Origin of the sequence: Massilia luteola (assembly GCF_034420155.1) — a bacterium.
GTDB classification, from domain to species: Bacteria; Pseudomonadota; Gammaproteobacteria; order Burkholderiales; family Burkholderiaceae_D; genus Telluria; species Telluria luteola.
The window spans coordinates 1-49,134 of sequence record NZ_JAXOFN010000043.1 but is presented as its reverse complement, the minus strand read 5'-3'; the positions used below and the strand labels follow the sequence as shown (position 1 = coordinate 49,134).

The 49,134-nt window shown below is 69.1% G+C and carries 40 protein-coding genes; 19 read left to right on the top strand and 21 right to left on the bottom strand.

Features of this window, described 5'->3' with window-relative positions; translation table 11 throughout:
* Together U9J41_RS26840 and U9J41_RS26835 are read right to left on the bottom strand one after the other, a co-directional pair.
* Positions 1-416 (bottom strand): transposase domain-containing protein (locus U9J41_RS26840; protein WP_322404742.1); only part of this gene is annotated, 416 nt, incomplete at its 3' end.
* A gap of 196 nt (positions 417-612) precedes the next feature.
* Positions 613-3,642, bottom strand: coding sequence for a TonB-dependent receptor (locus U9J41_RS26835; RefSeq protein ID WP_322405236.1), 3,030 nt, complete (start codon positions 3,640-3,642; stop codon positions 613-615).
* Between the two features lie 510 nt (positions 3,643-4,152).
* On the opposite strand from U9J41_RS26835, the gene U9J41_RS26830 reads away from it, so the two are divergent.
* Both U9J41_RS26830 and U9J41_RS26825 read left to right on the top strand, forming a co-directional pair.
* Positions 4,153-5,412 carry an ROK family transcriptional regulator gene (locus U9J41_RS26830; RefSeq protein WP_322405235.1) on the top strand — a complete coding sequence of 420 codons (1,260 nt, stop codon included), beginning with the start codon at positions 4,153-4,155 and terminating at the stop codon, positions 5,410-5,412.
* 30 nt (positions 5,413-5,442) lie between these two features.
* Complete coding sequence (locus tag U9J41_RS26825) at positions 5,443-6,507, top strand: oxidoreductase (RefSeq protein WP_322405234.1); 1,065 nt, start codon at positions 5,443-5,445, stop codon at positions 6,505-6,507.
* A gap of 29 nt (positions 6,508-6,536) precedes the next feature.
* On the opposite strand, the gene U9J41_RS26820 is transcribed toward U9J41_RS26825, so the two are convergent.
* Positions 6,537-6,926, bottom strand: coding sequence for a MarR family winged helix-turn-helix transcriptional regulator (locus U9J41_RS26820; RefSeq protein WP_322405233.1), 390 nt, complete (start codon positions 6,924-6,926; stop codon positions 6,537-6,539).
* 124 nt (positions 6,927-7,050) lie between these two features.
* Here U9J41_RS26820 and U9J41_RS26815 point away from each other — a divergent pair, with 124 nt between their 5' ends.
* Complete coding sequence (locus U9J41_RS26815) at positions 7,051-7,788, top strand: siderophore-interacting protein (RefSeq protein WP_322405232.1); 738 nt, start codon at positions 7,051-7,053, stop codon at positions 7,786-7,788.
* Positions 7,789-7,857: 69 nt separating this feature from the next.
* Here the strand turns inward: U9J41_RS26815 and U9J41_RS26810 are convergent, their stop codons facing one another.
* From U9J41_RS26810 to U9J41_RS26800, 3 genes are all read right to left on the bottom strand, one after another.
* Positions 7,858-8,415 (bottom strand): PEP-CTERM sorting domain-containing protein, encoded by a 558-nt coding sequence (locus U9J41_RS26810; RefSeq protein WP_322405231.1) that lies wholly within the window; start codon positions 8,413-8,415, stop codon positions 7,858-7,860.
* Between the two features lie 14 nt (positions 8,416-8,429).
* Positions 8,430-10,775 (bottom strand): family 43 glycosylhydrolase, encoded by a 2,346-nt coding sequence (locus tag U9J41_RS26805; protein WP_322405230.1) that lies wholly within the window; start codon positions 10,773-10,775, stop codon positions 8,430-8,432.
* A gap of 388 nt (positions 10,776-11,163) precedes the next feature.
* The gene (locus tag U9J41_RS26800; RefSeq protein WP_322405229.1) at positions 11,164-12,135 is read right to left on the bottom strand and encodes an MBL fold metallo-hydrolase; all 972 of its coding nucleotides are present in this window, start codon (positions 12,133-12,135) and stop codon (positions 11,164-11,166) included.
* Positions 12,136-12,264: 129 nt separating this feature from the next.
* Between U9J41_RS26800 and U9J41_RS26795 the strand changes: the two genes are divergently transcribed.
* From U9J41_RS26795 to U9J41_RS26785, 3 genes are all read left to right on the top strand, one after another.
* On the top strand, positions 12,265-13,377 hold the full coding sequence (locus tag U9J41_RS26795; RefSeq protein ID WP_322405228.1) for a sensor histidine kinase: 1,113 nt from the start codon (positions 12,265-12,267) through the stop codon (positions 13,375-13,377).
* Entirely contained in the window at positions 13,374-14,180 is an 807-nt protein-coding gene (locus tag U9J41_RS26790; RefSeq protein WP_322405227.1) for a LytR/AlgR family response regulator transcription factor, read from the top strand. Before U9J41_RS26795 ends, U9J41_RS26790 begins: the two co-directional genes overlap by 4 nt.
* A 76-nt stretch (positions 14,181-14,256) precedes the next feature.
* The gene (locus U9J41_RS26785; protein WP_322405226.1) at positions 14,257-16,806 is read left to right on the top strand and encodes a bifunctional diguanylate cyclase/phosphodiesterase; all 2,550 of its coding nucleotides are present in this window, start codon (positions 14,257-14,259) and stop codon (positions 16,804-16,806) included.
* On the opposite strand, the gene U9J41_RS26780 is transcribed toward U9J41_RS26785, so the two are convergent.
* A complete protein-coding gene (locus U9J41_RS26780; protein WP_322405225.1) occupies positions 16,795-17,685 on the bottom strand; it encodes an SDR family NAD(P)-dependent oxidoreductase in 891 nt (296 codons plus the stop codon). The two genes, U9J41_RS26785 and U9J41_RS26780, sit on opposite strands and share 12 nt — an antisense overlap.
* Before the next feature lie 107 nt (positions 17,686-17,792).
* The gene (locus U9J41_RS26775; protein WP_322405224.1) at positions 17,793-18,014 is read right to left on the bottom strand and encodes a hypothetical protein; all 222 of its coding nucleotides are present in this window, start codon (positions 18,012-18,014) and stop codon (positions 17,793-17,795) included.
* Positions 18,015-18,118: 104 nt separating this feature from the next.
* Between U9J41_RS26775 and U9J41_RS26770 the strand changes: the two genes are divergently transcribed.
* From U9J41_RS26770 to pepA, 3 genes are all read left to right on the top strand, one after another.
* A complete protein-coding gene (locus tag U9J41_RS26770; protein WP_322405223.1) occupies positions 18,119-19,324 on the top strand; it encodes an MFS transporter in 1,206 nt (401 codons plus the stop codon).
* A gap of 138 nt (positions 19,325-19,462) precedes the next feature.
* Positions 19,463-22,207 (top strand): beta-galactosidase GalB, encoded by a 2,745-nt coding sequence (gene galB / locus U9J41_RS26765; protein WP_322405222.1) that lies wholly within the window; start codon positions 19,463-19,465, stop codon positions 22,205-22,207.
* Positions 22,208-22,441: 234 nt separating this feature from the next.
* Positions 22,442-23,323: a flocculation-associated PEP-CTERM protein PepA gene (gene pepA, locus U9J41_RS26760; RefSeq protein WP_322405221.1), complete on the top strand. Its 882-nt coding sequence runs from the start codon at positions 22,442-22,444 to the stop codon at positions 23,321-23,323.
* Between the two features lie 300 nt (positions 23,324-23,623).
* Here the strand turns inward: pepA and U9J41_RS26755 are convergent, their stop codons facing one another.
* Positions 23,624-23,836 (bottom strand): hypothetical protein, encoded by a 213-nt coding sequence (locus tag U9J41_RS26755; RefSeq protein WP_322405220.1) that lies wholly within the window; start codon positions 23,834-23,836, stop codon positions 23,624-23,626.
* A gap of 94 nt (positions 23,837-23,930) precedes the next feature.
* Here U9J41_RS26755 and U9J41_RS26750 point away from each other — a divergent pair, with 94 nt between their 5' ends.
* From U9J41_RS26750 to U9J41_RS26715, 8 genes are read left to right on the top strand one after another with little or no spacing between them, the layout of a single operon-like run.
* Positions 23,931-24,935 carry an SDR family oxidoreductase gene (locus tag U9J41_RS26750; RefSeq protein ID WP_322405219.1) on the top strand — a complete coding sequence of 335 codons (1,005 nt, stop codon included), beginning with the start codon at positions 23,931-23,933 and terminating at the stop codon, positions 24,933-24,935.
* A 30-nt stretch (positions 24,936-24,965) separates the two neighbouring features.
* Entirely contained in the window at positions 24,966-26,753 is a 1,788-nt protein-coding gene (locus U9J41_RS26745) for a thiamine pyrophosphate-requiring protein (protein ID WP_322405218.1), read from the top strand.
* Complete coding sequence (locus U9J41_RS26740) at positions 26,750-27,946, top strand: hypothetical protein (RefSeq protein WP_425261180.1); 1,197 nt, start codon at positions 26,750-26,752, stop codon at positions 27,944-27,946. Before U9J41_RS26745 ends, U9J41_RS26740 begins: the two co-directional genes overlap by 4 nt.
* On the top strand, positions 27,943-28,554 hold the full coding sequence (locus tag U9J41_RS26735) for a gluconate 2-dehydrogenase subunit 3 family protein (protein WP_322405217.1): 612 nt from the start codon (positions 27,943-27,945) through the stop codon (positions 28,552-28,554). The genes U9J41_RS26740 and U9J41_RS26735 overlap by 4 nt, the downstream gene beginning before the upstream one ends.
* Positions 28,551-30,188 (top strand): GMC family oxidoreductase, encoded by a 1,638-nt coding sequence (locus U9J41_RS26730; RefSeq protein ID WP_322405216.1) that lies wholly within the window; start codon positions 28,551-28,553, stop codon positions 30,186-30,188. The genes U9J41_RS26735 and U9J41_RS26730 overlap by 4 nt, the downstream gene beginning before the upstream one ends.
* Before the next feature lie 13 nt (positions 30,189-30,201).
* Positions 30,202-31,359, top strand: a complete 1,158-nt coding sequence (locus U9J41_RS26725; RefSeq protein WP_322405215.1) for an alpha-hydroxy acid oxidase — start codon at positions 30,202-30,204, stop codon at positions 31,357-31,359.
* Entirely contained in the window at positions 31,359-32,534 is a 1,176-nt protein-coding gene (locus tag U9J41_RS26720; protein WP_322405214.1) for a family 1 glycosylhydrolase, read from the top strand. Before U9J41_RS26725 ends, U9J41_RS26720 begins: the two co-directional genes overlap by 1 nt.
* A gap of 56 nt (positions 32,535-32,590) precedes the next feature.
* Positions 32,591-33,391 (top strand): YdcF family protein, encoded by an 801-nt coding sequence (locus tag U9J41_RS26715; RefSeq protein WP_322405213.1) that lies wholly within the window; start codon positions 32,591-32,593, stop codon positions 33,389-33,391.
* Positions 33,392-33,443: 52 nt separating this feature from the next.
* Here U9J41_RS26715 and U9J41_RS26710 read toward each other — a convergent pair whose 3' ends face one another.
* From U9J41_RS26710 to U9J41_RS26655, 12 genes are read right to left on the bottom strand one after another with little or no spacing between them, the layout of a single operon-like run.
* The gene (locus U9J41_RS26710) at positions 33,444-33,770 is read right to left on the bottom strand and encodes a cytochrome C oxidase subunit IV family protein (protein WP_322405212.1); all 327 of its coding nucleotides are present in this window, start codon (positions 33,768-33,770) and stop codon (positions 33,444-33,446) included.
* 1 nt (position 33,771) lies between these two features.
* Complete coding sequence (locus U9J41_RS26705) at positions 33,772-34,455, bottom strand: cytochrome c oxidase subunit 3 (protein WP_322405211.1); 684 nt, start codon at positions 34,453-34,455, stop codon at positions 33,772-33,774.
* On the bottom strand, positions 34,452-36,098 hold the full coding sequence (gene ctaD, locus U9J41_RS26700) for a cytochrome c oxidase subunit I (protein ID WP_322405210.1): 1,647 nt from the start codon (positions 36,096-36,098) through the stop codon (positions 34,452-34,454). Before ctaD ends, U9J41_RS26705 begins: the two co-directional genes overlap by 4 nt.
* Positions 36,073-37,023 carry a cytochrome c oxidase subunit II gene (gene coxB / locus U9J41_RS26695; RefSeq protein ID WP_322405209.1) on the bottom strand — a complete coding sequence of 317 codons (951 nt, stop codon included), beginning with the start codon at positions 37,021-37,023 and terminating at the stop codon, positions 36,073-36,075. The genes ctaD and coxB overlap by 26 nt, the downstream gene beginning before the upstream one ends.
* Positions 37,020-37,796, bottom strand: coding sequence for an SCO family protein (locus U9J41_RS26690; RefSeq protein WP_322405208.1), 777 nt, complete (start codon positions 37,794-37,796; stop codon positions 37,020-37,022). The genes coxB and U9J41_RS26690 overlap by 4 nt, the downstream gene beginning before the upstream one ends.
* Positions 37,793-38,203, bottom strand: coding sequence for a hypothetical protein (locus tag U9J41_RS26685; protein WP_322405207.1), 411 nt, complete (start codon positions 38,201-38,203; stop codon positions 37,793-37,795). The genes U9J41_RS26690 and U9J41_RS26685 overlap by 4 nt, the downstream gene beginning before the upstream one ends.
* Complete coding sequence (locus tag U9J41_RS26680) at positions 38,196-39,233, bottom strand: hypothetical protein (RefSeq protein WP_322405206.1); 1,038 nt, start codon at positions 39,231-39,233, stop codon at positions 38,196-38,198. Before U9J41_RS26680 ends, U9J41_RS26685 begins: the two co-directional genes overlap by 8 nt.
* Positions 39,230-39,826, bottom strand: a complete 597-nt coding sequence (locus U9J41_RS26675) for a c-type cytochrome (protein WP_322405205.1) — start codon at positions 39,824-39,826, stop codon at positions 39,230-39,232. The genes U9J41_RS26680 and U9J41_RS26675 overlap by 4 nt, the downstream gene beginning before the upstream one ends.
* Positions 39,823-40,359, bottom strand: a complete 537-nt coding sequence (locus U9J41_RS26670) for a DUF3341 domain-containing protein (RefSeq protein WP_322405204.1) — start codon at positions 40,357-40,359, stop codon at positions 39,823-39,825. The genes U9J41_RS26675 and U9J41_RS26670 overlap by 4 nt, the downstream gene beginning before the upstream one ends.
* Positions 40,356-41,753, bottom strand: a complete 1,398-nt coding sequence (gene nrfD / locus U9J41_RS26665; protein WP_322405203.1) for an NrfD/PsrC family molybdoenzyme membrane anchor subunit — start codon at positions 41,751-41,753, stop codon at positions 40,356-40,358. Before nrfD ends, U9J41_RS26670 begins: the two co-directional genes overlap by 4 nt.
* Entirely contained in the window at positions 41,750-44,575 is a 2,826-nt protein-coding gene (locus U9J41_RS26660; RefSeq protein WP_322405202.1) for a 4Fe-4S dicluster domain-containing protein, read from the bottom strand. The genes nrfD and U9J41_RS26660 overlap by 4 nt, the downstream gene beginning before the upstream one ends.
* Positions 44,576-44,585: 10 nt before the next feature.
* A complete protein-coding gene (locus tag U9J41_RS26655) occupies positions 44,586-45,236 on the bottom strand; it encodes a cytochrome c3 family protein (protein WP_322405201.1) in 651 nt (216 codons plus the stop codon).
* Positions 45,237-45,462: 226 nt separating this feature from the next.
* On the opposite strand from U9J41_RS26655, the gene U9J41_RS26650 reads away from it, so the two are divergent.
* Together U9J41_RS26650 and U9J41_RS26645 are read left to right on the top strand one after the other, a co-directional pair.
* Positions 45,463-47,064 carry a methyl-accepting chemotaxis protein gene (locus U9J41_RS26650; protein WP_322405200.1) on the top strand — a complete coding sequence of 534 codons (1,602 nt, stop codon included), beginning with the start codon at positions 45,463-45,465 and terminating at the stop codon, positions 47,062-47,064.
* Between the two features lie 427 nt (positions 47,065-47,491).
* Positions 47,492-49,134, top strand: a 1,643-nt coding sequence (locus U9J41_RS26645) for a sodium:solute symporter family transporter (protein WP_322405199.1), incomplete at its 3' end; no start/stop codon positions are given.

The following is a 49,134-nucleotide window of genomic DNA, read 5'->3' as shown; positions in this document are numbered from 1 at the left end:
AGCTTGAGTGTGGTCCCGTCCATGGCAAGAAGTTGCAGGCCCTTGAACTGATACCGCTGCTCATCCTGCTGGTGCCAGCGCCGGGCCGAGGCGGCGAACAACCAGGCCAGCGGCTCCTCGCCAAGCCGCTGCCGCGCCTGGGTTGCGGCGCTATCGGTCACACAGCGGTCCTCCAGGTCCGGTAAAGCCAAGTCCAGTTCCGCCAACACTTGACGTACTGACCGGTGTCGGTACAAGGCCAGCGCAATCACCAGCCATACTACCTGCTGCGCGGGCAAACGCCGCTGGCGGATGCTGGCCTTGCCAGAATAGTTCAGTGCCGCCTCGATCCACTCGGCGGGAAGATGCTCGCCCAGCCGCCTCCAGTCAGGGGCTGCCAAGTCGACAGTAACAAGTGGTAGGGATTCAGATAACATGAAGGCCGCAGGTTAACAGCCCGCGGCCTCGTTTACAAGCGATCGTTGCTGAACTTGCCGCTTAACTTAACGGTATTAGGGTCAGAGCCCGGTTTTTGGAAATTGCCCAAAAACGGGCTCTGACCCCGAAAAAAAGGGCCGCCCCGCAGGACGGCCCGTCGTTACGCGCGGCGCACGCGGCGCCGCCCGTCATCTATCAGAACTTGTAGCGCGCGCCCAGCATGTAGCGCGGGCCGCCGGTCGTGACCTGCAGCACCTGCTGGTCGGTACGGCCGTGCGTGCGCTGGGTCGAGTCGGTCAGGTTGATCGCCTCGAGCGACACGCTCAGGTTCTTGTTGACGTTGTAGCCGATCGACAGGTCGGTCTGGCCGTACGGCTCGACGTACTGCGGGTTCGGCTTGCCGTTGTCGGCCACGCTCGCGAGGAACTCGCCGCGCCAGTTGTAGGCCAGGCGGATCGACCATTTCTGGTCTTCGTAGATACCGACCAGGTTGGCGGAATTCGACAGGCCGACCAGCGCGAACTGGTTACCCAGCCCCATGTTGTCGTACTTGAGGCTCGACTTCACGTACGTGTAGTTGGCCTGGAAACCGAGGCCGTTGTTGAACATGTGCTGCCAGTTCACCTCCGCGCCCTTCAGCGACGCCTTGTCCTGGTTGATGAACGTCGTCACCTGGTACGGCAGGGCCGGATCGCCCGCGATGCCGCTGATGGTGCCGGTCAGGTTGCCCGCCGCGTTGGTGCCGGTCGCCGTCACGCCAGGCTGGCCGGCGAAGTGCGACAGGATGTAGTTACGCATGCAGTTGGTGTCGGTCGCCACGCAGCCCGCGGCGATGGCCGCGTTCCAGTAGCCGCCGCCCACCGGCGTCGTCGCCGTCGTCGACGGCTCGTTGACGACGGTCTGGCCGGCGTAGTCGGACAGGTCCTTGTAGAACAGGCCCAGCGACACCATGCTCTGCTTCGTGTAATACCACTCGGCCGACAGGTCCAGGTTCTTCGACTTCACCGGCGACAGGCCCGGGTTGCCGCGGTTCGCCGTGGTGCCGGTCACGCCCGCCGTGGCGCTGTACGTGGTGCCGCCCTCGATCTGGTCGTAGCGCGGACGGCCGATCGATACGCCATAGCTGGCGCGTACCTTCAGGTCGTCACGCACGTCCATGTCCCAGTCCACCGTCGGCAGGAAGTTGCTGTAGCTGCCGGTCTGGGTCTGGAAGGTCTGCGAGCCGAACACGATCGGCAGTTCGTTCTGCGAGATCCAGTTGACCTGGGTCGGCTGCTTCAGCAGGCCGGTCGAGGCGACGTCGGTCTTCTCGTAGCGGAAGCCCACGCCGGTGTGCATCGGCATCGCCGTGTCCCAGTCCGTGTTGAACTGCATGAACAGCGCCTTCGTCTTCTCGATCGTGGTGCGGTTGAAGCTCGGGTTGTCCAGGCTCGGGGTATAGCCGGCCTGGTCGCCCGTGACCTTGATCGCGTTGTCGCGCACGTCGGCGAAGTTGAACAGGTTGTAGCGGTTGTACATGCGCGGATCGTTCGAGCCGCCCAGCTTGCTGAAGTACTGGCTGATGCCGTCGGCGAACCACAGGTTCTGGTTATAGGCGGTGCCCGGGGTCGTCGACGTGCCGCCCCACGAGTCGCGCTGCACCTGCTGGAACACGGAGTGGTTGTTGACCTTCGAGTGCGACAGGCCGAAGTTCAGGTTCGACGACTCGAACAGTTTCAGGCTGCCGCCGGCCTGGATCTGGTCGATCTTCATCTTGTTCAGGCCATCCTGGAACCACGAGCCGGACACCTGGTTCGGCGCGGCCGTGTAGTCCGCGCCGCCCGGGATGACGAGGATCGGCATCTCCTGGCTGAAGTCGACGCCCGTGGTGCCGCGCGAGAAGCTGACGGTCGCCAGGTCGTTGTTCGAGCCGTACGGGCTGTCCGATTTCGACTCCGCCACCGAGTGGTGCATGTCGAGCGACAGGCGCAGGGCCGGCGAGACGCGCCACTGGGTGTTGAAGCCGATCGAGTCCAGGGTCGACTTGGTGGCGAAATCGCCGCCGTTCATCGCCATGTCCTGGTTCGTCACCTGCTCTTCATAGTACAGCGGCGAGGCGATCGGACCGTTGGTCCACTTGCTCGTCTGGGCGTTCAGCGGGTGGTTGAACCAGACCGACAGCTCGTGGTACTTGGTCTGGATCTTGTTGTCCGCGTACGTGTAGTCCAGCGTGGTCGTGATGTCCTTCACGGGGCGGAACTGGAACGTCAGCTGGCCGTTGGTGCGCTGGCGCTGCGAACCGCGCACGAAGTACGACAGGTTCTGCGGGGTCAGGTAGATGTCGCTGGCCTTCGGCGGGTTCGTCACGCCGACGCCCGACACCGGGACCGGACCCGGGTCCTGGCTGACGGTGTCGCCATGGAACGGGCCGAGCCAGCCGTTGGTGACGGCGGCCTGGTTCACGCCCAGGTTGCGCGACTGGTAGCTGCCGGTGACCGCGAAGCCGAACATGCCGTCATGCCACTTCGTGCTGTACAGGCCCGAGACTTCCGGCGTGATCTTCTTGCCTGCGTCGATGTCCGGCAGGTTGTTGTTGGACTTGTCGTACACGCCTTTCACGCCGAACGTGGCGCGGTCGCCCATGTCCAGCGGACGGCCGGTCATGATGTTCAGGGTGGCGCCGATGCCGCCCGGCGGCGTGTCGGCGCGGGCGCTCTTGTACACCTGGATCTGCGATACCGCTTCCGACGCCAGGTTGGAGAAGTCGAACGCGCGGCCGGCCTGGTCGCCCAGGTTCGCGGTCGGCATCTGGCGCCCGTTCAGCAGCACCATGTTCAGGTCCGGACCGACGCCGCGCACGGTGACCTTGGCGCCTTCGCCGCGGTTGCGGTCGATCGACACGCCGGAGATGCGCTGGACCGCTTCGGCCAGGTTCGTGTCGGGGAATTTGCCGATGTCGTCGGCGACGATGCCGTCGACGATACCATCGGAGTTACGCTTCAGGTTCAGCGTGGACTGCATGCTGGCGCGGATACCGGTCACCACGACGGTATTCGTCGCGACGCCCTGCACCGCCGTGGTCACCGCCGTGTCGGCGGGCGTTGCGACGCCGTTGGATGCACCGTTGTTCGCGTCCTGTGCGTAACTCGGTGCGACCAGGGCGGCGCAAGCGCTCGCAACGGCCAGGCTGATCAGGCGGTGCCTGGTGTTCAGGTGATGGGAAAAAACCCTCTTGGTGTACAGCACTGTGTCTCCTCTCGTCTCTCGAAAAAAACGTCGCGCCCGACGGGCGCAGACGTCCGTGGTGGTGGTACTACTCTTGCCGTCCCCCGGTGTCCGTCCTGGTCTGCGGGGGCTCTGTCGTCCGGGTCGCGGCGGCCGTCCTGGGCAGCGCAACGTTGACTCTTTGATCATTGATAGCGGACATCATTTATTCAAGATTAAGAACATTTGCGACATTGGTCAATCGGTCGAACGAAATGTATGCATGTAAAAAATGCCTCGGCGCACCAAAATGGGCCGCGTTTTGTCTGCCGCAACGCGCATTACGTAACATATGTACCAAGATCAGCGGATTTGCTCAAGAAATCGATTTCATAAATAAATCAATCACTTCGTTCCGCGCCCCACCCGCGGCGGGACCGTTATACTTTTCACCAGCCGGCCGGCGCAGTGTTATAAATATGCGTAACGCATAACGTACAAAATTTCAAATCTGTTGCATAATCATCACAAACCACTTGATTTTTCCCGCCCATGCCCGTTACCGGTGACCAGCAACTCCTCAAGCAACTGAACCGTATGGCGCTGGTACGCCAGGTGAGTACGCAGCCCGGCCTGTCGCGCGCCGCGCTGGCCGACGTCCTGGGCCTGACCAAGTCGACCGTCAGCCTGCTCGTGCGCGAACTGGTCGACGAAGGCTGGCTCACGGAAAGCGAGCTGCTCGTGACCGGCGAAGTGGGCCGCCGCGCCACGCCCCTGCACCTGGATCCGTCGCGCCTGGCCCTGCTCGGCGCCGAACTGGGCGTGGACGAGGCGCGCGTCGTCGCCACCAACCTGCTGGGCGAAGTACTCGACACGCGCATCCTCACCTACGAAGACCCGGGCGATCCGGAGTCATGCATCCGCCTCGCCGCCGTCGCCCTCGTCAAGCTGGCGAAGCGGCTGGCGCGCCCCGCCGGCCAGGGCACGGCGCGGCGCGTGCTGGGCGTGGGCATCGGCCTGCACGGCGCCGTCGACGAAGCCCTCGGCCTGCTGCACCACGCGCCCCACCTCGGCTGGCGCGACGTGGACGTGGCCGGCATCGTCCAGGCCCACGTCGTCGGCTCGTCGCTGGACGGGCTGCCGCTGTCGATGCAGAACGAGGCGAACGTGGCGGCGCTGGGCGAATTCGAATTCGCCGACCAGTCGGGCACCGATCCGCTGATCTACCTGTCGATCGGCTACGGCGTGGGCGCCGGCGTGATCGTCAACGACCGCCTGCTGACCGGCCTGCACGGCTTCGCGGGCGAAGTGGGCCACGCGATCCTGCAGGCCGGCGGACCGCTGTGCCAGTGCGGGCGGCGCGGCTGCGCCGACGCGCTGATCGGCCTCGGCTCGCTGCTGGGCCGCGAACACCCCAGCCATCCGGCCCTCGAGCGCCTGTTCCGCCGCGTGGCCGACGGCGACAAGGCCACGTGCGCCGCCGTCGATGCGGCCGGCCGCCAGCTCGGCATCCTCCTGAACAATCTGTGGGCCGGCTTCGACCCGATGGCGATCGTGATCGGCGGCCCCGCGCTGCAGCTGGGCGACGCGTTCATCGAACCGGCGCGGCACGTGCTGGCCGCGTATGCGCATGCCGCGATGCTGCCGCCGCCCGCCATCCGTACCTCGCACTTCGGCGCCCAGGCCGTGGCCGTCGGCGCCGCCGCGCTGGCGCGCTACCGCGTCACGCGGCCGCTCGACGTGCAGCGCATCGAACGCAGCGCCGGCCGCGGGACGGGTTCCCGTCCGGCCGGGCTGGCGCTGCCGCACTGACACATATAAATAACGATCACAAGGATCACAATGACCGCTGACACGATCAACGTTGGACTCATCGGCTACGGCTTCGCCGGCCAGGTCTTCCACGCGCCGCTGCTGCGCACGACGCCGGGCCTCGCCATCGCCGCGGTGGCCAGCCGCAATCCGGACAAGGTGCGCGCCGACCTGGGCGACGTCGCCGTGCACGCCGATCCGGCGGCCCTCCTTGCCGATCCCGCCGTCCGGCTGGTCGTGCTGGCCAGCCCGAACCCGACCCACTTCCCGCTCGCGCAGGCCGCGCTGGAAGCGGGCAAGCACGTCGTCATCGACAAGCCGTTCACGGACGATGCGGTGCAGGCGGGCGCGCTGGTGCGCCTCGCCGAGGACAAGGGCCTGCTGCTCAGCGTGTACCACAACCGCCGCTGGGACAGCACGACGCGCACCGCGCTGCGCCTGCTCGCCGAGGGCACGCTGGGCCCCGTGCGCCACGCGGCCATGCATTTCGACCGCTTCCGCCCGCAACCGCAGGCGCGCTGGAAAGAAGAGCTGGATGCCGGCGGCGGCATCTGGATGGACCTGGGCCCGCACCTGCTCGACGAAGCCGTGCTGTACTTCGGCGAGCCGCTGGCCATCGAGGCCGACCTGCCGACGCTGCGTCCGGGCAGCCGCTGCGAAGACCAGTTCCAGGCGCGCCTGCGCTACGCGGACGGCCTGCGCGTGGACCTCGGCGCCAGCATGGTGGCCGCCGTCGCGCGCCCGCGCGTGGCGCTGCACGGCCTTGCCGGCAGCTGGGTCAAGCAAAACCTCGACCCGCAGGAAGCAGACCTGATCGCGGGCCGCCTGCCGTCCGGCGCCGCGGCCGCATGGGGCGTCGACACGGAGGCCGGCACGCTGGCCGTCCTGCGCGACGGGACGGTCGAGACGTCGTCCCTGCCCACCGAAAACGGTGCGTATCCGTCGTATTACGCGGGTATCCGCGACGCGCTGACCGGCAAGGGCGCGAATCCCGTGCCGGCGCGCCAGGCGCTCACCGTCATGCGCCTGCTGGACGCCGGGCGCCTGAGCGCGGCCGTGCGGCGCGAAGTGCTGCTGTCCGACGTGGCGGCCTGACGAGCGGGCACCACGGGGCGGGTCCGGCCCTACTCCGCCTCGAGGTTCGCGCGCACCCGCGCCAGCAAGTCCAGCAGGGTCGCGCGTTCCTCTTCCGATATGCCGTCCAGCGCCACCTCGGCCAGCGCGCCGTCGTGGCGATGCAGCGCCGCGTACATCGTCTTCCCCTCGCCTGACAACGACAGCCGCGTGCTGCGCTTGTCCGTCTCGTCCGCCGCCGCGTCGAGCAGGCCGCGGTCGCGCAGGCCGCGCACGAGGCGCGCCAGCTGCGCCTTGTCGCGTCCCGAATGCGCCGCCAGGTCGCTCTGCGTCGCGCCCGGACGCCGCGCGAAAAAGCCCAGTACCTTGATCTCCATATGCGCCAGGTCGTGCGGGCCGGCGCGCAGGCTGCGCTGCTGGGCCGAACGGAACAGATGCATGATCGCGTGGACGCGCTCCAGCACCTCCAGCGCCGGCGACGGGGGATTTTGGTTGACTTGATCAACTATATTTCGCATAATCAGGACTTGTAGAGGACATTATCAACTAATTTTCGGAGCAACGATGCAACAGACCGCAGACCACCCGGACACGCTGGTGCGCCGCGTACGCCACGACCTCAAGCTGCGCGACGTCACCGTCGCGCGCGTCGAACCGCTGGGCCCCGGTTTCGCCGCCATCACCTTCACGGGCGAGGCACTGGCCGATTTTACGTCGCTGTCGTTCGACGACCACGTCAAGTTCATGTTCGCGGACGCGGACGGCACGCAGGTGAGGCGCGACTATACCCCACGGCGCTTCAGCCGCGAAGCGCGCGAGCTCGTGATCGAGTTCGCGCTGCACGGCGACGGCGAGGCCGCCGGGTGGGCGCGCCGGGCAGTAGCGGGCCAGCGCGCACTCGTCGGCGGGCCGCGCGGGTCGATGATCGTGCCGCTGGCACTCGACTGGCATCTGCTTGCCGGCGACGCGACCGCGCTGCCCGCGATCGCCCGCCGTCTGGAGGAGCTGCCGGCCGGCAGCCGGGCGATCGTGCGCGTGTTGGCGGCGCCGGACGACAGGCGCGCGTTCGCCGGCCGGGCCGACGTCGACCTGCGCTGGTTCGACACGGCCGAGGCGCTGGTGGTGGATGTGCAGGCGCTCGCGCTCCCGGCGGGGCGCGGCTTTGCGTGGGGCGGCGGCGAAGCGTCGCTCATGGCGCGGGTGCGCCGGGCGCTGAACGAAAAAGGCGTGCCGCGCGAGGCGACACGCGTGTCGGCGTACTGGAAACAGGGTGTGGCGGAGCACCACGAGCACCTGGAATGATGGGTAGGCCCGGGAGCCGGCGCTGCCGCACACGGAACGCTTGCGTGGGCTCGGGGAGCCCACGACGCATCACACGGAACGTTTGCGGCGCCGCGCGAACATCAAGCCGGCCAACGAGGTGCCCATCAGCGCCAGCGACCCCGGCTCCGGCACCGTGAACTCGTCCATCGCCCACGCCGTCGGCGTGCTGTTGTAGATGACGAGCGTGTCGATGCCGCCCCAGTCCAGCTGGATCCAGCGCGGCGCCGTCGTGTCCAGCGTGTAGGCACCGGTCGAGGCCAGGAGCTGGCCGTTGCGCCAGCCTTCGAACGAGATCTCCTGCTCGACCAGTCCCGCCGTGAAGTAGGCCCCCGTGTAGGCGAACGCATTCCCGTCGGCCTTCGAGATCGTGGCCGTGCCGCCATACCAGTTGAACGCCGCGTTCATCGGCGACACGGCGCCCGCCTCGAAGCCGCTGCCCGGATAGGCGTCGGCGCGGATCGTCCCCATATTGTCCCAGTCGAACCCCGCGTAGCCCGCGTCGATGAGCTGGGTCTCGTCGCCGGACAGGTCGTCGAAATGGACGACGCTCGCGTTGGCCACCGTGCTGGCAACGATCGCCAGCAGGCCGATGATGGTCTTCTTCATGGTCATGCCTTTCATCAGTGCGCCAGGCCGGCGACTTCGGCGTCGCTGAGGGCCGCGTTATAGATGCGCAGCTCGTCCATCGAGCCCTTGTACGGCGTATCCCAGTAGTTCACGCCGAGCGCGAACGTGCCGGTCGTCGTCGTGAACACGTTCGGGAAGCCCGTGCCGGAGAAGCGTTTCACGCCATTGACGTACACGTTGACAGCGCCGTTGTTGACGGTGAAGGCCACGTGCGACCACTGGTTCACGGGGATGTTCATGCCCAGGCCCGCGTCGTACCAGTTCGATCCCGACCACAGCATCGACGCGCCGCCGACGCCGGCATGGCCCATGGGCAGGAAGCTGACCCAGGAATCCGTCGTGCGCGCGCCGAAGAACGTCGTCGTGAACGCCGTCAGCTGGGCGGGCTTCAGCCACATCGACACCGTGTACGCGTTCGACGAGATCAGGCCGTTCGGCAGGCGCACGCCGGTGGCGCCGTCGAACACCGCCGCGCTGCCGCGCACGCCCGCGGCGAACGCCAGGCTGCCGCCGGCCACGTCGATCTTGTTGCCGCTGACGCTGCCGGGCGCGAACGCGCCGTTCGAATCGGCGAGGTTGCCGTCGAACGCGTAGTACGCCACGAGGCCGCCCAGCTTGCGCACGGTGACGGTGAAGGTCTTCGTCAGCGTGGCCGTGCCTTTCGTGATCCGCGCCGTCAGCGTGACGTTGATCGAGCCGGTCGCCGGCGTCGTCACGATGCCCGTGTTGCTGACGACGGCCGGATTCGACGACGTCCAGCTGATGACGGCATTGCGCGCGGCGGTCGTCGGCAAGGTGAGGTTGCCCGTGACGGCCGTCGTGGCGCCGAGGCTCAGCTCATTGTAGATGGCGGTCGCGACCTGCCTGTCGGTGCGCGGGATCAGGCGGCTGCCGAAGATGGCGATGCCTTCGCGCGACGATGCGGTGAACGTCGTCACGTACGACTTCGACGTCTCGTCCCATTCCGTCAGCAGCACGCCCTTGTACGTCGAGGCGCCGGGCAGGCTGATCTCGATCTGGTTGCCGCCCGGCCTGCGCCACGTGCCCGTCACGGCACCGGTGATGCTGCCGTTGGCGTTCAGCGTGATCAGCTGCGACTTCTTGATGGTGGCCGTGATGTCCTTGCCGTGGTTGACGTACAGGTAGTCGCCGAACACGAATTCGGGCCGCAGGAACGCCGGCTGCGTCTCGTTGGCGTAGCGGTACGGCGCCACGACGGGCCAGCCGTCCGCATTCATGTACATCTGGTGCACGCGCACCTCGTGCTGCTCGCCGCGTTCCGGGAAGCGCGTGTGGAAGATCAGGAAGTGCCTGCCGGTGGCCGGGTCGTACCAGGCCGAGTTGTGGCCCGGCGAGACATAGCCCGTGCCGATGCCGGTGCCCGCCTCGCCCAGCTTGCGCTCGAACAGGAAGTTACCCATCAGCTTGACGCCGTACGGCGCGATCGACACGTCGTCGAACAGCGGCTTGGTCGGATCCGCCTTCACGTTCGCCATGTTGTTGCCCTGGGCGTCGTAGTACGGACCGTCCGGATTCGTCGAGCGCGAGATCCGCATGTTGTAGCCGCCGTTCGCATCGAGGCCGCCGAACGACGTGAACATATAGTAGTACGAGGTGGCCGGGCTGTACATCACGTACGCGCCTTCGATGCGCGCGTGGTTGCCGCCCGTGAGGTGCTTGCCGTAGCCCTGGTTCGGATAAGGCATGCCCGTGGCGGGGTTCATCTGCATGATGAAGATGCCGCCCGAGTACGAGCCGTAGATCATCCACAGCTTGCCCGCGTTGTCGAAGAAGACGTTCGGGTCGACCGTGTTCGGATGCTTCAGCGCGTCGTAGATCGTGCCGTCATTGCTCGCCTGTCCCCACATGCCGGACTTCAGGATGATGCCCTTGTTGACGTACGGCCCCTCCACGCTGTTGGCGACGGCAACGCCCAGCGCGGAACGGGGCGCGTCGCCTTCGCAGGCGTCGTAGTACATATAGTACTTGCCGTCCGCGAGCTGGCGCACGTCGGGCGCCCACAGGTCCTGCACGTTGGCCCACGCGAACGTCTCCGCCAGCTCCGTCAGGACGTTCTTCGAACCGTTCAGGAACAGCGGATTGGCGGCGCTGACGCTGTCCGTCATCTGCGTCCACTTCATGAGGTCCTTCGACTTGGCCGACGCCAGGTGCGAGCCGAACACGTAGAACGTGTCGCCGACCTTGATCACGGAAGGATCGTGCACGGACGCGTTCTGGAAGGTGGGCAGGGTCGCGCCGGCCTGGGCACCGGCATTGGCGGCAATGAAGCAGGAGGCGAATACCGCCGCCATTCCCGCCAGGGATAATAGGTTTTTCACTGTAGTCTCCGTCGTAATAATTATGTATTCGGCGATATGGGGCGCTCTCATCCATATCTGGAACGGAGAATGCGGCATTTTCAAATGCTTTGCAACAGGGCCAGAGACGCCCCTAAGTGACTGATTCGACCGGAAAATTTACAGATTTCAGTATGGAAATAGATGTGATTCCAAAAACCTTGATTTCACCTCCCAAATAAAAAATATGGATATCGATGCGGGAATCCGCGATAACTTTTCCCGAAACGAAAACGATTAACCAGGAAAAAAAGATATCGCAGATTCTTTTGCGTGTTACAAAAAATATTTCAGGTTGCTGTCATTAGAACGCGTGCTCGATGCCGCTGACGATACCGCTGACGATGCCTTCCGACACCTGGCCGATCGATCAACCGGCCCTGAGCCGGCCGCCCCGTTCCAGCACGTAGCGGTCGAAATCGCGCGCCAGGAACACGTGGCCGCCATACACGCCGCGCGCCTCCGCCTCCAGGGCCGCCATCGACGACGGCCCCTCGCCCTCCTGGTAGCGCGGACTGAAATGCGTCAGCACCAGGTTCGGCACGCCGGCCTGCGCCGCCATGCGCGCCACCCGCAGCGCGGAGCTGTGCATCGGCGCCGGCCCCACCTTGCGCAGCACCGCCTCCGTGTACGTGGCCTCGTGCACCAGCACGTCGGCCGCGCGCGCCGCCTCCAGCAGCAGGCCGGGATCGTCGTTGTCGCCGCCGACGATGATCGTGCGCGCCTTGCGCGGCGCCAGCAGCCACTCGTGCGCGCGCAGCACGCGGCCGTCGTCCAGCACCGCGTCGAGACCACGCTGCAGCGCGCCCCACGCCGGTCCCGGCGCGATCCCGGCCGCGCGCAGGCGGGCCGTGTCCAGCCTGCGTTCCACCGCGCGCTCGGTGAAGCGGAAGGCATACGACGGCATGCGGTGCGACAGGGCGATCGCGTCCACGGCCAGGTCGGGCAGGACGGCATGCGCGGCGAGGTCGGCGACGGGAACGAACGCCAGCGGATACGGCAGCCCCAGTCCGGTCGTCGCCATCACGCCTTCGATGAACGTCCACAACGGCGGCGGGCCGACGAGGGTCAGCGGGGCCGTGCGGTTGTGCATCCCGGCGCTGGCCAGCAGGCCGGGCAGGCCGTAGCAGTGGTCGCCGTGCAGATGGGTGATGAAGATGGCGCGCAGGTCGTGCAGCGACAAGGTCGTGTGCAGGATGCGGTGCTGCGTGCCCTCGCCGCAATCGACGAGCGACCAGCCGCCGCCGGGGCCGCGCAGCGCCAGGCCGGTCACGTTGCGGGTCTTGCTCGGCGTGCCGGACGAGGTGCCGAGGAACAGGAATTCCATGTCGCGACGGGTCAAGGATGGTTTCGATCCGATTATGCCCCGTTTCGGTCGCCGCCTGAGCGGTTTCGTCGCAGCCGGCTTGTCCGCGCCCGGCCGCGGCGGCACAATGCGGGCAATCGTACAGCATCAGCACACAGGCCAACCATGACCGTCCTCACCCGCTTGTTCCAGCCCGCGCCGGGCACCTGCCGGCCCCTGCTTCGCCGCATCGCCGACGACGCCGGCGTGTCCGTCATCGTCTGCACCCTGGTCGCCGTCCTGATCACGCTCGTCACCGGCAGGACGCGGGAACTGTACGACCAGATGGTGTACTCGGTGTGCGTCGGTCTCATCGCGCTGGTCTTCATCGACGGCATGCGCTTCACCCTCCTCGACGATCCGGCACGGCGCCGCCGCTGGCTGGTGCCTTGCATCGTGGTCCTCGTCGCGGTGGCGCCCGTCGCCCACTTCGGCGGCATCTCGGTGGGCAGCCTGCTGCTGGGCCGTCCGCTGCCCGACCTGTCCGACTACCCGAACGACCATGGCCAGAAAGGCATGATCGGACTCACCCTGCTGGCCATCGGCGCGATGACTCTCCTGATCCTGAACCGCGAACGGGTCGAGCGCATCAAGCGGGAGGGCATGGAGGCCAGGGTGCGCGCCGAGACGGTCGAGCGCCAGGTCCTGCAGGCCCAGCTCCGGCTGCTGCAGGCCCAGATCGAACCGCACATGCTGTTCAATACGCTCGCCAACCTGCAGGGCCTGATCGCCATCGACCCGCGGCAGGCCAGCCAGATGCTGGACCACCTGATCCAGTACCTGCGCGCCACCTTGTCCGCCGCCCGCGCCGAGACGACGACCCTGGCCCAGGAATTCGCGGCGGCCGACGCCTACCTCGGCCTGATGGCCGTGCGCATGGGCGCGCGCCTGTCCTATCGCTGCGTCCTGCCGGACGACCTGCGCGGCGCGCGGCTGCCCGCGATGCTGTTGCAGCCGCTCGTGGAAAACGCCATCATCCACGGCCTGGAGCCGAAGATCGAAGGCGGCACCGTGACCGTGGAGGCGAGCGTGCGCGCCGGCCTGCTCGACATCTGCGTCAGCGACACGGGGCTCGGCCTCGACGACACGCGGACGGCCGCCAAAGGCAGCGGCGTGGGCGTGACCACGACCCGCGAACGCCTGCACGTGCTGTACGGCGCACGCGCCGCGCTGACGCTGATTCCCGCCCAGCCGCACGGCGTGCTGGCCCGCCTCACGCTTCCCCTGGAGACCGCATGAATCCTTCGACCCCGCTGCGCGCCCTCATCGCCGAGGACGAACCGATCCTCGCCGCCACGCTCGCCGCCACCCTGCGCCGCGTGTGGCCCGACCTCGCCATCGCCGGCACGGCGCCGAACGGCGTCGCCGCCGTCCAGCAGGCGCTGGAACTGCAGCCCGACATCCTGTTCCTGGACATCAAGATGCCGGGCCAGAGCGGCCTGGAAGCGGCGCAGGAACTGGCCGAGCGCTGGGAGGGCCCGCGTCCGTTCCCGCAGGTCGTGTTCGTGACGGCCTACGACGATTACGCCGTGCAGGCGTTCGAACAGGCCGCCGTCGACTATGTGATGAAGCCGGTGAGCGACGCACGCCTCGCCCGCACCGTCGAACGCCTCAAGGCGCGCATCGTCCCCACATCGGAAAAAACCGCCGACGACGGCCTCGCCCAGCTGGTGGAGCAGATGCGCGCCCTGCTGCCGGAAGCGGGCGGGCCCGCCGAGCGCCTGACCGTCGTCCGCGCGGCCGTCGGCAGCATCATCCGCATGATCCCGGTGCAGGACGTCGCGTACTTCCAGGCGCTCGACAAATACGTCAACGTGGCGAGCGCCGGCGGCGACGCGCTGATCCGCCTGAGCCTCAAGGACCTGCTGCCCCAGCTCGACCCGGACCAGTTCCGCCAGATCAGCCGCGGCGCCATCGTCAATATGCGGCACGTGACGAGCGCCAGCCGCGACGACGCCGGCAAGCTGACGCTGCACTTGCGCGACCGCGCCGACACCTTGCGCGTCAGTCCGTTGCTGGCGCACCTGTTCCGGCAAATGTGACCCCGGCGGATGCCGGCGGCGGCGGGCCGCGGGTTTATACTCGGGCACGTCCACCAGTGTAATGACGAACGTGTCCATGCCAACTTCCGCCCCGCCGCCAGGCAGGCACCGCAACGTGCGGCCGCTCGCGGCCGCCGCCACGGTGATCGTCGCGATCACGCTGACGCTCGCCGGCCTGCTCGTATCGAGCTACCACGACACCATCGCCCGCGAGCAGACGAACCTGCGCAACCTGGCCGAAGCCTTCGCCGCCCAGACCCATTACGCCACCCTCGCGCTCGACCTGGCGCTGTCGCGCGCCACGGAACGCACGCCGCGGGACGGCACCGCCGCCGCGATGCCCGGCGGCGCATTCGAGGACATTCCCGCGCGGATCCGCCGCCTCGGGCCGGACGCGTCGCGCCGGCCGGCGCCGGGCGCCGCGCCGCGCATCGGCATCGCCCCGCCAACGCCGGGCGGCGGGCCGGCCACGATCACGCTGGCGCGCAACCTGCCCGCGGGCAGCGCCGTCATCGAGACCGACGTCGCCTACTTCCAGCGCATCTTCGACCCGGCCGACCTGGGCCGCGGCGGTTCCGTGACCTTGCACGCGCGCGACGGCACGATGCTCGTGCGCAGTCCGACGCTACCGCACATGATCGGCCATTCCTTCATCCACACGCCGCTGTTCCAGAAATACCTGCCGCGCGCGTCGTCCGGCGCGTTCGAGGCGACGAGCCCCATCGACGGCGTGCGCCGCCTGTACGGCTACAGCGCCGTGGCCGGGTATCCGCTCGTGATCGTCACGGGGCGCGACCTGTCCGACACGCTGGCCGTGTGGCGCGGCTGGCTGTGGGTCGCGGTCGTCGCCTGGGGCCTGCTGTCGGCGACACTCGGGGTCCTGGCGTGGCGCACGAGCCGCGAAACGGCGCGCCAGGCCGCGCTGATCGCCCGCCTGCAGGCCAGCGAGCGCCGGCTCGCGCACAGTTTCCGCTACCTGAAGTCGATCCTCGACTCGCTCGCCACGCCGCTGTGGGTGCTCGACGCCGAGCGGCGCGTGGTCCTGTTCAACCGCGCCTTCCTGCAATTCACCGGCCGCGGCGAAGGCGCGGTGACGGGCCGCCCCGAAGCGGAAGTGCTCGACCCGGCCGGCGCGGGCGCGCGCGAACGCCTGTACGCGGGCAGCGCGGCGGACGGCGTGCACGCGCTCGAAGCGGAGATCCGCGACGGCGCCGGCGCGACCCGCACCGCCATCCAGCTCGCCGCGCGCCTGGCGAGCGAGGGCAACGCCGTCCAGATCGTCAACAGCCTCACCGACATCACGGACCGCAAGCAGGTCGAGCTGCGCCTCGCCTACCTGGCCGACCACGATCCCCTCACCGGCCTGCCGAACCTGAACCGCCTGCGCCGCGTGCTGGCCGACGCGCTGCGGGCCGCGGCCGAAGAGGGCGAGCAGGTCGTGCTGCTGCTGATCGCCCTCGAACGCCAGCAGGAAGTGGCCGACCTGCTGGGCCACGAAGCGGGCGACGACGCGGTGCGCGAAGTCGCGACGCGCCTCGCCACGCTCGCCCCGGCGCCGCTGTGCGTCGCGCGCGTCAAGGCCAACGAGTTCGGCCTGGTGCTGCCGGCCGGACCGGCGCACGGCCCGCCCGACGCCGTCGCGCTCGAGCTGTACACCGTGTTGTCGGAACCCGTCCGCGTGGGCGGGCGCGAGTTCCACCTGGCGCCCGTGATCGGCATCGCCCTGTATCCGCAGGATGCCGGTTCGGCGAACGAATTGATGCGCCTGGCCGATATCGCCAAGCACCGCGCCCGCAGCGAGTCGGGCGAGCCTGTGCACTTCCATTCGGCGTCCACGCACATCCAGCTGAACGAGCGCCTCACCATCGAGGAGCAGTTGCGGCACGCGCTGGAACGCAACGAGCTGACGGCGCATTACCAGCCCAAGGTCGACATCGCGACGGGCCGCGTGACGGGGTTCGAGGTCCTGCTGCGCTGGAACAGCCCCGTGCTCGGCGCGGTGTCGCCGGTGCGCTTCATCCCCATCGCGGAACAGACGGGGCTCATCGTGCCGATCGGGACGTGGGTGCTGCGCACCGCGTGCGCGCAGGCCAGCCGCTGGGCGCGCGAGCACGGCATCGCGACCCGCATCGCCGTCAACCTGTCGATCCGCCAGTTCTACCAGAAGGACCTGCTGCAGGTGATCGGGCGGGCGCTGGCCGACGCCGACCTCACGCCCGACGCCCTCGAACTGGAAATCACGGAAAGCATCGCGATGAGCCGCGTGGACGTCGTCGAACGCCTGCTGGGCGGCATCCGCGACCTGGGCGTGGAGCTGTCGATCGACGATTTCGGCACCGGCTATTCGAGCCTCGCCTACCTGAAGCGCTTCCCCGTGCAGCGCCTGAAAATCGACCGCGCCTTCGTGCGCGACCTCGGGCGCGACGCCGACAGCGCGGCGATCGTGCGCTCGGTCGTCGCGCTGGGCCACGGCCTGCAGATGCGCATCGTGGCCGAAGGCGTGGAGACCGAGTCCCAGCTGGAGATCCTGCGCACGCTCGGCTGCGACGAATTCCAGGGCTTCCTGTTCGCGCGGCCGATGGATGCGGCGGCCGTGCCGGCCCTGCTGCGCGCATCAGGCCCGTGAGCGCACCCCGCGCCGCGGCCGGCCACCGTGGCTCGGCGGCGGATGCACCGCGCGGCCGGGCGCCGGCACGTCGGCCGACGCGGCCAGGTCGGCCCACGCGTCGAAGCCCACCTTCAGCACGCGCAGGCGGTCGTAGGCACGCTGCAGCGCCGCCCGGCCCAGCACGAGACGCAGCGGGCCGCGGCCGGCGGCGACGGCCTGCATGATGGCCTGGGCGGCGCGAGCCGCATCCACCGGCACGGCGGCGCTGGCGCGCGCCGCGCGGCCGGCCAGGCCGTCGTAGTCGGCGATGCCGGCGGCGCGCGGCGCCGACGCGCCCGCGTCGTCGCCGCTGCCCGGATCGACCAGCGTGACGCCGATGCCGAGGGGCTCCACTTCATAGAACAGGGCTTCCGCCAGCGCTTCCAGCGCCGAGCGCGCCGCATGGCCGAAGCCCTCGAACGCGGGCGCCTGCACCGAGGCGCAGGTCAGCATCACGACGTGGCCGGCGCGGCGTGCGCGCATCGCCGGCAGGACCCGCCGCGCCAGGTTGATCGGGCCGAACACGTTCTCGTCGAACAGCGCGCGCATGGCGCCCTCCTCGCCCTCCTCGATCGCGCCCGGATAGCGCTGGGCGGCGCTGGTCGCCAGCACGTCGATGCGGCCGAAGCGGCGCTCGGCGGCGGCGATGGCCATGTCGACGGCGGCGGTGTCGGTCGCGTCCAGCGCCAGCGCGAGCGCCTGTTCCGGGTGGCGTGCGACGAGTGCCTGCAGCTGCGAAGGCAGCCGCGCCGCGAGCACGGCATGCTGGCCGGACGCCAGCACGGCCTCGGCCAGCGCGGCCGCCAGGCCGGTCGTGGCGTCGGCGATGAACCAGACGGGTTGCTTCGTATCGGACATCGTTCCTCCTCGCTTCACAGGTACGGCAAAGGAAGATTCTAGATGCTGGAAGGGTATCGTTCCATGGGCGATATTCCGAAAGTCTTGCCTAAAATTCTGAGCATCATTCAATCGGCGGGCGGCATGCCGTAGTAATCGGGCGCGCCTTCCATCATCACGTCGATCCTGTCGAGCACCACGCCGGGGTCGAGCGCGTGCACGGCCAGCGTATGCATGCCGGGCTTCAGGCGTCCCGCGCGCCACGTGCGCGCGGCCATGTTCGACAGGACGTCTTCCTTCCATTGTTCGCTGCGGCCGGCCGTCGTCGAGGCTGACGGCGAAACGATCACGACGTTGATCCGCGCGCCGGTCACGCGCGCCGACCGCGCACCCGGCGGGTTAACATGCGTCCACCGGCAGCCGCCGCCGGGACGCGAGAAAGGCTGGAACGGGCATGGCACATCGACGGTTTTCCACGCTGCGCCGGATACCGCGCCCCATCTGGGTGCTCGGCTGCGTGAGCATGCTGATGGATATCTCGTCCGAGATGGTCCACAGCCTGCTGCCGATGTTCCTCGTGTCGACCCTCGGCGCGAGCGTGGCGGCCATCGGCCTGATCGAAGGGATCGCGGAATCGGCGGCGCAGATCGTCAAGATTTTTTCGGGCGGCCTCAGTGATTACCTGGGCAACCGGAAATGGCTGGCGGTGGCCGGCTACGCGCTGGGTGCGGCCAGCAAGCCGTTCTTCGCCGTCGCGACGTCGGCCCAGCTCGTCCTCGCCGCGCGCTTCGCCGACCGCATCGGCAAAGGGATCCGCGGCGCGCCGCGCGATGCGCTCGTGGCCGACATCGTGCCGGCCGCTTACCGGGGCGCCGCCTTCGGCCTGCGCCAGGCGCTGGACACCGTCGGCGCGTTCACCGGCCCGCTGGTCGCCGCCGGCCTGATGTTCCTGTGGGCCGGCGACTACCGGCGCATCTTCTGGATCGCCGTGATCCCCGGGGCGCTGGCCGTGCTGCTGCTGGCACTGGGCGTCAAGGAACCGGAGCATGCGCGAACGGCGCGGGGCGTCAATCCGATCCGCCGGGACAGCCTCTCCCGGCTGTCCGGCGCCTACTGGTGGGTCGTCATCATCGGCGCCGTGTTCACGCTGGCGCGGTTCAGCGAAGCGTTCCTCGTGCTGCGGGCCATGCAGGGCGGGATGCGGCCCGCGCTCGTGCCGCTGCTGATGGTCGCGATGAACGTCGTCTACGCGCTGTCCGCCTACCCGTTCGGGAAGCTGGCCGATGCCATGAGCCATCTGCGCCTGCTCGTCGCCGGACTCGGCTTCCTGGTCTGCGCGGACCTGGTGCTGGCGCACAGCGGCGCCTGGCCGGCGGTGCTGCTCGGGGTGAGCCTGTGGGGACTGCACATGGGGATGACCCAGGGCCTGCTGGCGGTGATGGTGGCGCAGACGGCGCCGCCCGACCTGAAGGGCACGGCGTTCGGGTTCTTCAACCTCGTCGGCGGCATCGCCACGCTGGTGGCGAGCGTCGTCGCCGGCCTGCTGTGGGAGCGCGCCGGCGCGGCCGCGACCTTTCATGCGGGCGCGGGATGCAGCGTGCTCGCCGCGGTCCTCATCGTCGCCCGCGGCCGCGCGGCGCGCGGCGCCCGCCTCCATTGACGCGCTCCGGCTTTGCTCATACACTGCGGATGGTTGCGCTACCATCCAAACACGAGACCGGCTGTTATAACACGCAAACCGCACATCCCGACGTGCGGCGCCGCGTCGATCGCGCAACCGCCATTCCTGGAGGAAACTGTGCAAGACACGCGTCACACGGCCGCACGCCGGCTCGCCGCCACGCTCGGCATCACCCTGGCGGCGGCCCTGCTGCCCGCCGTCGCACCCACCATCGCGCACGCCCGGCCCGCGGCCGACTCGCAGGCGCCGCGCCAGCGCATCCTGCTGGACGACGGCTGGCGCTTCCATCCGGGCGATCCGGCGGGCGGCTCCGCGCCCTATCTCTATGACGTGCGCCCGGTGGTCACGGCGTCCGCCGACGGCAAGGTGGCCGACGCCATCCCCGAAGAAGCGGCGCGTGTCGCGCGCGCGACCACGCCCGTTCTGAAACCGTGGATTCTCCCGAGCGGCAACGCGTTCATCCGCGACCCGGCGCACCGCTACACGCGCCCCGCGGCCGAACCGGTCGTCGACGCCCCGTTCGCCCGCGCCGCGTTCGACGACAGCGGCTGGCGCCCGGTCACCCTGCCGCACGACTGGGCCATCGAAGGCCCGTTCCTCACGACCGGCCCGTACGGCGGCATGGGCCGCCTCAAGACCTGGGGTCCTGCGTGGTACCGGCGCAAGCTGGACATCCCGCTCGCCGACCGCGGCAAGAAGATCTTCCTCGACGTGGGCGGCGCCATGTCGTACGCGAGCGTGTGGGTCAACGGCCACCTCGCGGGCGGCTGGCCCTACGGCTACAACTCGTTCCGCATCGACCTGACGCCGTGGCTGCAGCCGGGCGCCGTGAACCAGCTGGCGATCCGCCTCGACAACCCGCCCGAATCCGCGCGCTGGTATCCGGGCGCGGGCCTGTACCGCGACGTGTGGCTGACGAAGACGGCGCCCGTGCACGTGGGCCAGTGGGGCGTGACGGTGACGACGCCCGAGGTCACGAAGGAGGCCGCGCGCGTCGCGTGGCGGGTCGTGCTCGACAACGAGGGCACGGCGGCGGCCCGCGCAACGGTGACGACGGAACTGTATGCGCTCGACGAGCGCGGACACATCGCCGGCAAGCCCGTCGCGACGGTCGTGGCGCCGGCGACGCCGGTGGCAGCGGGCGCCAGCGGCACCGTCAGCGGCTCGGCGACGGTCGCGCACCCGCGCCTGTGGGGGCCGCCGCCCACGCAGAAGCCGCAGCGCTACGCCCTCGTCGCCACCGTGCGCCAGGACGGCCGCGTCGTCGACCGCTACGAGACGCCGTTCGGCATCCGCACCGTGCGCTTCGATCCGGACCGCGGCGTCATCGTCAACGGCGAACACGTTCCGCTGCGCGGCGTGAACAACCATCACGACCTCGGCGCGCTCGGTACCGCATTCAATGTGCGGGCGGCCGAGCGCCAGCTGGAGATCATGCGCGCGATGGGCGCCAACGCCCTGCGCATGAGCCACAATCCGCCCGACCCGCAATTGCTGGAGCTGGCCGACCGCATGGGCTTCCTCGTGATGGACGAAGTGTTCGATTCGTGGCAGCGCAAGAAGACGCCGCTGGACTTCCACCTGATCTTCCCCGACTGGCACGAGCAGGACCTGCGCGCCATGATCCGGCGCGACCGCAACCACCCGTCGATCATCCTGTGGAGCGTGGGGAACGAGGTGGGCGAGCAGTACACGGGCGCGGACGGCGCCGCGGTCGGGCGCGAACTGGTGACCATCGCGCACGAGGAAGACGCCACGCGCCCCGCGACGAGCGCGATGAACTACGCGAAGGCGGACATGCCGCTGCCGGGCGTCGTCGACGTGATTTCGCTGAACTACCAGGGCACGGGCATCCGCACCCTGCCCGGCCAGTTCCCGATGTTCCGCGCCGCGTTTCCGCACAAGGTGATCCTGCACAGCGAGAGCGCCTCGGCGCTGTCCAGCCGCGGCGAATACCAGTTTCCGGTGCCGGGCGTGCTGAGCGCATCCGTGCGTCCCGGCATCGGCGGCGATCCGGCCACCCACCAGGTCAGCGCCTACGAACTGTTCGCATCGGACTTCGGCGCGTCGGCCGACCGCGCATTCGCGTCGCTGGACCAGAATCCATACACGGCCGGCGAATTCGTCTGGACCGGCTTCGACTACCTGGGCGAACCGACGCCGTATTACGAAGCGCGCAGCTCCTACTCCGGCATCGTCGACCTGGCCGGCTTCCCGAAGGACCGCTATTACCTGTACCAGTCGCGCTGGCGACCGGACCTGCCGATGGTCCACGTGCTGCCGCACTGGACGTGGCCCGAGCGCGTCGGCCAGGTGACGCCCGTGCACGTGTTCACGTCGGGCGACGAGGCCGAGCTGTTCGTCAACGGCAAGTCGCAGGGCCGCCAGAAGAAGGCGCCGTACGCCTACCGCCTGCGCTGGGACTACGTGACCTACGCGCCGGGCGAGATCACGGTCGTCGCCTACAAGGACGGCAAGGAATGGGCACGCGAGACGGTGAAGACGGCCGGCGCCCCGGCCGCCCTGCAGGCGCAGGCCGACCGCACCGCGCTCGCGAGCGACGGGCGCGACCTGGCCTTCGTCACGGTGCGCGTCGTCGACAAGGACGGCGGCGTGGCCCCGCGCGCGCACGACCGCGTGCGCTTCACCGTCGAGGGACCGGGGGAGCTCGTCGCCACCGACAACGGCGATCCGACGAGTTTCGAATCGTTCCAGTCGCCGGAACGCGCGGCGTTCAATGGCTTGCTGCTGGGCATCGTGCGGACGAAGGCCGGCGCGGGCGGCACGATCACCGTGCGGGCCAGCGGCGCCGGGCTCAAGGAGGCGGTGGTGACCTTGCACAGCCGGCCCGCGGCCGACTAGCGACGCCTGGGCGGCGCCGGCGCGACGGTTTCCAGAATGCAAAATCTTCTGTCGAGATTTTTTACATAGCGCTGCCGGAAAGCTGGAATTTTTCGAAGGTTGTTTCGCAAGTCATTGATTTAAAAAGGAGGGGCAAACACTGGCACGTGACTTGCACACGTTTGGTGATGTGCTTGCAGACAAGCGCTGGACTATCCCCCCGATACCTTAACCAGCAGATGACTTGGAGCTAACATGATCAAATCGTTCCGCAAACTGATTCCGGTTGCCGCCGCCCTCGGCCTTGCTTTCGCCGCCTCGTCGGCACAGGCTTTCACGCTGAAGGATGGCAGCAGCGTCCTGGCATCGGATGCCACTACCCTGGACTGGAACACCACCGGTAGCGGCGTCGCCAAAGGCGTCGGCCCGTTCGGTTCCCCCCTGACCGTCGGCCAGAACTTCCAGTTCCTGTACCAGTCGAACCTGGCCAGTGTCGACGGTGACACGACCGCCCTGTTCAACGGTCTGGACTTCAACGCCAACGGTACCAAAGGTGCCGGCAAGACGTTCGAATTCACGATCGTCGCCAAGCTGAACGAGAAAGTGACGAGCCTGACCGGCTCGACCGCCACGTTCGGCCTCGATCCCGCCTCGACCGACAACAAGGTCGCGATCTACTACGACACCGCCGCCAACGCCTCGACCACCGGCGGCACCGGCTTCGACGACGGCCAGCTGATCGCCCTGCTGACCATCGTTCCCGGCAACACCCAGTCGACCTTCACCATCGCCGGTGCGGGCGGCCAGGGTTCGACCAAGATCACCGCCCTGAAAGCCGAAGCCGGTGACTTCATCGACCCGAACTACCTGGACGGCGTGTCGGCACTGCTGTTCGGCGTCAACTTCGAATCGAACCTGAACTACCCGGCCGGCAACTCGGCGACCGCAAACTTCCACATGGGCGGCAGCGCCATGTTCCCGGACTATGTCGCCGGCGACAACGACATCGTGTTCAAGGTCGATGGCTCGAACACGTTCACGAACGCCGTGCCGGAACCGGGCACCATGATGCTGTTGGGCATGGGCATGCTGGGCCTGGTGGGCGCGCAGCGTCGTCGCCGCACGCCGAAGGCCTGATCCGGTTGCCGGACCGGCCTCTTGAAAGACCGCGGTTGCGACCGCGGTTTTTTTACGCCCTCAACGCGCGGCCGGACAATCCCGGCGCGCCGGCAGCGATCCTTCCTGCAGCGCCGCCGCGAAATCGGCACCCCGTCAACTCCTCCCCGAAGCGCGCACGCAACTGCGCCTCCGTCACGACCCGCCGTCCTGGTCGGCTTTCATGTAGATGATCGCGTGCGACAGCTTGATGCCGTCGATGGCCTGGCTGGCTGACTGGAACCTGGGGCCGCCCGTGACGGCGCCCGTCAGGAAGGCGCCTTAGTTGGTCGTGCCGGTGCTCTGCTCGGAAGCGTCGGCACAGGCGCCCTGGGACAACAGCAGCAACGATACGAGCGACAACAGCGTTTTTTCATTTTCCGTTTCCGCGGTGGTCGTTATGTGAACCCGCCGGCGGCAGGCCAGGGAATGGATCGTATCCAGCTCGACAGTATCGCAGCCGATTGTTAGAAAAAAATTATCGGATTCATGCATTTGTTCAAGAACTTTTTCACAAACATAACGTGGCGAGGCTCAGCGACGCTTGGTGCTAAGCTGGACCTGCATCGCAACATTGGAGGACCCAGCCATGCCGGAAGCACGCCACGAAGTCGTCGTGATCACGGGAGCCAGCGCGGGCATCGGCCGCGCGGCGGTTCAGCAATTCGCCCGGCGCGGCGCACGCATCGCGCTCGTCGCGCGCGATCCCGACCGCCTGGAAGCCGCGCGCGCCGAGGCCGAGCGCCTGGGGTCGCCGCAGGCCATCGCCATCTCGGCCGACACGGCCGACTACGCCCAGGTCGACGCCGCCGCCGAACGCGCGGAAAACGAGCTGGGCCCCATCGACATCTGGGTGAACAACGCGATGGCCACCGTGTTCGCGCCGTTCGCCGACATCGCGCCGGAAGATTTCCGCCGCGTCACCGACGTCACCTACCACGGCTTCGTGTGGGGCACGATGGTGGCCCTGAAACGCATGCGGCCGCGCAACCGCGGCACCATCGTGCAGGTCAGCTCGGCGCTCGCCTACCGCTCGATTCCCCTGCAATCCCCGTATTGCGGGGCCAAGCACGCGATCAAGGGCTTCACGCAATCCGTGCGCACCGAGCTGGAACATGACCACAGCGACATCCACGTGGCCATCGTCGACATGCCCGGCGTGAACACCCCGCAATTCGAATGGTGCAAGACGACGCTCACGCACCACCCCAAGCCGATCGGCACGTATTACCAGCCGGAGGTCGCCGGCCGCGCCATCTGGTGGGCGGCGCACGCGCGCCGCGCCGAGATCTGCGTCGGCTACCCCACGCTGGCGACGATGCTGGCCGAGAAATTCGTCCCGCGCCTGCTCGACCGCTACCTGGCGCGCAAGGGCGTGGCGGGCCAGCAGCGCGCCGACACGATCCCGGCCGACCGCCCCGACAACCTGTGGCGCCCGGTGCCCGGTCCGTATGCCGCGCACGGCACGTTCGACGCCGGCGCGAGCACCCGCAGCATGCAGCTGTGGGCCACGACGCACCGCGGCTGGCTGCTGGCCGGCGTGGGCGCGGCCGCGGGCGTCGCGCTCGGCCTGCGCCAGTTGCGCCGCCACTGATCAACCATCCAGACATCACGAGGACATGACATGAGCAAAACCGTTGGCGACTTCTTCGTCGAACGCCTGTACGAATGGGGCGTGCGCACGATCTTCGGCTATCCGGGCGACGGCATCAACGGCGTGCTGGGCGCACTCGACCGCTTTGGCGGCAAGATCCGGTTCATCCAGGTGCGCCACGAGGAAATGGCTGCCTTCATGGCCTCGGCGCACGCCAAGTTCACGGGCGAACCGGGGGTCTGCCTGTCGACCGGCGGCCCCGGCGCGGCGCACATGGTGACCGGCCTGTACGACGCCAAGATGGACCACATGCCCGTGCTGGCGATCACCGGCCAGGCGCCGACGACGTCGCGCGGCGCCCACTACCAGCAGGAGCTGAACCTCGAGCGCCTGTTCCAGGACGTGGCCGACTACGTCTACGAGGCGAGCCAGCCGTCCCAGGTGCGCCACCTGCTCGACCGCGCCATGCGCACGGCGCTGGGCCGCAACGGCGTGAGCGTGCTCGTGCTCCCGAACGACCTCCAGGACAAACCGTACGAGGAACCGGCCCGCAAGCACGGCAACGTGTTCTCCGGCATCGGCTACACCAAGCCGCGCGTCGTGCCGTACGAGGTCGACCTGCAGCGCGCGGCCGACGTGCTGAACGCGGGCAGCAAGGTCGCGATCCTCGTCGGCGCCGGCGCCCTGCGCGCCACCGACGAGGTCATCGCGGTGGCCGAACGCCTCAAGGCCGGCGCCGCGAAGGCGCTGCTGGGCAAGGCCGCCCTGCCCGATCACCTGCCGTGGGTGACCGGCACGATCGGCATCCTCGGCACGAAGGCCAGCTGGGAATTGATGAGCGATTGCGACACCCTGCTCCTGATCGGCACGGGCTTCCCGTACGCCGAATTCCTGCCCAAGGAAGGCAAGGCGCGCGCGGTGCAGATCGACATCGACCCGTCGATGCTGAGCATCCGCTTCCCGGCCGAGGTCAACCTGCACGGCGACAGCGCCGAGACCCTGCGCCTGCTGCTGCCCCTGTTGAAGGACAAGACCGGGACGGACTGGCGCGAAAAAGTCGAGAAATCGGTGCGCGACTCGTACAAGCTGCTGGAGGAACGGGCGCTCGCCTCCGCCAATCCGATCAATCCGCAGCGCGTGTGCTACGAACTGTCGCCGCTGCTCGCCCGCGACGCGATCATCACGAGCGATTCCGGCTCCTGCGCCAACTGGTATGCGCGCGACCTGAAGGTGCAGCGCGGGCAGATGTATTCGCTGTCCGGCGGGCTCGCGTCGATGGGCGCGGCCGTCCCGTATGCGATCGCCGCCAAGTTCGCCCACCCGGACCGGCCCGTGATCGCCCTCGTCGGCGACGGCGCGATGCAGATGAATAACATGGCGGAGCTGATCACCGTATCGAAATACTGGAAGCAGTGGAAGGACCCGCGCTGGATCGTGTGCGTCTTCAACAACGAAGACCTGAACCAGGTGACGTGGGAACAGCGCGTCATGGAAGGCAACCCCAAGTTCGAGGCGACGCAAAAAATCCCCGATGTCCCGTACCACCGCTTCGGCGAGCTGATCGGACTGAAAGGCATCTTCTGCAACGATCCCGACAAGGTGGGCGAAGCGTGGCGCGAGGCGCTGGCGTCCGACCGGCCCGTCGTCCTCGAATTCAAGACCGACCCCGAAGTGCCGCCGCTGCCGTCGCACATCACGCTGGAGGAAGCCAAGCACTTCATGACCACCATCGGCAAGGGCGATCCGAGCGAAGGCTCGATGCTGGCCGGCGTCGCGCGCCAGGTGCTCAGCTCGATCCTGCCCGGGGACAAATCGTGAACGCGGCGGCGCCCGCGGACGCGCGCCCGCTGGCGCGCGGGCTCGGCGCCGCCACCCTCGGCCTGGCGCTGGGCGCGTTGCTGCTGGGGCGGATGGCATCCGGCCGCAGGCTGCCCGCGCCCGTGCCGGCACGATTGCCGCCGCCATTGCCGCGCCGTGCGGCCGGCGCCGCCGGCACCGACACCGACACCGACACCGCGCCGCAAGCGCGCCGGCTGTACCAGGCCAGCGCGATGCTGGCCGCATCCGTGCTGAGCGACAGCGCGCTCGAACACTACCGCGGCGGCTTCGAGAATCCCGGCATGTTCGCCCCGCTCGCCAGCGCGGCCGTCGTGCTCGCCTGCGCGCTGCGCGGGGCGGGAACGGCCGGGCCGCGAACGGCCGGGTCACGATCGATCGGGTCACGAATGACCGGGTCGCGAACGAACAGCTTGCGCTCGGCCGGGACACGAGCGACTGGGCCGCGCTCGACCGAACCACGAACGACCGGGTCACGAACGACCGGGTCACGAATGACCGGGTCACGAATGACCGGGTCGCGCCCGCCCGGCCTGATGGCGACCGTTCCTTATGCCACCGCCTGCGCCGTCGGCGCCGCCGGCTTCGGCTTCCACGCCTACAACGTGTTGCGCAGGCCCGGCGGCCTGTCGTGGGGCAACCTGTTCTATGCGGCGCCGCTCGGCGCGCCGGCCGCCCTCGCGCTGGCCGGCGTGATCGGCCTCGCGGCCCGCCCCGTCGCCGCGGGCGCACCCACGCTCGCCGGCCTGCCCAGCGGACGCGCCCTGTGCGGGCTCGCCGCGTTCGGCCTGGCCGGCACGAGCGCGGAAGCGGCGCTGCTGCACTTCCGCGGCGCCTTCCAGCATCCCGCCATGTGGGTGCCCGTCAGCGTGCCGCCAGTGACGGCGATCATGCTGGCCGGCGCCGCGCTGCCGAATGCGCCGGGTCCGCGCCGGCTGACGAACGCGCTGCTGACCGCGTGCACGTGGCTGGGCATGCTGGGGATGGGCTTCCACGCGCGCGGCATCGCGCGCCAGATGGGCGGCTGGCGCAACTGGAGCCAGAACCTGCTGGCCGGTCCGCCGCTGCCGGCGCCGCCCAGCTTCAGCGCGCTGGCCCTGGCCGGCCGCGCCGCGCTGGCGCTGCGCGCGGCGCAGCAGGCCTTGCCGCGGGGCCGCATGACGGAGATCGCATGAAGGACGCCACGCAGCCACCGCGCTTTCCCGGCTACGACGTGCTGGCCAAATGGGACAGCCCGTCGTTCGACGACGTCACGCGCGACGTGCTCGCGCACCGGCTCGACGCCGTCCCGCCGCGGCGCTGGCTGACGGCCGACGAATGGGACGTGCTGGACGCGATCAACGCGCGCCTGCTGCCCCAGCCCGAGCGCGACCAGCCGATTCCGATCACGCCCTGGATCGACGCCATGCTGCACGACGACCGCGGCGAAGGCTACCGCCATCCGGACATGCCGCCGCTGCGCGACGCCTGGCGCCAGGGCCTGGGCGCCGTCGACGACGAGGCGCGCCGCCTGCACGACTTGCCGTTCGCGCGGCTCGATGCGGCCGCGCAGGACGCCGTGCTGCGGGCGCTGGCGGACGGCCGCGCCGCGTCGCCCCGCTGGCACGGGCTGGACGCGCAACGCTTCTTCATCCACCACCTGCTCAAGACGGCGGCCGGCTTCTACTATGCGCATCCGCTCGCGTGGAACGAGATCGGCTTCGGCGGCCCCGCGAGCCCGCGCGGCTATGTGCGGCTCGGCTTCGACAGCCGCGACCCGTGGGAAGCGAAGGAGGCGCCATGAGCGGCAACCACGCGCCGCGCACGGGCGCCGGCCGCGCCCCCGACGTGTTCGAGCGCGGCGGCTGGGTGGACATGCGCGAATACGGCGACGACGAGACCGTCGATTTCGCCATCGTCGGCGCGGGCGCGGGCGGCGCCACGCTCGCGTGCAAGCTGGCGGAAGCCGGCTTTTCCGTCGTCGTGCTGGAAGCCGGGCCGTTCTGGCGGCCGCTGGAAGACTTCGCGTCGGACGAGGAAGCCCAGCAGCAGCTGTACTGGACCGAGGAACGGATCTCGGACGGCGCGGACGCGCTGGCCCTCGGCGGCAACAACTCCGGCTGGGGCGTGGGCGGTTCGACCGTCCACTTCAGCATGATCTCGCTGCGCTTCCGGCCCGAGTGGTTCCAGGCGCGCAGCCGGCTGGGCTACGGCGTCGACTGGCCGATCACCTACGACGAACTGGCGCCCTACTACGACGAAGCGGAGCGGGCGCTGGCCGTGGCCGGGCCCGTGCGCTATCCGTGGGGACCGCCGCGCGGGCGCTACCCGTATCGCGAACACGAGATGAACGCGGCCGGCCTCGTGCTGGCGCGCGGCGCGGAAAACATGGGGATACCGTGGGCCGCCGTGCCGCTGGCGACCGTGTCCGCGCCGCGCGGCAAGTCGCCGCCGTGCGTGTACCGGGGCTTCTGCAACTTCGGCTGCGCGACGAATGCCAAGCAGAGCGCGCTGATCGTGTGGATTCCGCGCGCGCTGGCCGCGGGCGCGGAAGTGCGCGACCTGGCGATGGCCGGGCGCATCGAGACCGGACCGGATGGCCGCGCACAGGGCGTGCACTATCGCCGCAACGATCGATGGCGCTTCCAGCGCGCGCGCAACGTCGTCGTGTCCGGGTACGCGATCGAGACGCCGCGCCTGCTGCTCAATTCCGCGTGCGACCGCTTCCCGCACGGTCTCGGCAACGGCTCGGGCCTCGTCGGCACGCACCTGACGACGCACGCCGGTCCCGGCATGTGGGCCCGCTTCGACGAAGAGATCCGCTGGTACAAGGGCCCGCCCAACATGGCCGTGTGCGAGCACTGGAATTACACGGACGCCGGCAAGGACTTCCACGGCGGCTACGCCTTCATGAGCCAGGGCCCGCTGCCGCGCGCATGGGCGCAGCTGCTCGTCACCGAGCGGCACCTGTGGGGCGCGGCGCTGCGGCGCGAGATGCAGGACTATAACCACATGTCCGGCCTGGTCGCCGTGGCCGAAACGGAGCCGCGCGCGTGCAACCGCGTGGCGCTGTCCGGCGTGCGCGACCGCCACGGCCTGCCCGTCGCCCACGTCACGTTCGAATATTCCGACAACGACCGGCGCATGCAGGACCACGCGCGCCGCTTCATGGGCACGATGCTGGAAGCGGCCGGCGGCCGCGGCGTGTGGACGAGCGACGACACGAGCCACATCCTGGGTACGTGCCGCATGGGCGGCGACCGGGACACGAGCGTCGTGAACGCGGACGGCCGCAGCTGGGACGTACCGAATCTATGGATCTGCGACGGCTCGCTGTTCCCGACCGCGGGCGGCGTCAATCCGTCGCTGACGATCCAGGCCCTCGCCTGCCGGATGGGCGCGCGCATCCGCGACCTCGCCGCGCGCGGCGAACTGTAACAAGGACGACAGCATGAGCAAGGTAGCCAGCATCTTCGACCTCGAATGCCTCGCGCGGGAACGCCTGCCCGGCGTCGTGTTCGACTACATCCACGGCGGCAGCGAACAGCAGCTGACCGTCCAGCGCAACCTCGACGACATGCGCGCACTGGCGCTGCGCCAGCACAGCCTGCGCGACGTCTCGCACCGCGACATGGCCGTCACGATGGTGGGCGACCGCGCCCGCATCCCGCTGGCCCTCGGCCCGACGGGCCTCGCGGGCCTCACCTGGGCCAACGGCGAATGCGAGGCGGCGCGCGCGGCCGTGGACTTCGGCGTGCCGTTCTGCCTGTCGACGTGCTCCATCAATTCCATCGAGGACGTGGCGGAGGCGATCCATCAGCCGTTCTGGTTCCAGCTGTACCTCATGAAGGACCACAAGGTCAACGAAAGCCTGATGCGGCGCGCCCACGACGCCGACTGCTCCGCGCTCGTGCTGACCATCGACCTGCACACCCAGGGCAAGCGCTGGGCCGACGAAAAGCACGGCCTGGCCGTGCCGCCGCGCCTGACGCCGTCGAACATCATGCAGATGGTGGGCCACCCGCGCTGGCTCGCGAACATGGCGGGCAGCAAGCGCCACACGTTCGGCAATTTCGAGCACGAGATCAAGGAAGCCGGCTCGATCGGCTCGCTGTCGAAGTGGATCGAGGAACAGTTCGACGCCTCGTTCGACGTGAACACGGCGCGCTGGGTGCGCGACAAGTGGCAGCGCAAGCTGATCCTGAAGGGCGTGATGAACCCGGACGATGCGCGGACCGCCATCGACATCGGCGCCGACGCCATCATCGTCTCGAACCACGGCGGGCGCCAGCTGGACGGCGCGCCGTCGTCGATCTCGGTGCTGCCGGAAATCGTCGACGCCGTCGGCGACCGCATCGAAGTGCTGTTCGACGGCGGCATCCGCACCGGCGGCGACATCGTCAAGGCGATCGGCCTCGGCGCCCACGCCTGCCTGTCCGGCCGCGCGTGGCTGTACGGCCTCGCCGCGCGCGGCCGCGAAGGCGTCACGTGCGCCCTCACGCTGCTGGAACAGGAACTGCAGGACTGCATGCTGCTGACGGGCCTCGACAACCTGCACAAGATCGATCCCGGCGTCGTCACCGCGCAGCCGCCGCTGGGGAGGCGCTGATGCTGCCTTTCATGTTCGCCACCGGGATCGAGAGCAGTTCCCCGACCATCGGCGACGGCCGCATCCGGCGCGACCAGATGGAGGAATGCGGCCATTACCGCCAGTGGAAGAAGGACCTCGAACTCGTGGCGCAGCTGGGCATCCGCACCTTGCGCTATGGCGTGCCGCTGCACCGGACGTGGCTGGCGCCGGACCGCTACGACTGGGAATTCGCCGACCAGGCCTTCGGCGAAATGCGCCGCCTCGGCATCGCCCCGATCGCGGACCTGTGCCATTTCGGCGTGCCGGACTGGATCGGCAATTTCCAGAACCCCGATTTCCCCACGCTGTTCCAGGGCTACGCCAGGGCGTTCGCCACGCGCTACCCGTGGATCGGCCTGTACACGCCCGTCAACGAAATGTACGTGTGCGCCAAGTTCTCCGCCCTGTTCGGCTGGTGGAACGAGCAGGCGCGCGACCAGCGTTCGTACGTGACCGCGCTGAAGCACCTGGCCAAGGCCAATGTGCTGGGGATGCACGAAATCGTCAAGCTGCGCCCCGACGCCGTGTTCGTGCAAAGCGAGTCGAGCGAATACTTCCATGCGGGCCTGCCCGACGCCGTCGAGGAAGCCGAACGGCGCAACCAGCTGCGCTTCCTGTCGCTCGACTTCAACTACGGCCGCCCCCTCGACCCGATGCAGCGCGACTTCGTGCTGGCCCACGGCATGACGGCGGACGAATGCCGCTTCTTCGAAGAGCACGCGCTGTGCGGCCACTGCGTCCTCGGCAGCGACTACTATATGACGAACGAGCACCAGGTCGATCCGGACGGCGCGACGCACGACGCCGGCGAAACGCTGGGCTACGCGATGATCGCACGCGAGTACGCCGAACGCTACGGCCTGCCGATGATGCACACGGAAACGAACCTCGACCAGGGCAGCCGCGGCGACGAAGCCGTCGACTGGCTGCGCTGCCAGTGGGCCCATGTGCGCAGCCTGATGCGCAGCGGCGTGCCGGTCGTCGGCTTCACGTGGTTTTCGCTGACCGACCAGATCGACTGGAACATCGAGTTGCGCGAGGCGCGCGGCGTCGTCAACCCGCGCGGCCTGTACGACCTGCAGCGCCGCATCCGGCCCGTCGGCACGGCGTACCGCGACCTGATCGCGGCGTGGGAGGGGCGGATCGGGACTTGACGCCACGCCCCGCCTGCGGTCTACTTTGGCCGCCCGCACCTCGACCGCCATCCACGATGCTCAAACCCGTCCTCGACCTGATCAACCTCATTCCGCGCGACCTGATCCTCCCGCCCGCCAGCCTGTTCCTCGTCATCGCCTTCGGCCTGGTGCTGTGGCGCTGGCGGCCGCGCGCCGGGCGCATCGTGGCCGGCACCGGCCTGGCCACGCTGGCCCTCCTGTCCACCACGGCGGGCGCGCGCCTGTTCGTCGCACCGCTCGAACGCCTGACCGCGCCGCTGCAGGCGCCCGAGCGCGCCGGGGCGCAGGCGATCGTCGTGCTGGCCGCCGGGCGGGTGCAGCATGCGCCCGAATACGACAACCTCGACATCCCCGACTACATCACCCTGGCGCGCCTGCGCTACGCCGCGCACCTGCAGCGGCGCACCGGGCTGCCGGTCCTCGTCAGCGGCGGCAACGGCAGCAGCGGCGTCGATCCCGACACGGACGACCGCGCGTGGACGAAGGCGGACGCGATGGCCGCGGCGCTGCGCGACGACTTCGGCGTGCCCGTCAAATGGATCGAGGGCCGCTCGCGCGACACCGCCGAGAACGCGGCCTTCAGCGCCGCGCTGCTGCGCGCGGACGGCATCCAGCGCATCCTGCTCGTGACCGATGCGATGCACATGCCGCGCGCCCGCACCGCGTTCGAGCGCGCGGGGCTCGACGTGGTCAGCGCGCCGACGATGTTCTTCAGCCGCCAGCCCCAGCCGCTGCACGCGTGGGTACCGAGCCCCGAAGGCATGCGCCGCTCCTGGTATGCGCTGTATGAACTGATCGGCATCGCCTGGTACCGGCTGCGCGCCGCCGGCGCCTGACGGGCCGGCGCCGGATGGCGCGGCCGACGCATGATGCCGGCGGCACCGCCCGTCAGCGGCTCCCGAAGCGCGGCGCCACCGTCGCCGGCTGCTGCCACGGCGCCTTGAGTTCCGGGCGCGTCGCGTAATCCGTCAACGACAGGCCGAACAGCAGCGCGAGCGTCACGGCCCCGGCGACGGCCGCGAGCCGCAGCAGCGCGGGCGCGCGCCTGAGGCGCATGAACACGATCGCGACCAGCAGCGCCTTGGTGAGCGCGATCGCGAGGCTGATCGCGGTGTTCAGCCAGCCCAGGCGCAGCAGCGCGCAGCCGGCCGTCGTGGCCAGCAGCGCCATCAACGCGATCCAGGCGAACACGAGGGGGCGGATGGCCTTGTCCACGTCAGCCTCCCGAGCGCGCCGTCAGGTACAGCAACGGGTACAGGAAGATCCAGACCACGTCGACGAAGTGCCAGTACAGGCCCGTGAGTTCCACCGCCTCGTTGCCCGGTCCGCGCGGCGGCGCATGACGCAGGACGACCATCAGCCACACGCAGGCCGATACGCCGATCAGCAGGTGCAGCGCGTGCAGGCCGGTCGCCGCGAAGTACAGCAGGAAGAACAGCTCGATGCCGTGGACGGTGGCGGGATCGGTCGCATCGTCGGGCCGGAAGCCGGCGCCGGGGAACAGGTGCTCGCCGAATTCCTGGTGCCATTCATAACCCTTGATGGCGAGGAAGACGACGCCGAGCAGCGCCGTCAGCGCCAGCAGGCGCGCGGCGCGGCGGCGGCCGCGCATGTCCTTCCCATGTTGCGCGGCGTGGCCGGCGAGCGCCATGCAGAAGCTGCTGGTCAGCAGCACGGCCGTGTTGACGGTCCCCAGCAGCATGTCGGTGTGGCGGCTGGCCATGCCGGTCGCCTGCGGATAGTGCATGCGCAGATACAGGTAGCCGAACAGCAGCGGTCCGAAGAACAGCAGCTCGCTGGACAGGAATACCCACATGCCGAATGAGCGCGCGAAGTCCTGCTGCGCGTGGCTGCCGAATTGCGGTTCGAGGACCGGGGCCGGCGTCTCGTGCGCGCTCATGGCGACTCCGGCGTGTAGGCGTAGGGCTCGCGCACGACGACGGGCGGCGTCGCGAAATTGTGTTCGGGCGGCGGCGAGTCCGTCTGCCATTCGAGGCCCGTCGCGCGCCACGGATTCGCCGGCGCCCGCGCGCCGAAGCGCAGCGACCACGCCAGGTAACCGAGCGGCATGAGGTAGCCGACGGCCAGCGTCACGGCGCCGGCCGACGACAGCACGTGCAACAGCTGGAATTCCGGCGGATACGTGTGATAGCGGCGCGGCATGCCGGCATAGCCCAGCAGGTATTGCGGGAAGAACGTCAGGTTGAAGCCGGCGAAGATGATCAGCGCGGCGACCTTGCCCCAGGTCTCGGAATACATCCGCCCCGTGACCTTGGGCCACCAGAAGTGGATGCCGCCCAGGTAGGCCATCACCGAGCCGCCCACCATGATGTAGTGGAAGTGGGCGACGACGAAATACGTGTCGGACAGGTGCACGTCCAGCGCGAGCGAAGCGAGGAACAGGCCCGTCAGGCCACCGATCGTGAACAGGCCGACGAAGCCGAGCGCGTACAGCATCGGCGCCGAAAACACGATGCTGCCCTTGTACAGCGTGGCCGTCCAGTTGAACACCTTGATCGCGGACGGAATGGCAACGAGGAAGGACAGCAGCGAAAACACCAGCCCCGCATACATCGACTGGCCGCTGACGAACATGTGGTGGCCCCACACGAGGAAGCCGATCACGGCGATGGCGAGGATCGCATAGGTCATGAAGCGGTAGCCGAACACGGGCCGGCGCGCGAAGCACGGGATGATCTCGCTGGCGACGCCCATCGCCGGCAGCACCATGATGTACACGGCCGGGTGCGAGTAGAACCAGAACAGGTGCTGGAACAGCAGCGGGTCGCCGCCGAGCGCGGGGTCGAAGATCCCGACCTGGAACAGGCGCTCGATGGCGACGAGGACGAGCGTCATCGCCAGCACGGGCGTGGCCAGCACGAGGATCAGCGCCGTCGCGTAGTTCGCCCACACGAACAGCGGCAGCCGGAACCAGGTCAGGCCAGGCGCGCGCAGGGTGTGCACGCTGACGATGAAGTTCACGCCCGTGAGGATCGACGAGAACCCGAGCACCAGCACCCCGGACAGCGCCGCCACCACGTGCGAGTTCGAGAACATCGACGAGAACGGCGTGTAGAACGTCCACCCCGTGTCGACGCCGCCGGCCAGCAGCGCCCACAGCACGATCGCGCCCCCGAGCATGTACAGATACCAGCTGGCGAGGTTCAACCGGGGGAAGGCGAGGTCGCGCGCGCCGATCATCAGCGGCATGAGGAAATTCCCGAGCACCGCCGGGATCGACGGGATCAGGAACAGCCACACCATGATGATGCCGTGCGCCGTGAACAGCTTGTTGTACGTGTCGTCGCTGACGAGGTCTCCCGCCGGCGTCGCCAGTTCGAGCCGGATCAGCGCGGCCGCCACGCCGCCGAGGAAGAAGAAGAACGTGATCGAGATCGCGTACAGCACGGCGATGCGCTTGTGGTCGCGCGTCGTCAGCCAGTCGATCAGCCGGTAGCCGCCCTCGAGGTAGCTCGGCGCGTGCCGCTCGTGCGGCTTCGATCCCTCGTCGACGACGCTAGCGTCGTTCTGTGCGCTGGTCATGCGCGCTCTCCCTGATGTATTCGATGATGGCCAGGATGTCCTCCTCGCCGACCTGTCCCGCGAACGACGGCATGATCGGCGCGTAACCCGCGACGACGTCCTTTCCCGGCACCAGGATCGAGTCGCGCACGTACGGCTCGTCCGCCGTCAGCTCGCGCCCGTCCGCCAGGTGCACGCGCCGGCCCAGCAGCCCGGTCAGGTCGGGCGCGTGCACGCTCGACCCCGGATCGTGGCAACCGCTGCAGCCGTAGCGCCGGTACAGTTCATGGCCGCGCGCCGCCATGCCGGGCTGGCGCGGCCCCGCCTCCAGCCATTGGGCGAACGCCGCCGGCTGCATCACGACGACGCGCCCCAGCATCATCGCGTGCTCCGTGCCGCAGTATTCCGCGCAGTACAGCCGGTACTCGCCGGTGCGGCTCGGCGTGAAGACGATCGACGTGTAGCGGCCCGGGACGACGTCCTGCTTGACGCGGAAGTCCGGCACGAAGAAGCTGTGGATCACGTCCTGCGACGTCATGGTCAGGCGCACCGGGCGGCCCAGCGGCAGGTGCAGCTCGCCGATCTCGCGCCGGCCGTTCTTGTGTTCGGCCTCCCACATCCACTGCTTGGCCACGACGAACACGGGCATCGCATTGGGCGGCGCCTGGTACAGCTTGATGTAGTCGACGGCGCCCCACGCATAGATGCCGAGGAACAGGAGCAGCGGGATCACGGTCCACGCGATCTCCACCGGCAGGCCCTTCTTCGGCACATGCGTGCGGTCGGCCTTCGAGCCGGCGCGGTAGCGGATCGAGAAACCGATCATCAGCGCGAGCAGGACCAGCGCGACGGCGCCCGTCAGCAGCAGCAGGCACAGTGCGAGGCTGTCGAGGCGCGCCGCGGAGGCGGCGGCGTCCGCCGGCAGCAGGTGGAAGTCCGTGTTCACGACCGCCCTCCCCGCCGGCGCCACAGCCAGCCGAAGAACAGCAATGGCAGGAGCAGCACGCCGGCGCGGACGGCCGCCAGCGCGCCGCCCGTGTGAAGGCCGGACGCCGGCGCGTAGTGCGCGCACAGCAGCAGCACCTGCTGGCCGAACGACGGCGCCGGTTGCTCACGCGCGGCCGCTTTCACGGCGTCGCGCAGGCCGGCCGGATCGAAGCGCACGCCGGAGAAGCCGCGCGCGATGCGGCCGTCCGCATCCAGCACGACGAAGCCGGCCGCGTGCGCCAGTTCGCCGGTGCGCGGATCGGCGACGGTGCGGTAGCCGATGGCCGCCTGCAGCCGCGCGAGCGTGGCCGCATCGCCCGTCAGCAGGGTGAGATCGGCCGTCCCGCCGGGCAGCAGCGCGGCATACGCGCGCTTCCGCGCCGACGCCGCCGCGGCGCCGTCGCGCGGGTCGACGGACAGGCCGACGAGGCGATAGTCGCCCGCCGCGAGCCCGGACAGCGCGAGCGCCTGCACGACGCCTTCGAACAAGGTGCTGCACAGGTTCGGACACGTGTAATAGCCGGGCACCAGCACGACGGGACGGTCGAACAGCGTGGCCAGCGTGACCTGCCGGCCCGCCTCGTCGCGCAGCACGGCGTCCAGCGGCAGCTTGGCGCCGGGCACGGGATCGAAGCGCGCGGCCGGTGGCGGCGGCAGCGCCAGCGCCCCCGCGGCGGCCGGGCCGCAGGCCAGCAGCAACGCGGCGCACAGGAACGCGGCGACGGACTTCATCGCGCCTCCTTGCCGGGTGCGAGGACGGGCGGCGTCCGGCCCGGGGTCGGCGCCGGCGTGCCCGCGGCCGCGCGGGCGGCCGGCACCGCGGCACCGCCGCCCGCGGCCAGCAGCTTCATCGCCTCGTCCAGCGGAATACGCGCGATGCCGGCCTGGCGGTCGACCCAGCCGTAGCTTCCGGTGACGCGGCGCTTTTCGGCGAAATAATCGACGCGGTCCGGCTGCGGCGCCGGCTGCAGCAGCGGCGCCGCGCCCTGGAACGGATGCGGCGGCGTGTTGGCGGCCGGGCCCCATTCGTGCAGCATCAGGGCGCCCGCGGCGAGCGCGCAGGCGATGCCGCCCACGATGACATACGCGCCGCGGCGCAGGCCGCGCAGGTCGAGGTCGTTGCCGGTGTGGTCAGGCATGCGCGCGCTCCTTTCCGTGACGGGTCAGCGCCATCCACGCCAGCAGCCCGAAGCCGCCGGCGACGAGCGGCGCGAGCCACAGCCAGTGCCGCGTCAGGTGCTGGACCGACGGCAGCACGAGCCACCAGCAATCGAGCAGGTGCGCCGCCAGCAGCGCGCCGGCCAGCACGCCCATCAGCGCGGGCGCGGACTTCGCGTAGCGCGACAGCAGGATGCACAGCGGGCCGGCGAAGTGGCCGGCGACGAGCACCCACGCGACCGCCTGCCAGCCGGGCGCGCCGCGGCGCAGATACCACGAGATTTCGTGCGGCAGGTCGGCCGCCCAGATGATCAGGAATTGCACGTACGCGAGATAGGCCCACGTCAGCACGTACATCATGAGCAGGTTGCCGAGGTCGGGCAGCCGCTTGCGCGCGGCGCCGCGGTCGATCAGCAGCACGGCCAGCGCGAGCCCCGTCAGCATCTGCCCGGTGCCGGCCAGCCAGCCGAACACGCTGGAATACCATTCCGGCTGCAGCGACATGATCCAGTCGACGGCCGCGAGGCTGACCGAGAACCCGTACACGAGCAGGCAGGCCGCGGCGCGCGCCGTCGACCGCGTGCGGGCCCGCGTCTCGACGATCGCGAGGCCGCTCCACAGCAGCAGGTAGGCGACGCTGCGCACCGTGAAGAACACGGGACTGAGCCACGCGTGGCGGAACGCGGCGTCCGGCGCGCCCGTGACGCCGTGCTGCCACGGATACAGCAGCGGCGCGCCGAACAGCAGCGGCAGGAACAGGATGCAGGCGAGCGGCAGCCAGCGCGCCGCGCGCAGCAGCGGGCCGCGGATCGTCTCGCCCCACGCGCCGCCCGTCAGCTGGTGCAGCCACACGTTGGCGAGCCCGCCCAGCAGCGCGCCCGTCACGAACCACCACGCGGCGAGATAGCTGGCCAGCAGCGCGCGCAGGTCGAGGCGCCAGCCGGCCCACGCGGTGATGAGCGCGACGGCGAGCAGCGCCAGCGCCGGCCAGGCGAACGCGCGCGGCTTCACGGCTGGTCTCCCAGGTGCGCGCGCACGTCCGGCGGCAACGCGGCCACCTCGGCATGCTGGCTCAGTTGCAGCGCGCGGATGAAGGCGACGATGGCCCAGCGGTCGGCCGGTTCCACGCGGTCGCCGTACGGCACCATCACGCCGTAGCCGTTCTTGATCACGTCGTAGATGTGGCGGTCGGGCACGTTGCGCAGGCGGTCCTGGTGGTAAGTGGGCGGCGCCGGAAAGCCGCGCCGCACGACGAGGCCGTCGCCGTCGCCGGCCGGGCTGTGGCAGGGCATGCAGTAGATCATGTAGCGGTCCTGGCCGCGCTTCAGCAAGGTCATGTCGACGGGATAGGGGTTCGTCCGCGCCGCCTCGGCCTCGGCGTCGCGCCGCACGAGGTCGACGCCCTGGCGCCCGCCGGAACTGTCGGCGAAGGCGCCGCGGGCGCGCGGCTCCGTGCCCGCGACGGGCGGGCGTACCGATGCGCCGTCGTCGAACAGCGGGCTCGGTGCATAGGTTTTATAACGCGGCTGGTCGTACATGTCCTGCTTCGCGCCTTCGCAGCCCGCGAGCAGGCATGCCGCCACGACGAACACGAGGCGGTTCATGCCGGCACCTCGCGCAGCAGCAGCGGATGCAGTTCCGCGAGCAGGTCGCGCGCCGGGCCCGGCGCGAACACGGGGTCGCGCGCGGGCAGGCACAGGAAGAAGCGGTTGCGGCTCGCGAGCTCGAACTCCTCCACCTCGAACAGCGGGTGATACAGGCGCGGCAGGCCGTTCAGCGCCAGCATCGCGACCGTGGCCGCCAGCGCCGCGCCGAGGATCGTGATCTCGAACGTGGCCGGGATGAACGCGGGCCAGCTGTTCAGCGGCCGCCCGCCGATGTTGATCGGATAGTCGACGACGGCCGCATACCATTGCAGGAAGTACGTGCCCGCGCCGCCGAGTATCCCGCCCAGCAGCGTGACGGGCGCGATCCAGCCCTTCTCCGCGCCGATGATCTCGTCCAGGCCCTCGACGGGGAACGGCGAATAGGCCTCGACCCGGGTCCAGCCCCGCGCCCGCACGTGGCGCGCGGCCGCGCACAGGGCCTCGGCGCTGGGGAATTCGGCCAGCAGGCCGTAGAGCGCGCGTTCGCTCATGCCTCCCCCTTGGCCGATTCGCGCACCAGCTCGCGCATTTCGGCGATCGAGATCGCGGGCAAAAAGCGTACGAAGAGCAGGAACAGCCAGACGAACAGCGCGATGGAACCGAACAGCGTGATCCAGTCCCAGCGCGTCGGATAGAACATCCCCCAGGCGGACGGCAGGTAGTCGCGGTGCAGCGACGTGACGACGATGAGGAAGCGCTCCATCCACATGCCGCAGTTGATGACGAGGCTGAGCACGAACAGCAGCGCGACGCTGTGGCGCACGCGGCGGAACCAGAACAGCTGCGGCACGAGCACGTTACAGGTCAGCATGGCCAGGTACACCGGGCCGTACGGGCCGGCGAAGCGGTTCACCGTCATGTAGCGCTCGTACACGTCGCCGCTGTAGAACGCGGTGAACATCTCCGCCATGTAGCCGTAGCTCACGAGCCAGCTCGTCGCCAGCAGCACCTTGGCGGCGTTGGCGAGATGGCGCTGGGTGATGAAGTCCTGCAGGCCGAACGCGTGGCGCAGCGGGATGGCGAGCGTCAGCACCATCGCGAAGCCGGAGAACAGCGCGCCGGCCACGAAGTAAGGCGGGAAGATGGTCGAGTGGTAGCCGGGCGTGTTCCCGACCGCGAAGTCGAGCGAGACGATCGTGTGCACCGACACGACCAGCGGCGTGGCGAGCCCCGCCAGCAGCAGGTAGGCCCATTCGTAGCGGGCCCAGTGCCGCGCCTCGCCGCGCCAGCCCAGCGCCAGCAGGCCGTACGTGACCTGGGCGGTGCGCTCGCCGCGCTGGCCGGCGCGGTCGCGCAGGGTGGCGAGGTCGGGGATCAGGCCGACGTACCAGAACAGCAGCGACACGGTGAGATAGGTCGCGATGGCGAAGAAGTCCCATACGAGCGGGCTGCGCCACTGCGGCCAGACGTTCATCACGTTCGGGTAAGGCACGAGCCAGTAGAAGAACCACGGCCGGCCCAGGTGCAGGATCGGGAACAGCCCGGCGATGCCCGCCGCGAACAGGGTCATCGCCTCGGCGAAGCGGTTGATCGACGTGCGCCATTTCTGGCGCAGCAGCAGGAGGACGGCGGAGATGAACGTACCCGCATGGCCGATCCCGATCCACCACACGAAATTGCCGATGGCGTAGCCCCAGGCGACGGGCATGTCGACGCCCCAGATGCCGATGCCCTTCACGAGCAGCCAGGTGATGGCGAGCAGCAGCGCGAACACGCCGGCGGACGCGAACAGGAACGCGGTCCACCAGCGCCAGCCGAAATGGTCGGTGAGGACGATGCCCGCGATCTTGTCCGTGACGCTCGCATACCCCCAGCCGGGGCGCAGCACGGCGCTGCCCTTCGAATGCAGGCTGTCCGTGTTGGCGCGCGTGTCGGGGGTGCTCATTCCAGCTCCGGATCGGGATTCAGCACGCGCGTGAGATAGCTCGTGCGCGGCCGCGTGTTGAGCTCTTCCAGCAGGTGGTAGTCGAGCGGCGACGCCTTGGCCGCGACGACGTCGCTGGATGGGTCGTTCAGGTCGCCGAAGCGGATCGCGCGCGTCGGGCACACGGCCTGGCAGGCGGTGACCATCTCGCCGTCGCGGATGCGCCGCCCGGCCTTCTCGGCCTCGATGCGGGCCCGCGTGATCCGCTGCAGGCAGTAGCTGCATTTTTCCATCACGCCGCGCCGGCGCACCGTCACTTCCGGGTTCTGCAGCGCCTTCAGGCTCTCGGCCTTCTGGTTCGAGTATTGCAGGAAGTTGAAGCGCCGGACTTTATATGGGCAGTTGTTGGAACAGAAGCGCGTGCCGATGCAGCGGTTGTAGACCTGCACGTTGAGGCCCTCGCTGTCGTGCATCGTGGCGCCGACGGGGCACACTTCCTCGCACGGCGCATGCTCGCAATGCATGCACGGCACCGGCTGGAACAGGGTGCGCGCGCCGGCCTGGTAGCGGTCGACCCGGATCCAGTGCATGCTGCGGCCCCGTGCCACTTCTTCCTTGCCGACGACGGGGATGTTGTTCTCGGCCTGGCACGCGATCGTGCACGACGCGCAGCCGATGCAGGCGTTCAGGTCGATCGCCATGCCCCATTTATAGCTGTCGTAGTCGCGCTCCGGATACATCGACCCATGTTCCTGCCGCTCGGGTGCGCGCGGCGCGCCGCGCGCGAGCTCGCGCACGCGCACCGGCTCGCGCCCGTGCATGTCGACTTCGCGCTGGCGGAACACCAGGTCGTGCATGCGGCCGGTCGTCTCCAGCGTCAAGGCAAGCGGTGCGGCCAGCGCGGCCCGTGTGCGCAGGCGATACGCGTCGAAGCCGACGCCCTCCCCCACGCCGCCCGCCGCGCGCCGGCCATAGCCCAGCGGCAGCGTGACGACGCCCTCGGCCTGTCCGGCCACGACCAGCACCGGCGCGTCGACCGTGCGGCCGGCCACGCGCAGGCGCGCCACCATGCCGTCGGCGAGGTGCAGGCGCGCCGCCGTGGCCGGGCCGACCAGGGCCGCGTTGTCCCACGTGAGCGACGTCAGGGGCCGCGGCAATTCCTGCAGCCAGGCGTTGTTGGCGAAGGCGCCGCCGTCGACGGCCGGATCGGCTGCGAACAACGCGACGAGCGGGAGCGCAGGTGGCGGCACCGTGGCGGGTGCCGGTGCGTTGGCGGGCGCCGCCGCCGGCGGCATGACCGCGCGCGCGGCCGGCGGCACGACGGGCACCGCCGCGCTGCCGTCGACGATGCCCCGGCGCAGGCTGTCGCGCCAGGCGGCGTCGCCGTCCGGCCAGGAGGCGCGCACGAGCGCGTGGCCGTCGCGGGTCTCGGCGCCCGCCAGCAGCGCGAGGATCTCGTGCGCGGAGCGGCCGCCGTACAGCGGTGCGATCAGCGGCTGCACGATGCTCGCCGTGCCGTCGTGCGCGCGGGCGTCGCTCCACGCCTCGTAGCAATGCGCCATCGACAGGTGCCAGCCGGCCGCGCGCGCCGTCTCGTCGCGGTACAGGCCCAGGTGGGCGCTGAGCGGCACGCGCGCCAGCAGCGCGGCGAAATCGAGGTCGGCCGGCGCGTCGTAGGCGGGGTTCGCGTCCAGCATCAACAAGGTGTCGACGCGGCCGGCGCGCATGTCGCCGGCCAGCGCGGCGATCGATGCGCCGTGGTCCAGCGGGCTGCGTTCGACGGGTTCGATGAAGGCCAGCGGGCCGTCCGCGCCGCCGTTCAGGTGCCGGGTCAGCGCGTACGCCAGCGCGCGCCCGGCCGGGCTCACGGCCGGGCCGGCGACGACGAGTGCCCGGCCGCGGGCGCCGTCCAGCGCATGCGCGACCGCCGCCTCCCAGCGCTCCAGCGCCGGGTCGGTGGCATGGCCGGTGTCCGGCGCGGCCCCCAGGCGCGCGGCGATGCGCCACAGCGCGGCCTCGATCTCGTGCGGCGCCCGCGCCAGACGCGCGTCGGCATAGGCGCCGGTGAGGGTCGGCGTCGCTTCCAGTACGTACAGGCGATTGGCGCCGGCGTTCGCGCCCAGGCGGCGCGGCGCCGTGAACGCCCGCGCGTGGGCCAGGCTGCCGGGCATGGTCCCGAACAGGTCGGCGTCGAGCGCCAGCACGACGCTTGCCTCGTCCAGGCGGTACACGGCATCGAGGGGACGGCCGAACGCCAGTTGCGCGGCCTGCGCGGCGCCGTCGTCGTGCAGCGGGTCCCACGCATGCCAGCGCGCGTTCGGCAGGCGCTTTTGCAGGGCCGCCAGCTGGCTCGCCAGCGTCGGCGACGTGACGGTGCCGGTCAGGATGCGCAGCCCGGCGCCGCCGTCCTGTTCGAAGCGGGGCCGGCGCGCCTGCAGCGCGGCCTCGAACGCGCCCCACGTCGCCATCTCGTCGCCATGGAACACGGCCTGCGAGCGGTCCGGGTCCCACAGTTGCAGGATCGAGGCCTGCGCGAATACGTCGGTCGTCCCGGCGCTCACCGGATGGTCGGGATTGCCCTCGACCTTCGTCGGCCGCCCCATGTTCGATTCCACGAGCACGCCGTGCGCGAGCCCGTGCCGCACGAAGGCGGTCGCGTAGAACATGGGCAGGCCCGGCACGCCCTGCTCCGGCATCGTCACGTACGGCACGATGGGCTCGGCCGGCGGCCCGCTGCAGCCGGCGCCGGCCAGCGCCGCCGACGCGGCCATCAGCTTCAGGAAACGGCGCCGCGACGGCTCGTCCTGGGCGATGGGGATGATGGGATGGTCGTGCTTCGTCATGGTCGGCAACCTAGCGGTGACAGGTCGAGCAATTGGTCAGCGCCTGGGCGTCGCGCAGCCGGTACAGGCGGTTCAGCTGGCGGATCTCGTCCGGACTCAAAGGCTTTTCCGGCGCCATCGACAGCACCTGGTTCAGCGGCCGCACGTGGTGCGGCGCATCGCGGTGGCAGCGCAGGCACCACTGCATTTCCAGCGACGCGGTACGCCACGTGATCGGCATCTGGTCCACGCGGCCATGGCATTCGATGCAGGCAACGCCCTTGGCCACGTGGATATCGTGTTCGAAATAGACGAAGTCCGGCAGGTCGTGCACGCGGACCCAGTGGATCGGCTTGCCCGTGCGCGCGCTGTCGTGCAGGGGGGCCAGCGCGGGCGAGTCGAGGAACAGCTGGGAGTGGCAACTGAGGCAGACCGACGTCGACGGCATGCCGGCCGTGGCCGAGTTTTCCACCGCCGTGTGGCAGTAGCGGCAATCGATGCCGTCGTCGGACACGTGGTGCTTGTGGCTGAAGGCGATGGGCTGGGCGACGGGTGCATACGTCATGTTACGGGGTGTCATTGTCCAGCGAGCCAGCGCGATCCAGGCCGCAAGCCCGACCAGCAGCCCGAGCAGGATCAGCTTGACGAACAGGACCGCGGGACGTGAAAACGGTGGCGCCATCGATGGGTTGTACGTGTGAAGTTACGGAACAACGAGCCGAGTATAGGCTGTCATTCATGCAACCTCGCGCACGTTACCGCCGGGCAGCACACATTTGTCACAATTTAGTTTCGATTTAGAACGTAAATACTGCGCCAGGACATGACGCGCGGATGGAATGTCGGTTATCATAATTGACTTTAGGAAACATTCCTTTTCCCTTAACTCTCACGAATACACATTCCCGATGAACTGGTTCAACCGACTCCGCCTGGCGAGCAAGCTGGGCATCACTTTCGCCGCCGTCCTCGCCCTGACCGTGCTGGTCGGCGTCTTCTCCATCCACCAGCTGGCCAAGGTCAACGAGACGTCGCTGCGGCTGTCCGGGCACTGGATGCCGGGCATCCGCGTCATCGAAGACATCAAGTCCCAGATCGCCCGCATCCGCACACGCGAGCTGCAATACATCATCTCCAGCGACGCGTCCGAGATGGACAAGTACGACAAGGTGATCGCGCAAGACCTCGTCGACCTGAAAGCCATGCAGGACGACTACGTCAAACTGCTCGAATCGCCGGAAGAAAAACAGGGGTACGCGGAATTCCTCGACATGTGGCAGCGCTACATGGCGGAAGACGCCAAGGTGCGCGCCGCCGCACGCGAGAACGACGACGCGCTGGCCAAGACACTGATCCGCGGCGAATCGAACAAGCTGATCGTCGCCCTGCGCAAGAACGTCGACAAGGCCGTCGACATGTATACGGAAGGCGGGCGCGCGGCCGCCCGCGACGGTTCGCAGCGCTACGCGGAATCGCGCGTGCTGATCATCGCCCTCCTCTGCGGCAGCGTGCTGCTGGGCGCCGCCGGCGCCGCGCTGCTCACGCGCTGGCTGATGCGCCGCCTGGGCGGCGAGCCGGATTACGCGACCGAGATCGTCAAGCACATCGCGGCCGGCGACCTGTCGATGGAAGTCGAGACGCGCCCCGGCGACGACGCCAGCCTGCTCGCCGCCATGAAGTCGATGCAGGCCAACCTGGCCCACATCGTCGGCAACGTGCGCGCCGCCACCGGCACCATCTCCAGCGCCTCCACGCAGATCGCGGCCGGCAATATGGACCTGTCGTCGCGCACCGAGCAGCAGGCCAGCGCGCTGCAGCAGACGGCCGCCTCGATGGAAGAGCTGACGACGACCGTCCGCAACAACGCCGAACACGCGCAGCAGGCCAATGCCCTCGCCGATACGGCGGCCGGCGTCGCCCAGCAGGGCAGCACCGCGGTGGCGCGCGTCGTCGACACCATGGGCTCGATCCACGCGTCGTCGCAGAAGATCGTCGACATCATCGCGGTCATCGACGGCATCGCGTTCCAGACCAATATCCTGGCGCTGAACGCGGCCGTGGAAGCGGCGCGCGCCGGTGAGCAGGGCCGCGGCTTCGCGGTCGTGGCGGGCGAAGTACGGACACTCGCCCAGCGTTCGGCGGCGGCGGCCAAGGAAATCAAGGAATTGATCGGCGCCTCGGTCCAGCAGGTCGAAAGCGGCGCCGGCCTCGTGTCGGAAGCCGGCGCCACCATGCGCGAAGTGCTGCAGACCGTGCAGCGGATGCACGAGCTGATGGTCGAGATCAGCCACGCCGGCCGCGAACAGAGCGCCGGCATCCAGCAGGTCAACCAGGCCATCTCGCAGATGGACACCGTCACGCAGCAGAACGCCGGCCTCGTCGAAGAAGCCGCGACGGCCGCCCACAGCCTGCACGAGCAGGCCGAGGCGCTCGACCACCTGGTCAGCGTGTTCAAGCTCGACGCGCGCGCGCGCCGCGCGTCCGGCGGCCGGGCCCTCGTCGTCGCCTGACCGTTTCCTCCGCACGGCGCCGGCCTGGCGCCGTGCATCCGCGGTCTCCGCGTCCGTTTCTGTTCCAAAGCCAGTGCCGATGACACCACGTTGGGTGGACGGCCCCCGCCCACGCGGACGTTATCGCGATGCGCGCGTCCACACAACGTGCTCTGCCCCACAACTTGCGTCCGCCGCGACGCGTGCGTCACGCGTGGGTACGGGGTGCCCACCCGACCATGTTTGCGCAAACAAAAAGTGTTATAAAACTACGCAAAAAGCATATTTTGGAATGGCATTTCTTCGGCGTTTCCGATAATCTCTTGTAAATTGGAAGCTCGACGACGGTATGACCGGCAGCCACGAGGGCATGTCGGCGTCGGCGGACGATATAACAACCAGCGGATGGCGCCTCGTTCGAGCGCCGCCTGTCATACGAGACAATCTCATGAACCTGATCTCCCGCCTAGACATCATTGTCTTCCTGTTCTACTTCGTCGTCGTCGCCGGCTACGGCCTGTGGGTCTACCGCCGCAAGAAGAGCGCGAACACGTCCGCCTCGCACGACTACTTCCTGGCCGAAGGCTCGCTCACCTGGTGGGCCATCGGCGCGTCGCTGATCGCGTCCAACATCTCCGCCGAGCAGTTCATCGGCATGAGCGGTTCGGGCTTCCGCATCGGCATGGCCATCGCCGTGTACGAACTGATGGCCGCCGCCACGCTGGTCATCGTCGCCGTGTTCTTCATGCCGGTCTACCTCAAGAACCGCATCTACACGATGCCCCAGTTCCTCGAACAGCGCTACGGCAAGGCCGTCGCCACGACGATGGCGCTGTTCTGGCTCGGCCTGTACGTCGTCGTCAACCTGACCTCGATCCTGTACCTGGGCGCGCTCGCGATCGGCAGCGTCACCGGCGTCGGCGTGCTGCCCTGCATGCTGTTCCTCGCCGTCTTCGCCGCCATCATCACGCTGGGCGGCATGAAGGTCATCGGCTACACGGACGTGATCCAGGTGACCTGCCTCGTCATCGGCGGCCTCGTGACCACGTGGCTGGCGCTGGACCTCGTCGCCAAGCTGGGCCAGGGCCACGGCGCGCTGCAGGGCTTCTCGACCTTGTACAACACGACCCGCGACCACTTCGAAATGGTGCTGGGCCGCGACAACAAGAACTACATGGACCTGCCGGGCCTGTCGACGCTGATCGGCGGCATGTGGATCGTCAACCTGAACTACTGGGGCTGCAACCAGTACATCACGCAGCGCGCCCTCGGCGCCGACCTGCCGACCGCGCGCAAGGGCCTGCTGTTCGCGGCATTCCTGAAACTGGTGATGCCGATGATCGTCGTCATGCCGGGCATCGCCGCGTTCGCGCTGGACCGTGCCGGCGTGCTGGGCGACGCCATGCGCGTCGGCGGCGAGCTGAATCCGGACCGCGCCTACCCGACCCTGCTGGCGATGCTCCCGTCGGGCATCAAGGGCATCGCGTTCGCCGCGCTGACGGCCGCCGTCGTCGCATCGCTGGCCGGCAAGGCCAACTCGATCGCCACCATCTTCACGCTCGACATCTACCAGAAGCGCCTGCACCCGAACGTCAGCGAACAGAAGATGGTGTGGATCGGCCGCATGACCGTCATCGTGTCGATGCTGCTGGCCATCGTGATCGCGCCGCTGATGGGCATCGACAAGAAGGGTGGCTTCCAGTACATCCAGGAATACACGGGCTTCGTCTCGCCGGGCATCCTGGCCATGTTCCTGCTGGGCTTCTTCTGGAAAAAGACAACGGCGGACGCGGCGATGTTCGCGACCGTCGGCGGCCTGGTGTTCTCGATCATCCTGAAGTTCCTGCCGACGATGATGGACCTGCACTTCCTCGCGCCGATCGGCTTCGCCCACGACAACGGCAGCGGTGTCTACGAGATCCCGTTCCTGGACCGCATGTTCATCGTGTTCTGGCTCGTCGTGGCCGGCATGGTGCTGCTCAGCACCGTATTCGCCCGCGGCAAAGTGAAAGCGCTGATCGTCGACACCAAGCTGTTCAAGGTCGACGGCGCATTCGCCCTCGGCTCGGCCGTCATCTGCGTGGTGCTGGC

Excerpts from the sequence above, each read along its gene's own strand:
- U9J41_RS26830 (WP_322405235.1), top strand. The coding sequence starts at position 4,153 with ATGCCCGTTACCGGTGACCAGCAACTCCTCAAGCAACTGAACCGTATG.
- U9J41_RS26825 (WP_322405234.1), top strand. The coding sequence starts at position 5,443 with ATGACCGCTGACACGATCAACGTTGGACTCATCGGCTACGGCTTCGCC.
- U9J41_RS26820 (WP_322405233.1), bottom strand. The coding sequence starts at position 6,926 with ATGCATCTGTTCCGTTCGGCCCAGCAGCGCAGCCTGCGCGCCGGCCCG.
- U9J41_RS26815 (WP_322405232.1), top strand. The coding sequence starts at position 7,051 with ATGCAACAGACCGCAGACCACCCGGACACGCTGGTGCGCCGCGTACGC.
- U9J41_RS26810 (WP_322405231.1), bottom strand. The coding sequence starts at position 8,415 with ATGAAGAAGACCATCATCGGCCTGCTGGCGATCGTTGCCAGCACGGTG.
- U9J41_RS26795 (WP_322405228.1), top strand. The coding sequence starts at position 12,265 with ATGACCGTCCTCACCCGCTTGTTCCAGCCCGCGCCGGGCACCTGCCGG.
- U9J41_RS26790 (WP_322405227.1), top strand. The coding sequence starts at position 13,374 with ATGAATCCTTCGACCCCGCTGCGCGCCCTCATCGCCGAGGACGAACCG.
- U9J41_RS26785 (WP_322405226.1), top strand. The coding sequence starts at position 14,257 with ATGCCAACTTCCGCCCCGCCGCCAGGCAGGCACCGCAACGTGCGGCCG.
- U9J41_RS26780 (WP_322405225.1), bottom strand. The coding sequence starts at position 17,685 with ATGTCCGATACGAAGCAACCCGTCTGGTTCATCGCCGACGCCACGACC.
- U9J41_RS26770 (WP_322405223.1), top strand. The coding sequence starts at position 18,119 with ATGGCACATCGACGGTTTTCCACGCTGCGCCGGATACCGCGCCCCATC.
- pepA (WP_322405221.1), top strand. The coding sequence starts at position 22,442 with ATGATCAAATCGTTCCGCAAACTGATTCCGGTTGCCGCCGCCCTCGGC.
- U9J41_RS26755 (WP_322405220.1), bottom strand. The coding sequence starts at position 23,836 with ATGCATGAATCCGATAATTTTTTTCTAACAATCGGCTGCGATACTGTC.
- U9J41_RS26750 (WP_322405219.1), top strand. The coding sequence starts at position 23,931 with ATGCCGGAAGCACGCCACGAAGTCGTCGTGATCACGGGAGCCAGCGCG.
- U9J41_RS26745 (WP_322405218.1), top strand. The coding sequence starts at position 24,966 with ATGAGCAAAACCGTTGGCGACTTCTTCGTCGAACGCCTGTACGAATGG.
- U9J41_RS26735 (WP_322405217.1), top strand. The coding sequence starts at position 27,943 with ATGAAGGACGCCACGCAGCCACCGCGCTTTCCCGGCTACGACGTGCTG.
- U9J41_RS26730 (WP_322405216.1), top strand. The coding sequence starts at position 28,551 with ATGAGCGGCAACCACGCGCCGCGCACGGGCGCCGGCCGCGCCCCCGAC.
- U9J41_RS26725 (WP_322405215.1), top strand. The coding sequence starts at position 30,202 with ATGAGCAAGGTAGCCAGCATCTTCGACCTCGAATGCCTCGCGCGGGAA.
- U9J41_RS26720 (WP_322405214.1), top strand. The coding sequence starts at position 31,359 with ATGCTGCCTTTCATGTTCGCCACCGGGATCGAGAGCAGTTCCCCGACC.
- U9J41_RS26715 (WP_322405213.1), top strand. The coding sequence starts at position 32,591 with ATGCTCAAACCCGTCCTCGACCTGATCAACCTCATTCCGCGCGACCTG.
- U9J41_RS26705 (WP_322405211.1), bottom strand. The coding sequence starts at position 34,455 with ATGAGCGCGCACGAGACGCCGGCCCCGGTCCTCGAACCGCAATTCGGC.
- ctaD (WP_322405210.1), bottom strand. The coding sequence starts at position 36,098 with ATGACCAGCGCACAGAACGACGCTAGCGTCGTCGACGAGGGATCGAAG.
- U9J41_RS26690 (WP_322405208.1), bottom strand. The coding sequence starts at position 37,796 with ATGAAGTCCGTCGCCGCGTTCCTGTGCGCCGCGTTGCTGCTGGCCTGC.
- U9J41_RS26685 (WP_322405207.1), bottom strand. The coding sequence starts at position 38,203 with ATGCCTGACCACACCGGCAACGACCTCGACCTGCGCGGCCTGCGCCGC.
- U9J41_RS26675 (WP_322405205.1), bottom strand. The coding sequence starts at position 39,826 with ATGAACCGCCTCGTGTTCGTCGTGGCGGCATGCCTGCTCGCGGGCTGC.
- U9J41_RS26670 (WP_322405204.1), bottom strand. The coding sequence starts at position 40,359 with ATGAGCGAACGCGCGCTCTACGGCCTGCTGGCCGAATTCCCCAGCGCC.
- nrfD (WP_322405203.1), bottom strand. The coding sequence starts at position 41,753 with ATGAGCACCCCCGACACGCGCGCCAACACGGACAGCCTGCATTCGAAG.
- U9J41_RS26660 (WP_322405202.1), bottom strand. The coding sequence starts at position 44,575 with ATGACGAAGCACGACCATCCCATCATCCCCATCGCCCAGGACGAGCCG.
- U9J41_RS26655 (WP_322405201.1), bottom strand. The coding sequence starts at position 45,236 with ATGGCGCCACCGTTTTCACGTCCCGCGGTCCTGTTCGTCAAGCTGATC.
- U9J41_RS26650 (WP_322405200.1), top strand. The coding sequence starts at position 45,463 with ATGAACTGGTTCAACCGACTCCGCCTGGCGAGCAAGCTGGGCATCACT.